This window comes from Mesorhizobium sp. M1004 (assembly GCF_040318795.1).
Lineage (GTDB): Bacteria > Pseudomonadota > Alphaproteobacteria > Rhizobiales > Rhizobiaceae > Mesorhizobium.
Map to the genome: position 1 here is coordinate 1 of NZ_JAMYNB010000025.1, position 55,759 is coordinate 55,759.

The following is a 55,759-nucleotide window of genomic DNA, read 5'->3' on the forward strand; positions in this document are numbered from 1 at the left end:
GGCAGTAGGCAGTAGGCAGTAGGCAGTAGGCAGTAGGCAGTAGGCAGTAGGCAGTAGGCAGTAGGCAGTAGGCAGTAGGCAGTATAAGGTAGCGCCTCACGAGCGCTACCCCATTCCCTACTGCCCAGTCCCCAATCCCTATTCCTAACTACCGGCTCCTGCGCCGCTCTGAAGCTGGCTGGAACGCCACCCTTGCGTGGTACTTGCAGTAAGGTCCGGTTTCAGCCGCCTCGTTGCCGCAGAAGTTGAAGTCTTCCGACAGCGGGTCGCCATTCGGCCATTTGCAGGTGCGCTCGGTGAGATCGGTGAGCTGCAGATGCCGCGAGATCGGCACGACGACGTTTTCGACCGGGCGGATGTAGTGGCGCGCCACTGGCTCGGCGTCGAACTGCGCCTGCAGCGCGTTCGCCCCGATCGACGTCGTGACATGGCGCTGCGTGGTTGCGGCGCGAGGCACCGATTTCTGGATCGAAGATCCCTGCGTTGTCTTCTTCTGACGCGCCGGCGTCGCGGTCGAGCGTCCGCGGCCCGACAGCTTCAGCCGGTGCACCTTGCCGATGACCGCGTTGCGGCTGACCCCGCCGAGTTGTGCGGCGATCTGGCTTGCGCTCAAGCCCTCCGACCACAGTTTCCTGAGAAGTTCGACCCGCTCGTCAGTCCAGTTCATGAGACCGCGCTCCTGCTATGTGTGCGGCAGCCGGAATCCGTTCCCGACCCGGCAATCTTTGCCGGGGCAGACACCACATATATTAGGTGATTAGGTCCGCCGCACGAAATCTAGTTATTTCCCGACTACAATTACCTCATGTGTTGACTCGGTGACAAGAGTCCCAGGTGCAACACGAATCGGTTTTTTAGGTTTTCCCCAACTTGCCCGGTCGCTTATGAGCCGGCGTCTCGTCGGGAGCTTGCCGCGCGCCTCTGCGCGACGTTTTCGTTGACTTCATGGCCGAAAAACACGATAAGCCGCAAAGGCCGCCGCTTTGGCGGCTTTTTTGATTTTTCCGGTACCGGAGACGCATATAATGAGCGGTTCGGCGCTTTACGAGACCTTTGCCCGCGCCCCTTTGGCCTTCGACCATGGCGAAGGCACCTGGCTGGTTACCGACAAGGGCGAGCGATATCTCGATTTCGCTGGCGGCATCGCGGTCAATTCGTTGGGCCACAGCCATCCGCATCTGGTCTCGGCGCTGACCGAACAGGCGGCCAAGCTCTGGCACGTCTCCAATCTCTACGAGATCCCGGGGCAGGCCCGGCTCGGCGAGCGGCTGGCTGACGCCACCTTCGCCGACAAGGTGTTCTTCACCAATTCCGGCGCCGAGGCGCTCGAATGCGCGATCAAGACGGCGCGCCGCCACCAGTTCGTCAAGGGCCATCCCGAGCGCTTCCGGGTCATCACCTTCGAAGGCGCCTTCCACGGCCGCACGCTGGCGACCATCGCCGCCGGCGGCCAGTACAAATATCTCGAAGGTTTTGGGCCCAAGGTCGAAGGCTTCGACCAGGTCGGCTTCGACGACATCGACGCCGCCGAAAAGGCGATCACACCAGAGACCGCCGCGATCCTGATCGAACCGGTGCAAGGCGAGGGCGGCATCCGCCCGGTGCCGACGCAATCCTTGAAACGGCTGCGGCAGCTCTGCGACCAGCACGGCCTGCTGCTGATCTTCGATGAGGTCCAGTGCGGTATCGGTCGCACCGGAAAGCTGTTCGCGCATGAATGGACCGGCGTGACGCCCGACATCATGGCGATTGCCAAGGGTATTGGCGGCGGCTTTCCGATGGGCGCGTGCCTCGCCACCGACGACGCTGTCGTCGGCATGACGGCAGGCGTGCATGGCACCACTTTCGGCGGCAATCCGCTGGCCATGGCGGTCGGCAACGCTGTGCTCGACGTCGTGCTGGAAGACGGCTTCCTCGAAGACGTCCAGCGCAAGGCATTGCTGATGAAGCAGGGCCTGGCGGCGGTCGCCGACGAATTTCCTGATGTCATCGAAGGCATCAGGGGCAGCGGCCTGATGCTTGGCCTGAAATGCGCCATGCCCAACACCAAGGTCAACATGGCGCTGCGCGACCAGCATCTGCTGGCGGTGCCGGCAGGCGACAACGTCATTCGTCTGCTGCCGCCGCTGACCGTCACCGACGCCGAGATCGGCGAAGCGCTCGATCGCATCCGCGCCGGCGCCAAGGGCCTGACCGACGCCATCGCCGCGGCCGCCGCGAAGTAATCCCGAGAACCATTCCCGATGAGCCTTCGCCATTTCACCGATCTTTCCGCCGTTTCCGAAGGCGATCTGCGCCTGATGCTGGACGATGCGGTGGTGCGCAAGGCGCGCCTCAAGGCCGGCGAACGGACCAAACCGCTCGAAGGCAAGGTGCTGGCCATGATCTTCGACAAGCCGTCGACGCGCACGCGCGTGTCCTTCGACGTCGGCATGCGACAGCTCGGCGGCGAGACCATCATGCTGACCGGCACCGAAATGCAGCTCGGCCGCTCCGAGACCATTGCCGACACCGCCAAGGTGCTGTCGCGCTATGTGGACGCCATCATGATCCGCACCACGTCGCATGAGCGGCTGCTCGAGCTGACCGAGAATGCCACGATTCCGGTCATCAACGGGCTGACCGACGACACCCATCCCTGTCAGCTGATGGCCGACATCATGACCTTCGAGGAGCATCGCGGTCCGGTTGCCGGCAAGACCATCGCCTGGACCGGCGACGGCAACAACGTGCTGCATTCGCTGCTCGAGGCCTCGGCGCGGTTCCGCTTCAACCTCAATGTCGCCGTACCGGAAGGCAGCGAGCCGGCGCAGAAGCACATCGACTGGTCGAAGACCAATGGCGGCAAGCTGCACTTCACCCGCTCGCCCGAAGAGGCCGTCGACCAGGCCGACTGCATCGTCACCGACTGCTGGGTGTCGATGGGCCAGGAACACCGCGCCCGCGGCCATAATGTCTTCTCGCCCTATCAGGTCAATGCGGCGCTGATGGCCAGGGCCAAGCCCGACGCCCTGTTCATGCACTGCCTGCCGGCCCATCGTGGCGAGGAAGTGACCGACGAGGTCATCGACGGTCCGCATTCGGTGGTCTTCGACGAAGCCGAGAACCGGCTCCACGCCCAGAAGGCGGTTTTGGCCTGGTGTCTGGGCGCTTGATCTCCAGGCGCTTGATCTCCAAGCGCTTGATCCGGGGCGGCGCGATGCCTATTTGCGCCCCATCACGCAAATCAAGCGCGTTTGGACGCATGCACCCCTCCGGGCCGCATGGCCGCGCCCTGGAGCTTTGTCATGTTGGAAACGCATCAAGTGACTGAACATCACCCCAAACTCGGCGAGTTCGGCTATGCCGGCGACGATCATGTCGTGCCCTTCGAGGTAGGCCCGCTCGATGTGCGCGGCCGCACCGTGCAGCTCGGGCCGATGCTCGACGCCATCCTCAACCGTCATGACTATCCCGAGCCGGTCGCCCGCCTGCTGGCGGAAGCCTGTGTGCTGACGGTGCTGCTCGGCACTTCGCTCAAATTTGAAGGCAAGTTCATCCTGCAGACCCGCACCGACGGGCCTGTCGACATGCTGGTTGCGGATTTCTCCACGCCTTCGGCATTGCGCGCCTATGCGCGCTTCGATGCCGACCGGCTGGAGGCCCTGGTGGCCGCAGGCCAGACCTCGCAGCAGACGCTGCTGGGCAGCGGCGTTTTGGCGCTGACCATCGACCAGGGCGCGCACACGCAGCGCTATCAGGGCATCGTCCAGCTCGACGGCGAGACGCTGGAAGACGCCGCGCGCACCTATTTCCGCCAGTCGGAGCAGATCCCGACCGACCTCCGGCTGTCGGTGGCCAAGCTGCTGACGCCCGGCCCCGGCGGTGCGCGCGAGCAGTGGCGCGCCGGCGGTATCCTGGCGCAGTTCCTGCCGCAGTCACCCGAGCGCATGCGCGTGCCGGACATTTCGGGCGGCGACGGCGATCCGCGTGACGTGACGCAGGAGCCGGCCGACAATTCGTGGCGCGAGCTGGTGGCGCTGCTCGGCACCATCGAGCCGACCGAGCTGATCGACCCGACCATCGGCGCCGAGCGGCTGCTCTACAGGCTGTTCCACGAACATGGCGTGCGCGTCTTCGGCGGCGTGCCGGTTGCCGACCAATGTTCCTGCTCAAGGGACAAGATACGCGGCATCCTCGAGGGGTTTTCCGCGCAGGAAATCAAGGACAGCACCGAAGATGGCGGCATCCACGTCGCCTGCGAGTTCTGCTCGAAGCAGTACGACTTCGACCCGGCGGAGTTTGCAGCTCAGTAGCATCTCTTCCTTCTCCCCGTTCACGGGGAGAAGGTACCCGAAGGGCGGATGAGGGGCAGCGCGAACTTTGGTGAATGGCCGCGCATAGCCTAGGTCATGTGCGTGGAAGATAACCTCATGAGTCCGGCGGCGCCCCTCATTGCCCTGCCGGGCATTTCTCTGGGGAGAAAACCCCTAATTCACCGTCCGCCGCGTCCCCGGCAGATCCAGCGAAAACGCGGGAATAGCGACGTCGAACGTCTCGCCCTTTTTGTTGCGCATGGTGTAGTGGCCGACCATGAAGCCGGACGGCGTCGAGAGCGGGCAGCCTGACGTGTATTGATAGCTGTCGCCGGGATTGAGCTCAGGCTGGTCGCCGACCACGCCGGCGCCACGCACTTCCTCGACCCGGCCGCTGCCGTCGGTGATGTGCCAGTAACGCGCCATAAGCTGCACGAAATCGTCCGACTGGTTGTCGATCGTCACCTGGTAGCCCCAGACATAACGGTTCTCCGCCGGGTCCGAGCGGTCCTCCAGGTAGAACGGTCTGACCTGCACTTCGATGTTGCGCGTGACGGCGCGGTACATGGGCTGCTCCGGTTGCGCGGCAGGGAACATTTGTCGCGCCATGCGGTTTGATACGCGCAGAGCGGCATGTCCTGCCAGCCTCAAAGCGCAGGTGCCGACAAACAATGTCATTTAAGTGACACATGACAATGTTGGTGTGCGCAAACCTTGCCGGCGACTCAAGGCCCATCTGTCGACTGACAAAGCAGCCGCGAGCGGCCTTTCCGGAGTGACCAGATCTCGATGGAACCAGCTCTCACAGCCGCCTTCGCTTCCTCCGCTTTGCTTCTTTCCAATCTCGCCAGCATCCTGCTTGCATCGTCGAAGCTGAAAGCGCGCCGTCTCATCCCTCCGCCGTCCAACGAGCAGCCACCGGTCTCGATCGTCGTGCCGTCGCGCGGCGTGGAGCCGTTCACACAAGAGACGCTGCAGCGAGCCTTCTCGCTCGACTGGCCGCGCTACGAATTGATCTTCTGCGTCGCTCACGCCGACGATCCCGTCGTCAAACTGATAAACAGGGCGATCGTCCTGTTTCCCAACGTGCCGGCCCGGCTGCTGATCGGCGACGACCGCGTCAGCAGCAACCCGAAGCTCAACAACTGCGTCAAGGGCTGGGAAGCGGCGCTCTATCATTGGGTTATTCTCGCGGATTCCAACGTGCTGATGCCTAGGGATTACGTCCAGCACATGATGGCGGCTTGGCGGACCAATACCGGGCTTATCTGCTCGACGCCGATCGGCTCTCGGCCGGATGGCTTTTGGGCCGAGGTCGAATGCGCGTTCCTCAACACGCTGCAGGCGCGCTGGCAATATGCCGGCGAGGCGCTCGGTCTCGGCTTTGCCCAAGGCAAGAGCATGCTGTGGAACAAGCCGATGCTCGATACCAGTGGCGGTATCCGCGCGCTGGCCGCCGAGATCGCCGAGGATGCTGCTGCAACCAAGCTGGTCAACGGACTGGGCCTGCGCGTCAATCTCGTTGCCTCGCCTTTCGAGCAACCACTGGGGCAGCGCCGACTTGCCGACATCTGGTCGCGCCAGGCGCGCTGGGCGCGGTTGCGCCGCGTCACCTTCCCGCTGTTTTTCGCACCCGAGATCCTGACCGGCGTCGCCGTGCCGTTGGCGTTGGCGCTGGTGGCGGCCGCAAGTGCCGGCATCAGCCTGCCGGCCACGGTGTTGGCCGTGCTGACGGCGGCCTACATTCCCGAATGCGCGCTGGCCGCGGCCAAGGGCTGGCATCTGTCGCTGCGCATGGTCCCGGCGATGATGGTCCGCGACATGATGCTTCCCGCCATCTGGGCGCGCGGCTGGCTGAGCGGCGCCGTCGACTGGCGCGGCAACACCATGACCATCGGCACCAAGACGGCCGAACTGGAAGAGGTTTCGTCGGGAGCGTGACGCCTCGCGGCCTACCCGGCTGCCTTCAGCGCCTGCGCAACGTCCTCCAGCAGATCGTCCGTATCCTCAAGACCGACCGACAGCCTGAGCGTTCCCGGCCCGATGCCAAGTTCGGCGCGAGCTTCGTCGCTGAGGTTCTTGTGCGTGGTGGTCGCCGGATGGGTGATCAGGCTCTTGGCGTCGCCGAGATTGTTGGAGATCAGCACGATGTCGAGCGCGTTCTGCAAGGCGAAGGCCGCCTGCTTGCCGCCCTTGACGTCGAGGCAGATCAGCGTCGATCCGCCCGTCATCTGCTTCTTGACGATGTCGGCCTGCGGGTGGTCGGCGCGGCCGGGATAGATGACGCGGGCGATTTCCGGCCGTCCTGCCAGGAAATCCGCGATCTTGGCCGCGCTTTCCGTCTGCTGGCGCACCCGAACCGGCAGCGTCTCCAGGCCCTTGAGCAGCGTCCAGGCGTTGAACGGCGACAGGCTCGGGCCGGTGTGGCGGAAATAGTCGTGCAAATTCTCGTCGATCCATTTCTTGTCCGACAGGATGATGCCGCCGAGACAGCGTCCCTGGCCGTCAATGTGCTTGGTCGCGGAGTAGACGACGATATGGGCGCCGAGCTGCAAGGGCTTCTGCTGCAAGGGCGTGGCAAAGACATTGTCGACGATCAGCCTGGCGCCGATCGAGGTGGCGAGCGCCGCCACCGCTGCGATGTCGACCACTTCCAGCGTCGGATTGGTCGGGCTTTCCAGGAAGAACAGTTTCGTGTTCGGCCGCACCGCCTTTTCCCAGTTGGCGATGTCGGTGCCGTCGACCAGCGTTGCCTCGATGCCGTATTTCGGCGCCAGCGTCTCCACCACCCAGCGGCAGGAGCCGAACAGCGCGCGCGCCGCAACGATATGGTCGCCGGCCTTGGCGCTGCACAGGAGCGCTGCCGTCACCGCCGCCATGCCGGACGCCGTGGCGCGCGCATCTTCGGCACCCTCCAGCGCGCACATGCGCTTTTCGAACATGTCGACGGTAGGGTTGGCATAGCGCGAATAGATGAAGCCCGGCTCCTCGCCCTTGAAACGGGCCTCGGCAGCCTGCGCCGTCTCGTAGACATAGCCTTGGGTGAGGTACATCGCTTCGGACGTCTCGCCGAACTGGGAACGCAGCGTTCCCCCGTGCACGAGTGCGGTCTGAGGTTTCCAGTTACGCTTCTTGGTGCTCATCGTTTTTGTTCCAGACACAAAAAAACCGGCCGCGAAAGTCGCAACCGGTCCATATGGCCTTGCGGCCCGACGGTCCTTTAGCGACTTGTTTAACGTGGCTGCAAGCCGACCGGCCAAATCACCACGGGATAACGACCCTTTAGACCTCACCTGCGCTTGCGTCAATTGCCGGCTTCATTAAGAGGTTTGTACCAGGCAGGTTCCGCAATAATATCCAGCGGTTTTGCGGCAAGAACCTGCCACAAAGAGACCGACCTTGGAGCGGAGCCAGCCTTTTGCGGCAGACAGGCATTCTTCCCGATCAGGACATTTCCGCGCTGTTTCAGTCCGGCGCGCTGAAGTCGCCGCGCGCGCTCGATGTCGACCAGGTGCAGCCGGCGAGCCTCGATCTCAGGCTCGGCGACAAGGCTTTTCGCGTGCGCGCCTCCTTCCTGCCGGGTCCCGATCATCTGGTGGCCGACAAGCTTCACCGGCTGAAATTGCATGAGTTCAGTCTCGCCGAGGGCGCGGTGCTGGAAACCGGCTGCGTCTACATCGTGCCGCTGCTCGAAAGCCTGGCGCTGCCCGCAAATGTGTCGGCCTCGGCCAACCCGAAGAGCTCGACCGGCCGGCTCGACATCTTCACCCGGGTGATGACCGATCGCGGCCATGAGTTCGACAAGATCGCCCCCGGCTATCACGGGCCGCTTTATCTCGAAGTCAGTCCGCGCACCTTCCCGATCGTCGTACGCGCCGGATCGAGGCTGTCGCAGATCCGCTTTCGCACCGGCAACGCGCTGTTGTCGGAGGCAGAACTGAACGAATTGCACCGCGCCGAGATGCTGGTGGCGACCGAGCCGCCCAACATTTCCGGCGGCGGCATTGCGCTGTCGATCGATCTTGACGGCGACCAGAACGGCCTGGTCGGCTATCGCGGCAAGCATCACACCGGCTTGGTCGATGTCGACAAGCGCGCCGCCCAGGATGCCGTCGATTTCTGGGAGCCGCTCTATAAGAGCGGCGCCGGCGAACTGGTGCTCGACCCGGACGAGTTCTACATCCTGGTCAGCCGCGAAGCCGTGCACGTGCCGCCGCTCTACGCCGCCGAGATGACGCCCTTCGATCCGCTGGTTGGCGAATTCCGTGTTCACTATGCCGGCTTCTTCGATCCGGGCTTCGGCCATTCGGCCTCAGGCGGCACCGGCAGCCGGGCGGTGCTCGAAGTGCGCAGCCACGAAGTGCCGTTCATCCTCGACCACGGCCAGATCGTCGGCCGGCTGGTCTACGAACACATGCTGAAGCGGCCGCAGGCGCTTTACGGCACCGATCTCGGCTCGAATTACCAGGCGCAAGGCCTCAAGCTCTCCAAGCATTTCCGCCCCGCCGGCTGAACCTTCGATCACCGTCAGGCAAAATACTTGCCTGCGCTGCCTCACCATGCTTGGCTGCCTTTCGGTGGCCGGCAAGAGAACGGCGCGCAAGGGGAACCAAAATGCAGATTTCAAGATGGATCATATCGGCAGCGGGCGCTGCCATGCTGGTGATATCGGCCGGCTCGCTGGCTGAGGCGCAGGAGAAATTGAAGATCGGCACCGAGGGCGCTTATCCGCCCTTCAACACCATCACCGCGGACGGCAAGATCGAGGGCTTCGACATCGACATCGCCAATGCGCTGTGTGCGCAGATGAAGGTCGAGTGCGAGATCGTCACCCAGGACTGGGACGGCATCATCCCGGCGCTGCAGGCGAAAAAGTTCGACGCCATCATCGCCTCGATGAGCATCACCGAGGAGCGCAAGAAACAGGTCGCCTTCACCAACAAATACTACACGACGCCGCTGGCGCTGGTGGCGCCCAAGGACAGCGACCTCACTTCCACCGAACCGGCAGCCCTTGCCGGCAAGACGGTGGGCGCGCAGGCCTCGACCACCCAGGCCGACTATGCGCAGGACGCCTATGGCAAGGCCGGCGCCGAGGCGAAACTCTACCCCACCCAGGAAGAGGCGATCACCGACTTGCAGAACGGCCGTCTCGACGCCGTCATCTCCGACAAATTCGTTCTGATGGACTGGCTGAAGAAGGCGAGCGACGGCTGCTGCAAGCTTGTCGGTGACGTCAAGGGCACCGAGACGCAAGCCGGCATCGCTGTCCGCCTGGAGGACACGGCACTTCGCGACAAGCTCAACGCGGCGATAGACGCCATCGTCGCCGACGGCACTTACAAGAAGATCCAGGCCAAGTATTTCGATTTCGATATCTATTGAGTCCCGTCCGCCGGCGTCAGCCGCGAAAGAGATACGATTTCGCGGCGCCAAGGCAGGCATGAAAATGGCCGATAAACAGCAGTTCGCGTGCGGCCAAACGTTTCCTGCCCCAAAAGCCTTCGGTCAGTTTGACCTCGTCGAGCGAAGCGTTTGAGCCGCGCTTCAACGGGAACAACTGCTTGTCGAGGCAACCGAGGACATGGGCCTTGGCGGAGTCGATGCCGCAGACCTTGCCATTGTTGTTCAGCCTGTCGCTGCGAAGCGCTGATGTCATGTGATCCGTGTTGCGCATCAGAAAGCTCACCTGGGCTTTCGAATAGCCGGTTGCCAGAAGACGGCTCGTCATCGCCAAACGGGCTTCACGATAGGACTTCGGGCTGCACTGGCCGGCGCTAAAGGCCACCGACGGTTGGGTCAGGAACAGGGCCACGCCCGTGAACACAATGACAAGCCGCATTCCGTTCATTTCCGGCTCCCAAATTGTGATGCTGCCTCAAAGCGCCTTCACCGCCACCTTAACCGGCTGCTCAATCTCCAGCGGGTTGCGCAGCGGCAGGCCGAAATCCCCGGCCTCGATCTCGAACACGTCGCCAGCCTGAGTCTTGATGCCGTCGGCAAAGGACAGCGTCGCCGTGCCGAACATGTGCACATGCACGTCGCCCGGCTGGCGGAAGGCCGAATATTTGAAGTGATGATGTTCGAGATTGGCGATTGTGTGCGACATGTTCGCTTCGCCCGACAGGAACGGCTTTTCCCACAGCAAATTGCTGTCGCGATAGATTCGCGATGAGCCCCTGACGTCGGCCGGCAGGTCGCCGATCAGGATTTCCGGCCCGAACGAGGCGTTGCGCAGTTTGGAATGTGCCAGGAACAGATAGTTCACCCGCTCGGTAACATGATCGGAAAACTCGTTCGACAGCGTGAAGCCGACGCGGAACGGCGCGCCGTCGTCGCCGATGACATAGATGCCGGCGATTTCCGGCTCCTCGCCGGCGTCCTGCGCAAAGGCCGGCGACATCAGTGCGGCGCCCGGCGCCACCGCCATGGTGCCGTTGCCCTTGTAGAACCATTCCGGCTGCACGCCGGTCTGGCCCTTGGCCGGCTTGCCGCCTTCGAGCCCCATGCGGAACATCTTCATGGAATCGGTAAGCTGCTCCTCGCCGCCATCGCTGAGCTTCTTGTGCATGGAATCGCGCGTCGCCGCCGAGCCGAGATGGGTCAGGCCGGTGCCGGTCAGATGCAGATGCGCAGGATCGGGATGGTTGATCGGCGACACCAGCCGGCCCTTCTTGTAGACGGCGTCGAGGTCTATCGCTTCACCGAACCCCTTGCGCTCGATCAGCGCGGCGAGGCCCGTTCCGGTGCGCGCGGCTTCCATGGCCAGCGAATAGACGCTGCGGGCGCCGTTGATGATCCTGGTCTTGCCGCCGCCATTGCGGGCGACGACGCGGATGGTCTCGGCGTCGTCGAGGATCTGGGAGATTAGCATGATGAAATCCTCTCTCATGTGCCTTGGCCGGGTTGCCCCTTGGCAAACCTTGACCTGCGCGGCTCGGACCTCGCCGCGCCACGGGTTGAACTCTTCGTCCGGATTGCGCTCGCGAGCTCCATCCCTCGGGGGACTTCTTATGCCGACAACTTGCCGGCTGCGCCGCGACCGTATGCCTCCTGCTTGCCTCGCTGAAGCTTGTCAGGCCTTGTTCTTGTTGTAGACGTCGAAGATCACGGCGCCGAGCAGCACCAGGCCTTTGACCACCTGCTGCCAGTCGACATTGACGCCCATGATCGACATGCCGTTGTTCATCACGCCCATGATGAAGCCGCCGACGACCGCCCCGATAACCTGGCCGACGCCGCCCATCGCCGAGGCGCCGCCGATGAACACTGCGGCGATGACATCGAGCTCCGAGCCGAGACCCGCCGCCGGCACCGCCTGGCCGAGACGAGCCGCGATGATCAGGCCGCCAAGCGCCGACAGCACGCCCATATTGATGAACACCATCAGCGTCAGCCGCTCGGTGTTGATGCCCGACAGCTGCGCCGCCTTGGGATTGCCGCCCATGGCGTAGATGCGCCTCCCGATGGTCATGCGCTTGGTGACGAAGACGAACAGCGTGATCAGCACGCCCATGACCAGCAGCACCACGGGCAGGCCGCGGTAGCTGGCAAACTCATAGACCAGGAACAGCGCCAGCGCGCTGGCGACCAGCGTCTTGACGACGAACAGGGTGAAGGGCTCGGCCTCATAACCATGGCGTTCTCGTTTGCGCCGGGTGCGGACCCCGAAATAGGCATAGGCGAGCACGGCGATCAGCCCCAGCACGACCGTCGTCATGTGCAGGGTCACGCCGCTGCCCATGATGGTCTTGCCGGCTGCGTTCACGACCGGCGGGACGAGCGTCAGTGGGCCGATCACATCCGGGATGAAGCCGGAGCTGAGCATCTTGAAGTCGTCGGGAAGCGGACCCACCGACGAGCCGCCGCCAAGCAACGCCTGGCAAATGCCGCGGAAGATCAGCATGCCGGCCAGCGTGACAATGAAGCTCGGTATCCGGTGATAGGCGATCCAATACCCTTGCGCGGCGCCGATCAGGCCACCCGCGACCAGGCAGACGATCGAAACCACCAGCGGATTGCTCAGCGGTCCGAGTTGCCAGATGACCATCATGTTTGCCGCCAGCGCGCCAATGAAACCGGCGACCGATCCGACGCTGAGGTCGATATAGCCCGATACGATCACCAGCAGCATTCCCAGCGCCATCACGATGATGAAGGAGTTCTGCTGCACCAGATTGCTGAGGTTGACCGGCTTGAACAACGTCCCCGACGTGGTGAACTGGAAGAACAGCATGATGACGATCAGCGCTATGATCAGCCCGTATTCGCGCAAATTCGTCGCCAGCGCCGAGACGGCGATGCGCGGGCGCTGTTCGTCGGCGACGTTGCCCTGCGGGGCGGGGGCGCTTTCGGTGCTCATGCTGCTTTTCCTTCTCCCCGGACGATGGCGCGCATTATCTTTTCCTGGCTTGCTTCCGCCGCCGGCATTTCGCCCACCATGCGCCCTTCGTTCATGACGTAGATGCGGTCGGTAATCCCCAGCAATTCCGGCATTTCCGACGAGATGACCACGATCGCCTTACCCTCCGAGGCAAGGCGCGCGATGATCGTGTAGATTTCATATTTGGCGCCGACATCGATGCCGCGTGTCGGCTCGTCGAGGATCAGCACGTCAGGGTCGGCAAACAACCATTTCGACAGCACCACCTTCTGCTGGTTGCCGCCGGAAAGATTGCCGGTCATCTGATAGACGCTTGACGCACGGATATTGGTCTTCTTGCGATAGTCGTTGGCGACCGCAAGCTCGCGCATGTCGTCGATCACGCTGTGGCGCGACACGCCGTCGAGATTGGCCAGCGTAATGTTATGCTTGATATGGTCGATAAGGTTGAGGCCGTAGGTTTTGCGGTCCTCGGTGACATAGGCGATGCCGTGTTGGACCGCCTTGCTTACCGAGGAGACATCGACCGGCTTGCCCTTGAGCAGCACTTCGCCGGTGATGCGGCGGCCATAGGAGCGGCCGAACAGGCTCATGGCGAATTCGGTGCGGCCGGCGCCCATCAGCCCGGCGATGCCGACCACCTCGCCCTTGCGCACATTGATGTCGATGCCCTTGATCACCTGTCGCTCGGCATGGAGCGGGTGATAGACCGACCAGTTCTTCACCTCGAACACGACTTCGCCGATCTTGGGCTCGCGCGGCGGATAGCGGTCGTCTAGCGAACGGCCGACCATCGAGGTGATGATGCGGTCTTCGGAGATATCCTTCTTGGCCAGCGTCTCGATGGTGCGCCCGTCACGGATGACGGTTACCTTGTCGGCGACCCGGTTGATCTCGTTGAGCTTGTGCGAGATCAGGATCGAGGTCATGCCTTGGCGCTTGAATTCGAGCAGAAGATCGAGCAGCGCCTGGCTGTCTTTCTCGCTGAGCGATGCGGTCGGCTCGTCGAGGATCAAAAGCTTGACGTCCTTGCTCAGCGCCTTGGCGATCTCGACCAGCTGCTGCTTGCCGACGCCGATATTGGTGATCAGTGTCTTGGGGTCCTCCTTGAGGCCCACCTTCTTCAACAGGGCAGCGGTGCGCGCCTCGTTGGCATCCCAGTCGATGACGCCGTATCGGGCGTTTTCGTTGCCGAGGAAGATATTTTCGGTGATCGACAGCATCGGCACCAGCGCTAGCTCCTGGTGGATGATGACGATGCCCTTGTGTTCGCTGTCATGGATTCCTTTGAACTGGCATTCCTGACCCTGAAAAATGATCTGGCCGTCATAGGTGCCGGCGGGATAGACGCCCGACAGGACCTTCATCAGCGTCGACTTGCCGGCGCCGTTCTCGCCAACCACGGCGTGGATCTCGCCTTCTTCGACGCTGAGGTTGACGTTCGACAGCGCCTTCACGCCGGGGAACGTCTTGGTGATGTCGCGCATCTCCAAAATCGTCGTCATCAGGGCAAGCTCCTCCTGTTGCATGTCGCTCCAAAGTGCTTGCGGTTTGAGGCAACGACATGCACGCAAACTAAGTCCGGTAGAAACAATACCGGGGTCGCTTGTGAACGGAAAGGGTCCTGCGTCGCGCAGGACCCCTGTCTTTATAAACGGATTACTTCAGTTCGTCGGCCTTGATGTAGCCGGAGTCGACGACCAGTGCCTGGTAGTTCGACTTGTCGACCTCATGCGGCGTCAAAAGGATCGAGGGGACGACCTTGACGTCGTTATTGTAGGTCTTTTCATCGAGGCCGTCCGGCTTGCCGCCCGAGAGCACCTTGTCGACGAGTTCGACGGTGGCCTTGGCCAGTTCGCGGGTGTCCTTGAACACGGTCGAGTATTGCTCGCCCGTGATGATCAGCTTGACCGAAGCGGTCTCGGCGTCCTGGCCGGTCACGATCGGCCACGGCTGGGCGTCGGTGCCGTAACCGACGGCGCGCAGCGAAGCGGTGATGCCGCGCGACAGGCCGTCATAGGGCGAAAGAACGCCATCGACGCGGCTGCCGTCCGAGTAGTTGGCCGACAGCAGGTTGTCCATGCGCGCCTGGGCGGTGGCGGCGAGCCAGCGCAGCGTGCCGACCTTGTCCATGCCGGTCTGGCCGGACTTGATCTTGATCGAGCCGTCATCGATCAGCGGCTGCAGCACCGAGATTGCGCCGTTGTAGAAGAAGAAGGCGTTGTTGTCGTCCGGCGAGCCGCCGAACAGTTCGACGTTCCACGGCTTGGTGTTCGGGAAGCGCTCCTTGAGGCCCTTGACCAGCGAGTTCGCCTGGATCACGCCGACGCCGAAATTGTCGAAGGTGGTGTAGTAATCGACATTGGCGGTCTTCTTGATCAGGCGGTCATAGGCGACGACGACGACGCCGGCGTCAGCGGCCTTCTGCAGCGCGTCCGACAGGGTCGTGCCGTCGATCGAAGCGATGATCAGCGCCTTCGGGCCCTTGGTGATTTCGTTTTCCAGCTGGCTGAGCTGGTTGGGGATGTCGTCCTGCGCGTACTGCAGGTCGACCGTGTAGCCGAGAGCTTCGAGCTGGGACTTGACGGCATCGCCGTCATTGATCCAGCGCTGCGAGGTCTTGGTCGGCATCAGCACGCCGACAAGACCCTTGTCGGCTGCGTGCGCCGAGTAGGTCATGGCAGCGATGCCAAGGGCCGCGACGGCGGCCAGTGTCTTGATGATTTTCACGTAAAACTCTCCCTGGTTGATGGACGCGACACCTCGGGGCTTCGCGGGCCGCGCAGTCGGGCGGATGCACCAAAGCGCCGCCGCCGTCATAATCGATCTCCGGTATCCTCCCAATCGGCCCTCAGTCTTGATTTAAATCGATACGATTTTGCTCGTCATCGACCGTCAAGTCTTGAGGACGCGCGAAAGTGTGACCCTTTGCCATAACTGTCAAATGCGATCTTCGGTGGTTGCTATACCAAAACCGGTATATGACTAAACCGGGCTGGAACAGTGGCGGAAGCGGGAAAAGGCATGGCGGCTTTACGAGGTCCTCAGGGAATTTCAAGCGGTTACGATGAATTGCCGGGCGATGGCGAGACACTTCTGCGTAGCGGCTTGAGCCTGCGTCACATGCGCATGATCGCAGCACTCGACGATCACGGTCGGGTGAGTGCTGCCGCCCAGGTGATGAACATCTCGCAGCCGGCGGCCTCGCGCATGATTTCCGAGATGGAAGCGGTGCTCGAGGTGAAGCTCTGCGAAAGGCTGCCGCGCGGCATCACACTCACCCCTTACGGCAAGGCGCTGGCCCGGCGCGCGCGCTCGATCCTGCTCGAAATGCGCGAGGCCGACCGCGAAATATCGGAGCTCAAGGCCGGCAAGGGCGGCTCGGTGTTCCTTGGCGCGGTGACGGCGCCGGCGATCGAACTGGCGGTCCCGGCGATCCGCGAGATACGCCGCCTCTATCCGCGCATCGAGATTACCATGCAGGTCGAGACGTCGAATGTGCTGGCGCGCGAACTGATCGCCACGCGCCATGATTTCATCATCGCCCGTGTTCCCGAAGACCTCAATCCGCGCCTGTTCGAATCCCGTGTCATCGGCGTCGAGAAGGCCTGCCTGATCGTGCGTCGCGGCCACCCGCTGAGCAATGGCCATCCTCTTAACAATGGGAGGGCGGTGCGGCTGGAGGACACCGCCGCCTTCGACTGGGTGTTCCAGTCGGGCGGGTCGCCGCTGCGCCAGGCGATGGAGAGCAATTTCCTGAACCGCAACATCGCCCTGCCGGACCGCATCCTCAACACCTCGTCGCTGCTGCTCACACTGGTCATGGTGGCGCAGTCCGACGCCATCGCCCCGGTGTCGATCCAGGTGGCAAAATTCATCCAGAACCCCGACGGTCTCGCCGGCGCCATCGATGTCGTCCAGACCGAGTTTGACATCGAGGTCCGCCCCTACAGCCTGATCACGGTGAAGAACCGCGTCCTGTCGCCGGCAGCCAAGATGCTGCACGATTTTATCTTGCGGGAGGTGGGATAGGAACTGGAGCGGGTAGAGGGAATCGAACCCTCGCGTTCAGCTTGGGAAGCTGACAAGCTACCATTACATCATACCCGCGTCGGCCTCTCGATATCATGATGGGCATGCTTCGGGCAATCGCCCTTGGACAGCTCTTCGGAAACGGCTGTTGGAAACCCGACCGATTGCGCCGGTCCGCCTGCCTTGATGCGGGCGCAGCAAGTGCGTATTCGTGGGTTTGTACCCCGAATCCGGGCACACCAATCTGGAGGCAGGCCCTTGTCCACAGTGACGCGCTTTCTCGGTGACTCGCCCGTCAGGGTGATCATCAAGCTGCTGGTCGTGTCGTTCCTCGTCGGCCTGGTCATGAATGCGTTCGGCTGGACGCCGATGGACGTCTTCTACCGCATCCAGGGTTTCTTCATCGATCTGTGGAATCTTGGCTTCAACGCGGTCTATCGCTTCTTGGGCTATATCCTGCTCGGCGCCGCGATCGTCGTGCCGGTGTTCATCCTGCTCAGGGTCGCGAACTACCGCAAGTGAAGCGGAGCATGATCCCGAAAAGTGGCACCGGTTTTCGGAAAAGATCATGCTCAAACCAAGGCCACTCAGGCAAAGTACGACGCCACCTCGAACAGGATGGCGTGGCGCGCGGCGAGCGCTGCGACATCGGTCGAATAGCCGCCGCCGATGACACCGCAGACCGGGATGCCCAGCGCGCGGAAATGACCGATCACCATGGCGTCGCGGGCACGCACGCCGTCATCGCTGAGCGACAGCCGGCCGAGCCGGTCCTCGGCATGCACGTCGACACCGGCATTGTAGAAGACGATGTCCCAGTGCGCCTTGGCCGAGAGCTCCGGCAGGTGGACACCCAGCCGTTCGAGATAGGCGCCATCGCCGGTGCCGTCCGGCAGGGCAACGTCGAGATCGGAGGCAATCTTGCGCACCGGATAATTGCGCTCGCCATGCATGGAAAAGGTGAACGCGCGTGGCTCGTCTTTCAGGATGTCCGCGGTGCCGTCGCCCTGATGCACATCGAGATCGATGATCAGGATGTTTTTCACCGCGTCTTCGGCTAGCAGCACCAGCGAAGCGACGGCAACATCGTTGAAGGTGCAGAAGCCCGCGCCTTGCGCGCGCCGCGCATGGTGGCTGCCGCCGGCGCTGTTGCAGGCAATGCCATTGATAAGCGCCAGTCGCGCCGCCAGCACCGTGCCGCCGGCGGCGAGTTGCGCCCTGAGCGAAACGCGCGGTCCCACGGGAAAGCCGATCTCGCGCTCGATCTTTTCAGGCACTGAACACGTGATGACCTGGTCGACATAATCAGCCGCATGGGCGAGCTTCAGCCAGGAGGCCGGCGCCGGCTCGGGCATCGACAGCGCCCCCGCATGGATCAGACCCCTGATATGCAAGGCCTGCATCAGCAGCGGATATTTGCTCATCGGAAAGCGATGATTGACGGCGAAGCCGGCATCGTAGTCGGGATGATGGACGATCTGCAGGGGCATGGCTAAAGCAATTCCAGGAAAAGTGTGCAGCGGTTTTCCCGGGAGAAGCGCGTAGCGCTTCCCCTTGGGAATTGCTTAAAACCAGTACTCGGATCCGGCGGGCTCGCGCCAGAAGAACATTTCGGTTGGCCGTCACGGCAAGAGTGATTGCGCGGTGGCCGGAAAATGGGGCACATCGGCTGTTCGATCAAGCCGCAATCAGCAAGGCAGCAGTCCCCTGGACACGGGTGCAATCCCAGCCGACGCGAGACCCTTCGCCGTCACCAACCGTTCGGTGCTCGCCATCGCCGTGCCGATGACGCTCGCCTATCTGACGACGCCGCTGCTCGGCATCGTCGACACGGCGGTGGTCGGGCAGTTCGGCGATGCCGCCCTGCTCGGCGGCCTGGCGGCCGGGGCGCTGGTCTTCGACGTGGTCTTCAGCACCTTCAATTTCCTGCGCTCCGGTACCACCGGCCTCGTCGCCCAGGCGTTTGGGCGCGGCGACGAACTGGAGGAGCAGGCGGTGTTCTGGCGCGCCGTGCTGATCGCGGTCGCCGCCGGCATCGTGCTTGTCGTCCTTGCGCCGCTGATTGCCATCGCCGGCCAGAAATTCATCGGCGGCGAAGCGCGCGTCGGCGAGGCGATGGGCGTCTATATCCACATCAGAATGCTCGCCGCCCCCTTCACGCTGATCAACTACGCCATCCTCGGCTATGTCCTTGGACGCGGCGAGGGCGGGCTTGGGCTGATGCTGCAGGCGGTGCTCAACGGCATCAACATCGTGCTTTGCATCCTGCTCGGCCTGAAGCTTGGCTGGGGCGTCGCCGGCGTGGCCTGGGCGACCGTCACCGGCGAATGTCTGGCCATGCTGCTGGGTCTCGCCATCGTTGTCTGGCGCTTCCGGGCCGCACCCCGCCTGCCGCGGCATCGCCTGCTCGACATGCCCGCTTTCCTGCGCATGCTGTCGCTCAACCGCGATATCATGATCCGCTCGTTCTCGCTGCTCGCCGCTTTCGCGCTGTTCACCCGCCAGGGCGCGCAGTTCGGCACGCTGACGCTGGCCGCCAATGCCGTGCTGATGAACTTCTTCCTCGTCGCCGGCTATTTTCTCGACGGTTTCGCGACCGCGGCCGAACAGTTGGCGGGACGCGCGATCGGCGCACGTGCCGAGACGGCGTTCCGCCGGGCGGTACGTCTGACCTTATTCTGGGGGTTCGGCCTCGCCGGAACCGCCACGCTGATCTTCTGGCTCGGCGGCGCCGGCCTGATTTCGTTGATCACCACGTCGCCGGATGTTCGTGCTGTTGCCGACATCTATCTGCCGTGGGCGGCACTGACACCGCTGAGCGGCGTGCTGGCCTTCCAGATGGACGGCGTCTTCATCGGCGCTACCTGGTCGCGCGACATGCGCAACATGATGCTGGTGTCGTTCCTGGCCTTCAGCGCCGCATTGTTCAGCTTGGCGCCGTCTCTCGGCAATCACGGCCTGTGGGCGGCGCTGCACGTTTTCCTGCTGGTGCGCGGCTTCAGCCTGCTGGCCATCCTGCGGCTCCGGTTGCGCACGGCGTTTTAGAGCGGCCTGGCAGCCCACTGATCGAGCCGGCTGTCGCGCAGTTCGCGCAATGATTTCAGCCGCTCCTTGTCGGCAAATCGCACCATCCCGGCAAGGATGCGCCCCGGCAGCGCCGGCCCGGCATAGATCATGCCGGTGTAGAGCTGGACGAGATCGGCGCCGGCGCGGATTTTCTCCAGCGCGTTCTCGGCCGAATCGACGCCGCCGACGCCGATAATGGCGCGCTCCGGCCCGAGCAATTTGCGCATCTTGGCCAGCACGATGGTCGAACGCTCGAACAGCGGTTTGCCGGAGAGCCCGCCGGTCTCGCTGGTGGCGCTACGCAATCCGGTTCGCGCCAGCGTCGTGTTGGAGACGATGACGCCGTCAATCTGCTTCTCGCTGACTTCGGCGGCGATGTCTTCAAGCTCGGCCTCGACCAGATCGGGCGCGATCTTGAGGAAGAGGGGCGGCTGCGCCGAAGCTGCTGCACGCACCGACATGACCCGAGACAACAGTTCGCCGAGCTGTTCGCGCGCCTGCATGGTGCGCAGGCCGGGCGTGTTGGGCGACGAGATGTTGACGGTGAGATAGCTGGCGTATTTCGCAAAACGGGAAACGCCCAACTCATAGTCACGGACACGATCGGCGCTGTCCTTGTTGGCGCCGATGTTGACGCCGACAATGCCGCCGCGTCCCTGGCGCGCGGCAAGGCGTTTTTCCGCCGCCTCGTGGCCCTCATTGTTGAAGCCCAGGCGGTTGATCACCGCATCATCCTCAGTCAGCCGGAAAATGCGCGGCTTCGGATTGCCGGCCTGCGGCAGCGGCGTCACGGTGCCGACTTCGGCAAAGCCGAAGCCGAGGCCAAGCAGCGCGTCGGGCACCTCGGCGTTCTTGTCGTAGCCTGCGGCCATGCCGAGCGGATTGGGGAAGGCGATGCCACAGAGGCTGAGCTTCAACCTGTCGTCGCGCACCGTCCGCGCGCCGACCGGCAGACCGCATCGCAGCGCCGCGATCGACATGCCATGCGCCGTTTCCGGATCGAAGGTGAACAGCAGTTTCTGGCCGATGCGATCGAACACGATCATTCGGCCTCCAGCGCCGGGAATTGATGGGCGCCGTCGGCCCCGAGCGGCAGTGGCCGCACCCACAGCACGGCGCTCATATCGAGCACGCCATAGAGATGCGGGAACAGCGCGCCGCCCCGTGAGACCTCGTATTTCAGCGCGTCACCGAGCAGCGCCCCGTCGATGGCGATCAGCAGCAAATCCATCTGGCCGGCGAAATGCTTCGCCGCCGTCTCCCTGACCTGATCAGCGGTGGAGAAATGGATGAAGCCGTCGGCGATATCGATCGGAGCGCCGGTGAAACGGCCGTTTTTCTCGGCCTCGCGCCAAAGCGCTTCGGGCGCGATCTTGTAGATAATCTGAGACATGGTTGCGCTATAATCCGAACCGATCATGCGGGGAAGGGCAACTCGTCCGCATTTACGGCGCAAAGCTGTGATAGGTTGCGCATACTGGCTCGTGGAGGATGGAACATGCGTCTGCAGCACATACTGATCCCCGCCGCACTGGTCTCGCTGGTTGCGGCATCGGCCTGGTCCGAAGAGACCGACCGCTACCGGCTGGAAAAATCGGCCAACGGCTATGTCCGCATGGACACCCGGACCGGCGCCATGTCGATCTGCGAGGAGCGCTCCGGCCAGCTCGTCTGCAAGATGGCGGCCGACGAACGCGCCGCCTTCCAGGACGAGGTCGAGCGTTTGCAGGCCTCGATGAAGGCCATGGACGAACGCGTCGCCAGGTTGGAGAATTCGCTGTCGGCCCGTCTCGAGTCGAAATTGCCGAGCGAAGAGGATTTCGACAAGACGATGAGCTATATGGAGCGCATGCTGCGTGGCTTCATGGGCATCGTCAAGGAGATGGACAAGGATGACGGCGCCAATCTCAATTCGAAAAAGACCTGAACTGCCCGGCGGGGAAATGCCCCGTCCGGCCATTGCCGCTTGAAACAAAGCGCTTCGCCGCATAATCGTCCGGTCCCGTAAAAGCCGATAATCAATAAGGGATTTGGGGAGGAACATTTGCCGTCGGGCTACACCTTCGTCATTGCCGACGACCATCCGCTGTTCCGCGGCGCCTTGAAAGAGGCGCTTGCCGGCGTCGGCGATGTCGCCGCCATTCACGAGGCCGGCGATTTCGAAAGCGCCAAGGCGCTGGTCGTGGCCCATGAGGATGTCGACCTCGTGCTGCTCGATCTGTCGATGCCGGGCGCCAGCGGCCTGTCCGGCTTGATCGCGCTGCGCGGCATCCACCCGGCGGTGCCCCTTGTGGTGGTGTCGGCGCATGACGACCCGGTGACCATCCGGCGTGCGCTCGATCTCGGCGCATCCGGCTTCATCTCCAAATCGGCCAGCATGGAGGAAATCCGCAGCGCTGTGCAATCGGTGCTGGTAGGCGATATCGCAGCCCCCGTCGGCATCGACCTCGGCGTCGAGCGCGACCCGGAAATATCCGACCTGATCAAGCGGCTGCAGGCGCTGACACCGCAGCAGACGCGTGTCCTCGGCATGCTGGCCGAAGGCCTGCTCAACAAGCAGATCGCCTACGAGCTCAGCGTCTCCGAAGCGACGGTCAAGGCGCATGTTTCGGCCATCCTGCAGAAGCTCGGCGTCGACAGCCGCACCCAGGCGGTGATCCAGCTGTCCAAGATCGGCAGCGATCCGTTGCAGCCAGCAGGCTAAAGCGCATCGCGCTGAACGGATTCATGCGACCCGCTTTAGCTCTTGTTCGATGCATGTCGTGGTCCCAGAACCGGGGCACACTTCTGGGCGACATGCATTGAACCCTACTCGGCCGCCGATGCCAGCGGCCTGACCCTTGCCATCATGGAACGCAGCACGGCCGGCTTCAGCGGCTTGTTGATCACCGGCACGTCCAGGGCGGCGGCAGCGGCACGGACCTCGGTGGAGCGGTCGGCGGTGACCAGCACGGCCGGCAGGTCCGAACCATGGATGTCACGCAGGCGGGCGATGATGTCGAGGCCGCTTCTGCCATCGAGATGATAGTCGGCAAGCACGATGTCGGGACGATCGGCCCTGCCAAAATCCTCCGAACCCGAAAACGTGCCGATGCTGCAGCCCCAGCCCTCGAGCAGAAGCCGCATGCCGTCGAGGATGCGGGCGTCGTTGTCGATGCACATGACGCGCAGGCCGGCCAGCGAATTCGCGGTGCGGGCAGGCGCCTTCGGCTCGACCTCGCGCCGCGGCGCCTCAACCGCCGCAACCGGCAGGATAACGGAAAAGCGCGTACCCTTGCCCGGGTTGGAAAAGATCTGGATCTCGAGCCGCAGCACCCGCGCGATGCGGTCGACGATGGACAGGCCAAGGCCGAGACCTTCGGCCTCGCGCACGCCTTCGTCCAGCCGGGTGAACTCGTTGAAGACCGTGTTCAGCTTGTCGCCGGCAATGCCGATGCCAGTGTCGATCACCTGGATTTCGGCGAGTTCGCCGCGCCGTCGCACGCCGACCAGGATGCGGCCATGGGGGGTGTATTTGATGGCGTTGGAGACCAGATTCTGGATCAGCCGGCGCAGCAGGTTGCGGTCCGTCAACACGCTGAGTGACGAGGCTATGATCGTCAGATCGAGTTTCTTTTCGGCGGCGAGCGGCTGAAAATCATTGCCGATCTGGCGCAGCAGCCCGTCCAGGCGGAAGGCGCTGTCATCGGGTTTCATCGCGCCGGCGTCGAGGCGGGAAATGTCGAGCACGGCGCCCAGGATCGTCTCGACCGATTCCAGCGAGGATTCGATGTTGATAGCAGCCTTCCCGGCCGGGCCCTTGCCGGCCTTTTCGATCAGCGACGAGCAGTAGAGACGGGCGGCGTTCAGCGGCTGCAGGATGTCGTGGCCAGCGGCGGCGAGGAAGCGCGTCTTGCCCAGATTGGCCTCCTCGGCCAGCATCTGCGCCTGCGCCAGCTCCTCATTGACCCGGGTCAACTCCTCGTTAACCCTAGTCAGTTCGATGGTCCGCGTCTTGACCCGCTGCTCCAGCGATTCATTGGCCCGCTTCAGCGCCAAATCCTGTTCGACGCGTCCTGATATGTCGGCATAGGTGGCGACGATTCCGCCGTCCGGCATCGGGTTGGAGCGCAGTTCGAGGATACGGCCACTGGTCTTCAACTCCATCTGCCATGGGCTGACGAAGCTGGTCAGCCGGTTGAGCATCGCTACGCGCTGGTCGGCCGGAATATCGCCGCGCTCGGCAAGGTGGCGCAGGATGCGGTCGAGCGAGACGCCGACCTGGCCCATCTCGTCGGGCAGGTCGAACAGCGCGCGATATTGTCTGTTCCAGCAGATCAGACGAAAATCGCGGTCGAATACGGTGATGCCCTGCTCCATCTGGTCGAGCGCGATCTGCAGCAGGTCGCGATTGTGCTGCAGCGCTTCGGTGGCGTCGTCGAGCAGGCGAAAGGCGTCCTTGGACTCGCGGTCGTTGCGGCGAAACAGCAGCGACAGGATCAGCCGCGCCGAAGACGAGCCGACCGCGCTCGCCAGCAGCTGCTCGGAAAAGCGGATGACATCCATGCTGGCCTGCTCATTGCCGTGCAGCGAGACGCCATTGCTTTTCTCGAAGGATTGGAAGGAGCGCTCGGTGCGCTCGACGCCGAGGTAGCGCGAGATGGTGTCCTTCAGCACGTTGACGGTGATGGCGGTGCGGAAGCGGCGCAGGCTGGGCATCGGGCCGGATTCGCGCGGCACGAAGATCGACGCCTGGATCCGCTCCAGCGGCACTGACGCGCGCGACAGCGAGCCGAGCACGAAGAACAGCGTGTTGACCGACAGGCTCCAGAGCACGCCGTGGTTCAACGGTTCGGCGACGGTGCCGAACAGAGCCTGCGGCCGCAGCGCCTCGAAACCGAACAACCCCTGCACGACGATGTCCGCGTCGGCTGCCGAGAGCGACGGCAAAAGCAGCGTATAGCCCCAGACGAGGATGCCGGCGACCATGCCAAGGGCCGCGCCGCGGCCATTGGCGCCGCGCCAGATCAGCCCGCCGATCAGCGCCGGCGCGAATTGGGCGATTGCCGCGAACGACATCAGGCCGATCGACGACAGCCGCGCCGAGTTGGTGCTTTCGCGGTAGTAGAGGAAGGCAATGAACAACAGGATGAAGATGGCGCCGCGCCGCACGTTGAGGATCAGCGTCGACCAATCCTCATTCTCAGAGGTCGTGGTCTTGAGCAGGCGGCGCACGAACAGCGGGATGACGAGGTCGTTGGAGATCATGATCGACAGCGCCACGCTTTCGACGATCACCATGGCGGTCGCCGCCGATAGCCCACCGATGAAGGCGGCCATGGCGAGGAAGTCATGGCCGCCGAACAAGGGCAGCGCCAGCACATAGAGGTCACTGGTGGTTTTGGTGCCGACCAGCGCCAGGCCGGCGAAGGCGATCGGCAGCACGAACAGGTTTATCGCCACGAGATAGAGCGGAAACACCCAGGTCGCGGTGCGCAGTTCGGCCTCGCCGCGGTTCTCGACGATGGTGACGTAGAACTGGCGCGGCAGCATGATGATGGCAAAGCCGCTCAGGCAAGTCAGCACCAGCCAGGTGGCGAGCGAGGTGTTGTAGCCCATGGCTTGCCGCACCTGGCTGTTTTCGGCCAGCTTGTCGATCATGTCGCCCGGGCCACCGAAGATCAGGAAGGTGACCATCAGGCCGATCGCCAGGAAGGCGGCGAGCTTGACCACGGTTTCGACCGCCACCGCCAGCACCAGCCCGTCCTGGTGCTCGGTGGCGTCGGCATGGCGGGTGCCGAACAGCACCGCAAACAGCGCCAAGAGCATGGCCACCACCAGCGAGATGTCGCTGACGAAGGGATCGAAGGAGGGCGGCGATCCCGTATAATGCTCGACCATCAGGCCGACCGAACCGGAGATCGCCTTCAATTGCAGTGCGATATAGGGCACCGCGCCGATGGTGGCGATCAGCGTGGCGATCGCCGAGACGGCAAAGCTCTTGCCATAGCGGGCGCCGAGGAAGTCGGCGATCGAGGTGATCTTCTCGCTCTTGGCCAGCCGCACGATGCGATTGAGCAGCGGAAAGCCGAACACGAACACCAGCACCGGGCCGGTATAGATGCCGAGAAATTCGAGGCCGCGCTCGGAGGACAGGCCGACCGAGCCGAAGAAGGTCCAGGAGGTGCAGTAGATGGCGAGGCTGAGTGCATAGATGAAGGGCCGGGCGTGGCCGGGTCCCGACGCCGTCGACCGCCGGTCGCCAAGGCTAGCGATGGCGAACAGCAGCGTCACATAGGCGACGGCAATGATGACGATGAACCAGCCCTGCACGGCCCGAAAATCCTCCTCGGCCAGCTTTCACCCCGGCCTGCCCAGAGGCAATCACAGCTCTAAGGTCAAGTCCATCGCGGCTTTCGGCGCATGGTCGCGACGCCGCCCTGTCGAACCGTGAACCAAGGTAAGGAGAAAGCGGTGTTTTCCAGCTTTTGCTTCTGTTGCAACCGCAGGTTTTTGTTATGGTGCGCACGGGCCGACGCCGGAGGGACGGCGGCAGCGCGGTCCGTCATGACAAGGAGGGTCGAATGCTGAAAGAATTCCAGGAATTCATTTCCAAAGGAAATGTGATGGACCTTGCGGTCGGCGTCATCATCGGCGCGGCCTTCAGCAAGATCGTCGATTCTCTTGTCAATGACATCATCATGCCTTTCATCGGCGCACTTGGTGGCGTCGACTTTTCCAACTACTTCATAGGCCTCTCATCAACAGTGCATTCGACCAATCTTGCCGACGCGCGTAAGGAAGGCGCGGTGTTCGCCTACGGCAATTTTATCACCGTGGCGCTGAATTTCGTCATCCTGGCTTTCATCATCTTCCTGATGGTCAAGGCCGTGAACAACATGCGCAAGCGGCTCGAGCGGGAGAAGCCGGCCGCACCTGCGGCTCCGCCGCCGGCTGACGTCGCACTGCTCACCGAAATTCGCGATCTCCTCGCCAGGAAATAGACAAGGCCAGATTTCTGGACCAAAACCCCGGTCGTTCGCGGCCGGGGTTTTCTGTTGCCGCATCTGCTAAGAGCATCCGCCAATGCATGTCGCCCATAAGTGCGCAGCGGTTCTGGATAATGACATGCATCAAAGCAGACATCAAAACGGACCTGTCATGACCCTGATCGATAGCTTGCGCGCCGAAGCGGTGGCCGCCCCCGAAAGCGGCATTGTCGCCGTCGTCAATTACGGCCGTACGCGCGAGGGCATGATCCCGCTCTGGGCCGGTGAAGGCGATTTGCCGACGCCTGCCTTCATTTCGGAAGCCGCCGCCAAGGGGCTCGCCAATGGCGAGACCTTCTATACCTGGCAGAAAGGCATTCCGGAGCTGAGGCAAGCGCTTTCCCGCTACTATGCCAGGCATTTCGGCAAGAGCTTCGCCGAAGAGGAATTCATCGCCACCGGTTCCGGCATGCATGCCATTCAGTTGGCATTAGCAGCGGTCGCCGGCAGCGGCGACGAGGTGGTCTATCTCTCCCCGGCTTGGCCGAATTTCGCCGCCGCCGCCGGTATTTCCGGCGCTACCCCGGTTGCGGTCACGCTCGACCAGTCCGGCAATGGCTGGTCCTGCGATGTCGACAAGATTGCAGCTGCGGTGACGCCGCGCACCAAGGCGCTGTTCGTCAACACGCCATCGAACCCGACCGGCTGGACGGCCGATAAGGAAACGCTGCAGGCGATCCTGAATCTCGCCCGCCAAAAGGGTCTGTGGATCATCGCCGACGAGATCTATTCGCTGTTCCACTACGGCCACGGCCGTGCGCCGTCCTTCCTCGACATTTCGACCGCGGAAGACCGCATCCTGTTCGTCAACTCCTTTTCCAAGAACTGGGCGATGACCGGCTGGCGCGTCGGCTGGATCAAGACCCATCCCGAGCTGCAGCAGGTGTTCGAGAACCTGATCCAGTATTCGACCTCAGGCGTCGCCCAGTTCATGCAGCGCGGCGCCGTCGCGGCGCTGGACCACGGTGATGCCTTCATCGTCGAGCAGGTGGAGCGCGCCAGGAAAGCGCGCGACCTGGTCTGCGATATTCTCGGCGCAACCGGCAAAGCGCGCTTCACCGTGCCGCAAGGCGCGTTCTATTTGTTTTTCACGGTCGACGGCATCACCGATCCGCGCCGGGCTGCTTTCGACATCGTCGACAAGGCCAATGTCGGCCTGGCGCCGGGCACCGCCTTCGGCCCTGGCGGAGAGGCGTTTTTGCGCCTGTGCTTCCACCGCCGCCTCGACCAGCTCGAGGAAGCGGCACATCGCTTGGCGGGATGGATGAGGACGGTTTGAGGTGATGGGCGGCGGCTTCAGCCGCCCGACTTCGGCACAAGCAGCGGCACAATCCGGTCGCTCTTGGCGACAGTGGGCCGTCCGGCGGAGCCGTAGGGAATGCCCAGCGCATCCCATGTCTCGACCAGCGCGTCCTGCAGTCCCGCAATCAGGGCATCGGTATGGAACGGCGTCGGCGTGATGCGCAGCCGCTCGGTGCCGCGCGGCACGGTCGGATAGTTGATCGGCTGGATGTAGATGCCGTGCACGCCGAGCAGACGGTCGCTGGCCATCTTGCAGAGTTCGGGGTCACCGACCAGCACCGGCACGATGTGTGTCGGCGATTCCATCACCGGCAGGCCGGCTGCAGACAGAATCTCCTTGGTCCGCGACGCCTGGCGCTGTTGCGCATCGCGCTCGGCCTGCGAGCGCTTGAGGTGGCGGATGGACGTGGTGGCGGCGGCGGCGACGGCCGGCGGCAGCGCCGTGGTGAAGATGAAGCCCGGAGCATAGGAGCGCACCGCGTCGATGACGGCGCTGTTGCCGGCGATATAGCCGCCCAGCGTGCCGAACGCCTTGGCCAGCGTGCCTTCGATGATGTCGATGCGGTCGGCCAGCCCCTCGCGCTCGGTGATGCCGCCGCCGCGCGGTCCGTACATGCCGACGGCATGGACCTCGTCAATATAGGTCATGGCGTTGTAGCGTTCGGCGAGCTCGACGATCTGCTTGATCGGCGCGATGTCGCCATCCATCGAATAGACGCTCTCGAACACGATCAGCTTGGCGCGTTCGCGGCCTGCGACCTGCAGCAGGCTTTCGAGATGCGCGACGTCGTTGTGGCGGAAAATCTTCTTTTCGGCGCCCGAGCGCCGTACGCCTTCGATCATCGAGGCATGGTTGAGCTCGTCCGAAATGATCAGGCAATTGGGCAAAAGCCGCGCAATGGTTGAGATCGAGGCCTCGTTGGAGACGAAGCCGGAGGTGAAGACGAGCGCGGCTTCCTTGTCGTGCAGGTCGGCCAGTTCCAGCTCGAGTTCGACCAACGGGTTCGAGGTGCCGGAAATGTTGCGGGTGCCGCCGGCGCCCGAACCCATCTTGCCGGCCGCGTTCTGGAAAGCGGCAATGACATCGGGGTTCTGGCCCATGCCGAGATAGTCGTTGGAGCACCAGACGGTGATTTCCTCGGCGCGGCCGTTTGAACGCCAGATGGCGCGCGGAAACTTGCCGACAATGCGCTCGAGATCGGCGAAAACCCGGTAGCGCCGCTCGGCGTGGAGCTGGTCGATCGCTTCCTCGAAGAACCGCTGATAGTTCATGTCGCCTTCCCAGTTTTGCGCGGGATCATAATCGTTGGCCCATTCGTCGTCCACCGGGCCGTTTTGGTCAAAATGCCACGCCCCAAGCCTGTTCCTAACGATGCCAGATCGTGGCCTATTCCCTTGATGTGGATCAATTTTGTGTCCGTACGATGCCACAGGCCGGTGAGACTGTTACGGATTTAACATTCAGGCGTTTCTAATGGCCTTGCCGCAGGCTTTCCAGTAAGGCGGTGATTGAGACAGTTTCCGACAAATTACGAGTAAAAGAGGACGCGGATGACGGTTTTGGTAACGGGCGGCGCCGGCTATATCGGCAGCCACATGGTCTGGGAACTGCTGGATGCCGGCGAGAGCGTCGTCGTTCTCGACCGCCTTTCCACGGGCTTCGAATGGGCGGTAGCGCCGGAAGCCAAGCTTGTCGTCGGCGATGTCGCCGATAGGGAATTGGTCGGCCAGATCATCCGGGATAACAAGGTCGACGCGATCATCCACTTCGCCGGTTCCATCGTGGTGCCGGAATCGGTTGCCGATCCGCTCGCCTATTACGAGAACAACACCTCCAAGACCCGTACGCTGATCGAAACCGCGGTGCGCGAGGGCGTGCCGCATTTCATCTTCTCCTCGACCGCCGCCGTCTATGGCGGCGCCGGCCTGGAGCCGGTGCGCGAGGATGCCCGCCTGGCGCCGGAATCGCCCTACGGCCTGTCCAAGCTGATGAGCGAATGGATGCTGCGCGATGCAGCGCTTGCGCATCCCTTGCGCTACACGGCGCTGCGCTACTTCAACGTCGCCGGCGCCGATCCCAGCGGCCGGACGGGGCAGTCGACGCCTGGCGCCACGCATCTGATCAAGGTCGCCTGCGAGACCGCGCTCGGCAAACGCCCCTTCATGCAGGTGTTCGGCACCGATTATCCGACGCCGGACGGCACCTGCATGCGCGATTATATCCATGTCAGCGACCTGGCTGCGGCGCACCGGCTGGCGCTGCAGCGGCTGCGCGCCGGCGGCGGCAGCCTCGTCGCCAATTGCGGCTACAGCCACGGCTATTCGGTGCTCGAGGTCATCGACAGCGTGCGGCGCGCCTTCGGCCGGGATTTCGAGGTCAAGATGGGCGACCGGCGCCCCGGCGACGCCGCCGCCGTGGTTGCCAATTCGGACCTTGCACGCGCCGAACTCGGCTGGACCCCGCAACGCGACGACCTCGACCAGATCGTCGCCGATGCGCTCGCCTGGGAGCGTATCCTCACCGGCAAGAACTCCGCGCGGGGCTGAGCCGGGCACTTCCGAGGGCTCGCAAGGCGCGCGGCGAAGCGCTATTGAAGGCATTGGCGATGCGGCGTGGAGGCGCTGCGCCGCGAAGAGCTTTGGGGGGTGGCATGAAGATAACGGTGCTTGGAGCCGGTGTTGTCGGCACCGCGGCCGCGTATTATCTGGCCGCCGACGGCCATGAGGTCACCGTTATCGAGCGCCATCCGGCGCCGGCGCGCGGCACCAGCCAGTCCAATGCCGGTCTGGTGTCGCCGGGCGACGCCACCGCCTGGGCCTCGCCAGCGGCGCTGAAGACCTTCCTGCGCGCGCTCTGGAACCATGATCTCGGCATCAAGGTCAGGCTGCGCTTCGATCCTTATTTCCTCGCCTGGAGCCTGCGCTTCCTGCGCCAGTGCACGGTGGCGCGCCTGCGCGCCAACAGCCAGGTCAAACTGCGCCTGGCGCTCTATTCGCGCGACTGCATCAACGCGCTCTCCGACGCCACCGGCATCCACTATGACGAGCGCAAGAAGGGCATTCTTTATTTCTTCCGCTCGCAGCACAGCCTCGACACCGGCACCGACAACTACCAGTTTCTCGCGAAGCATGGCCTGCCGATCGAGATCGTCGGCCGCGACCGGCTGGTCGAACTGGAACCCGGCCTTGCCGGCGTCAAGGAAAAAATTGCCGGCGGCGTTTATTCGCCAATCGACCAGACCGGGGATTCCAGAATATTCGTCGACGGGCTCGCCGCCTATGCCGCCGAAAAGCTCGGCGTCAGATTCCTGTTCGACACCACGGTCGAGGGGCTCGACATAGAGGGCGACTGGGTGCGTGCGGTCATGACATCGGCCGGCCCGGTGACGGGCGACGCCGTCGTCATCGCCATGGGCCCCGAGAGCGGCCTGATCGGTCGCCGCTACGGTATCGACCTGCCCGTCTATCCGGTTAAAGGCTATAGCGCGACCATCCCGCTGGAGGACGAGAGCAAGGGACCGACCATGGGCGGCGCCGACGAGGACCGGCTGGTTGGTTACTCCAGGCTCGGAAACCGCCTGCGCATGTCCTCGACAGCCGAGTTCACCGGCTTCGACCGCAGCTTCAAGCCCAGCGACTTCAAGTCCATGCTGAGCACCGGCAAAGACCTTTTCCCCGGCGCTTTCGACGAGAAGAAGGCGCTGCTTTGGGCGGGCCTGCGACCAATGATGCCGAACTCGGTGCCGGTCATCGGTCAGGCCAAATATCGCAACCTCTATCTCGACACTGGGCATGGCCATGTCGGCTGGACGATGGCCTGCGGCTCGGGCAAGTTCCTGGCCGACCTCGTCGCCGGCCGCAAGCCGGAGATCGACCCCCAAGGGCTGGTCTACGGGAGCTGAGCGATGTCGGGACCGCAAGTCGCTATCGACCTTGGCCGCATCGAGCGCAACGCCCGCACCATCGTCGAACGCTGCGCATTGTCTGATATCAAGGTATTCGGTGTCACCAAGGGCACATGCGGCATGCCGCAGGTGGCGCGGGCCATGCTGCGCGGCGGTGTTGCCGGCATCGCGGAATCGCGTTTTGAGAACATTCGGCGGCTGCGCGACAGCGGCATCAATGCGCCGGTCATGCTGCTGCGCAGCCCGCCCATGGCGCGCGTCGAGGAGGTCGTGCGCACCGTCGACATCAGCCTGCAGTCGGAACTGACCACCATCCGCGAGATATCGCGCATTGCCGAGCGCATGGGCCGCGTCCACGACATCATGCTGATGATCGATCTCGGCGATCTCCGCGAAGGCATCTGGCCAAGCGACCTGATCCCCACGGTCGAGCAGATCCTGGAATTCAAGGGCGTGCGCATCGCCGGCATCGGCACGAATCTCGGCTGCTTCGGCGCCATAATGCCGACCCCGGAGAACCTTGGCCAACTCGTCGCCCATGCCTACAAGACTGAGCGCCTGTCCGGCAAAAGCCTCGACTTCATTTCCGGCGGCGCCTCGTCATCGCTGACGCTGCTGCTCGAAGGCAAGCTGCCGCCCGGCATCAACAATCTGCGCGTGGGTGAGGCGATCCTGCAAGGTGGCGTCGAAACTTTCCGAGACGTGCCATGGCCGGAACTCGAACCCGATGCCTGCCGGCTGACCAGCGACGTCATCGAGGTCAAGCTCAAGCCGTCGCGGCCGATCGGCACGTCCGGCTACGACGCCTTCGGCAACCAGCCGGTCTTCGCCGACGAGGGCGACCGGCTGCGCGCCATCGCCAATATAGGCCGCGAGGACGTGCTGGTGGAAGGGCTGACGCCGATCGCCAAAGGGGTGAGGGTGCTCGGCGCTTCCAGCGACCACCTGCTGCTCGATGTGCAGGATGCCGATCCGCGACCTACCGTCGGCGACCGTGTCGCCTTCCGCATGAATTATGGCGCCATGCTTCTGGCGATGACCTCGGAATATGTCGAGAAGGCGCCGATGCACGACGTCGCGGATTTCTCCGGCCGCAAGATGGTGTCGATCTCGGCCGAACCGGAAGCCGGCGGGATTATCGCCCGCGAGGGAACCGGCGCGCGTCTGGAGGCGATGAATTTCGACGTGGTCGAACTCGCCGACGTCGAGCGGCCGCCCTCGGGCTTGATCCGGCTCGCTGCCGGCGCCGATCGCCGTATCGCCCACAAGGCGCTGACCGCAACGGCGCGCGCGACGCATTCCTTCGGCCTGATCTGGATCGATTCCATCGCCGCCCTGATGCCCGAGGACGAGGAGGCCAAAGACATGCCTGAAGTCTCGGTGCTGGCCCGCGCGCTCGGTCTCGATCACAAGCCCTGCGCACTGCAGCCGCAGCTGTCGCCGGAAAATGTCGTCATCGTCGGCCTGCGCCATGCCGATCCGGCGGAGGCAAGGGTGCTCAAGGATTCGCGTGTCTCGGCCTTCACCATGACCGACATCGACGCCATGGGCATGCGCGACCTCATGCACGAGGCGATCCGCATCGCCACCTCGGGCACGCAAGGCTTCCATCTCAGCTATTCGCCGACGGCGACCGAATTCGCCGGCTGGGCTGCGGGCTCCGGCGGGCTGACGGTGCGCGAGACGCATCAGGCGATGGAGGCGATCGCGCTGTCCGGCGGTCTGCTGTCGATGGACGTTTCCGGACTGACCGCCGGTCTGGAGCCGCGGATCGGCGCCGACGCCATCAACTTCGTCATGTCGGCCTTTGGCAAGCGGATTTTGTGATCAGCCTTGCGCGTCGGCTGCCGCGCGCCACGCGGTGACATAGGCCGCCCAGACCGGGTCGGTCTGCGGTTCAGTTCTCTCGCCCTTGCCGTGTGGCACGGACTGATCCGTTGCCAGCAGCGCCGCGCCGATGCTGGTGCCGGTGGCGGCCTCGGAGGCGATGACGATTCGCGCGGTCGCTGCCGCCAGCATGCCGACAAAGAGGCGGTTCCGGGCAAACGGTCCTTCCACGGTGGTCGGGCCGTCGGCGCCGATCAGCTCAAGGCAGGTCGCCGTCATCAGCGCCAGATAGAAGGAGATGGCGGCGAACCGCTCGCCTTTGCTGATGCCCTCGGCACCAAGCCATGCCGCGGCATGGTGCGGGAACGGTCCTGATCCCTGCTGGGTAGAAGGCAAAAGCAGCATCTTTTTTGTCAGAACGGCCAGCACCTCGCTGCCGCTGCAGTCCTGCGGCTTGTCCTTGGTCAGCTGGGAAAACTCACGGCCACCCATGAAACGCGCCGAGGGCACGGGGTCGCCCAGCGCGCTGACATTGACCAGCGTGTCGCGCGCAGCATCGAGCGCAATCTCTCTGCCGCCGACCACCATCGATACCACCCAGGTGCCGGTTGAGACGACCGAGAAGGGCGGCTCGTCGGACAGAAGATGCGGCAATAGGGAGGCGTTGGAATCGTGCAGTCCGCAGAAAACCGGGGTCTGCGGATCGAGCCTGGTGCGCGCGGCAAGCGCCGGCAGGATCGGGCCGAGCTGGTCCCTGGCCGGCCGCACCGATGCCATCAGCCTGCGCCAATCCAGCCTGTCGACCATCGAGGAAAAGTCCGCCTCCCAAGGGCTCCACAGATCGGTGTGGCAGCCGAGCGAGGTCACCTCGTTGGCGGCAACGCCGGTCAGGCGCAGCGCCCAGTATTGCGGATACATCAGCATCGCGGCGGCCCTGGCGAATTCGGTGGGAAACCGCTTCTCAAGCCAGAAGAATTGCGCACCGAGATTGAGGCCGAGCGGCAGGCGCGGCGTCCCGGTCTCAATGAAGGGCGGACGGATCGCACTATACTCTGTAGCCAGCCTGTCGGGGCCGTCGAACTCATAGTCGAGGACAGGCAGCACCAGTTCGCCCGCGGCGTCGACCAGCACGCCGGTCGCACCATGCGTGGTGATCGAAATCGCGTCGATACGCTGATCGCGGTTGAGGCTGGCAAGGCTGTTGAGGATAAACGTCCACAGCGCCTCGACATCGTGATGCGGATAGGGCGCTTGCCGCAGCGGCCCGTTCGCCATGCGGCGCAACCCCACTTCGCTCAACGTGACGAGATCGACCAGCGCGACCTTGGCGTTGGTCTTGCCGATGTCGATGACGGCGATATGGCGCAGCCCACTCATGCCAAATGGAACATTGTTTCCAGGGGGATGGCCACCGGTTGGTTGTCCGGCCTAGTCTCCATGATGTCGGCCATGTGCGCCCACCAGCGCTGCATCACCGGGTGCTTCGGCAGGTCGGCCATGCCATGGTCGTCCCGCCGCCACAGCACGCCGAACAGGATGTTGGTGTCTTCATCGAGATGGATCGAATAATCGGCGACGCCGGCCTCTCTCAGCAGCGCCACCAGCGACGGCCAGATCTCATCGTGGCGCTTTTTGTACTCGGCTTTCATGCCGGGTTTGAGCTGCATCTTGAAGGCGTATTTCTCAGGCATCAGCTGTTACCACGCAGCTGTCGCCAGACGATCGGCAGCGCGATGACGAAGATCAAGAGCAGGCCGATGAAGATCGACATGACGATGCCGGGCACGTTGAGCAGGCCGAGGCCGAAGGTCACCAGCCCCATGATAAAGGCGGCGAGCACGACGCCAACAATGCTGCCGGAGCCGCCCAGAATGCTGACGCCGCCCAGCACCACCATGGTGATGACCTCAAGCTCATAGCCCTGCGCGATTGACGGCCGCGTCGAGCCGAGCCGCGAGGTGATCAGCACCGAGGCGATGCCCGCCATCAGTCCGGTCATGCAAAACAGGATGAATTTGATGCGGCCGACGCGAACGCCGGAAAACTGTGCCGCGACCGGATTGTTGCCGATGGCAAAGACACGGCGGCCGAAGCTGGTGCGATGCAGCAGGAACCAGTAGGCGACGGCCGCGAGGAGGAAGAGCACCAGTTCGAACGACACCACCCACCAGACGTAACCCTGGCCCAAGAAAGCAAAACTCTCGGGATAGCCTTTGTAGGCCTGGTCACCGAGGATGATGAAGGCAATGCCGCGAAACAGGCTCATAGTGCCGATGGTAACGACGATGGACGGCAGGCCGAGCCTCGTCACCAACAGCCCGTTGAAGGCGCCGCAACCGAGCCCGACGACGATGCCGATAGCCACCAGCACCGGCGTGTCGGCGCCGGCCTGCACAGCCATGCCCATCATGGTCGAGGCGAGCGCTATGATGGCGGCGACCGACAGGTCGATCTCGCCCGAAATGATCAGCAGCGCCATCGCGAAGGCGATCAGGCCTTTCTCGGTGAAATTGAAAGTCAGATCCGACAGGGAGTAGGCATCTAGGAAATAGGGTGAGGCGAAACTGTTGATGGCGAAGATGGCGACGGCCACGACGACCAGCAGCGCTTCCCAGGAAAAGATCGCTGAAGAGAGCGGCTTGTCGAGCCGGTCGGGAATGTGGCGCGGGGCGGGGGTGTCGGTCATGCCGCTTCCGCCTTCCTCAGAATGATCCGCCCCTGCTGGCGTTCGCCGCGCGCGTTGAGCACGACGGCCAGGATGATGGCGCTCCCTGAAATCGCCATCTGCCAGAAGGGGGAGATGTTGATTACCGGCAGTGCGTTGGAGATGATGCCGAGGAACAGCGCCCCTAACACCGCGCCCCCGACCGAGCCGATGCCGCCGGCAATCGAAATGCCGCCGATGACGCAGGCGGCGATGATATTGAGTTCATAGCCGTTGGCGACCTCGACCGAGGCGATGACATAACGAGAAATCCAGAGATAACCGGCGAGCCCGCCGATCATACCGGAAATGCAGAAGACGATGAATTTGGTTCGGCCGACATCGATGCCGGCATAGACCGACGCCGTCGGGTTGACGCCGATGGCATAGATCGAACGGCCAAGCGCGGTTCGCGTCATCACCACGAAGAACAGCGCGATGACCAGTATGGCGATCCAGGACAGAACCGGAATGCCCAGGAAAGCTGCGCGCTGGAAGCCGATGAACTCAGGGCTCATCTTGTCGGCATTGACCCATGCGCCGCCGGACAGGACGAAGGTGGCGCCGCGATAGATGGTGAGCGTGCCCAGCGTCACCACGATCGACGGAATGTTCAGCCGCCACACCAGCAGCCCGTTGATGGCGCCGAGCACCAGTCCGACGGCCAGCGCAATGACGATCAGCAGCGGGATAGGGATCGCCGGATGCGCGGCGTTCAGCATCGCCACCACCATGCCGGTGAAGCACAGGTTGGAGGCCATCGACAGGTCGATCGAGCGGGTCAGGATGACGACCATCTGTCCCAGCGCCAGGATCATCAGGATCGAGGTGTCGTTGAACACCTGGGCGAGATTGCCGGGGTCGGCAAAGGCCGGGAAGCGCGTCGAGATCAGAGCAATCAAAACGACGATCACCGCTGCCAGCCAGATCTCGCGGAATTTCAGGAGAGCCTTCATGCCGCGATCCCCGCTGCCGTCCGGACCAGCGTTTCGGCGTCCAGCCCCTTATTATCGTAGACCGCCGCAACCAGCCCTTCGCGCATGACGACGACGCGGTCGGACATGCCCAGAATCTCCGGCAGTTCCGACGACACCATGATCACCGACAGGCCCTGCGCGACGAGCTCCGCCATGAAGCCGTGCACGGCGGCCTTGGAGCCGATGTCGATGCCCTTGGTCGGCTCGTCCAGTATGATCACCTTGGGCGCTGTCGCCAGCCATTTGGCGATGACGATCTTCTGCTGGTTGCCGCCCGACAGCGTGCCGACATCCTGGCTCAGCGACGAGGCGCGCAGGTCTAGCCGCTCGGTGTAGGAGCGGGCGAGCGCGAATTCGTCCGACAATCGCAGCAGGCCGGATTTGGAGGTGCGCTTGAGCGAGGGAAGCGAGACGTTTTGGAAGATCGGCAGGCCGATCACCACGCCCTGCTTGCCGCGTTCCTCCGGCACGTAGACGATGCCGGCTTCGATGGAATCCGCCGCCGATTTCGGCGTGATCGTCTTGCCTTCCAGCGTGATCGTTCCACCCGATATGCGGGTGATGCCCGATATCGCCTGCATCACCTCTGACCGCCCGGCGCCGACAAGGCCGTAGAAACCGAGGATCTCGCCCTTGTGCAGTTCGAAGCCGATGTCGTTGAATTCGGTCGGGTGCGAAAGGCCAGCGACCGACAGCACCGGCGCGCCGATCTCGGCCTTGCGTGGCGGAAAGATGTGATCGACCGAGCGGCCGACCATCATGCGCACGATCTGGCTCTGGCCGGTATCCTTGATAAGGCCCTCGCCAACCATCTCGCCGTCGCGGAACACGGTGTAGCGATCGGCGATCCGATAGATCTCGTCGAACTTGTGGCTGATGAACAGGATCGCCTTGCCTTCCTCCTTGAGGAATTCGATCAGCAGGAAAAGCTCCTCGATCTCCTTCATCGAAAGGGCTGCGGTCGGCTCATCCATGATGACGATCTGCGCATCGATCGACATCGCGCGAGCAACCGCTACCAGATGCTTGTTGGCGATGCCGAGGTCTTTCAGCCGCGCATCGGCGTCGATATGGCCGGCATGCATGGTGTCGAGCACTTCGCGCGCGTGTTTTCGCATGGTGCGCCAGTCGATGGTGCCTAGCCGCGTGCGCGGCGCATGGCCGAGAAAAATGTTTTCGGCGACGCTCAGATCGTCGAACAGCACGGTTTCCTGATGAATGGCGGTGACGCCGTGGCCGAAGGCGGCATGCGCGCTGGGCAGGGTGACGGCCTGGCCGTCAATGCTGATCGTGCCGGCGTCGGGCTGGTAGATGCCGGTCATGATCTTGACCAGCGTCGACTTGCCGGCACCGTTTTCACCGATCAGCGCCGTAACCTGGCCGGGGTAAAGCGACAGGCTGACATTGTGCAGCGCGCGCACGCCGGGAAAGCTTTTGGAGACGCCGGACAGCGTCAGGCGCGGGGCAGGACCCGTGGGCTCCTCCTTCGCAATGCCGTGCTGGGCTGTCGTGTCCATATCCGTATCAAGCCCTGAAACAAGGTCCGTTTAAAGTCGCGGCGGGATTTTGGTCCCGCCGCGCTTGGTCCGAGACGTCCGAGATCAATAGATCTTGGAGAACTTTTCGATGTTGGACTTGTCGAACTGGAAGGGCGGAGCCATCGCAGCCGAGTTGCTGTCATCGAGCGTGACCTTGCCGACGCGGCCGATCGACAGCGTTGCGCCCGGCTTTGCCTCTTCCTTCTTCACCGCCAGATCATGAGCGAGGTAGACGGCGGAGTAGCCGAGGTCGATCGGATTCCAGAGGGCAACCGCCTGGCTGGAACCGTTGTCGATGAACTTCTTGAACTCCGACGGCAGCGCGAGACCGGTGACATTGACCTTGCCGATCAGGTTCGCGTCGGTGACGACCTGGGCAGCGGCAACGACGCCGACGGTGGTCGGCGCGATGATCGCCTTGAGGTTCGGATAGGATTTCAGCAGGCCCTTGGCTTCGTCGGTGCTCTTGGCCGAATCGTCATCGCCGTAGACGGTGGCGACGAGTTTGATCTTGGGGAATTTTTCCGGCAGGATTTTCTTGGCCGCGTCGATCCAGGCGTTCTGGTTGGTCGCGGTCGACGAAGCCGACAGAATGGCGACTTCGCCGCCTTCCGGCAGATAGTCGGCGGCAAGCTTGATGATGGTCTCGCCGATCAGGCCGGTGTCGGACGGGTTGAGGTGCAGCTGGCGGCCTTCCTTGGCGACGCCCGAATCCCACGAGATGACGGTGATGCCGCGCTCCATCGCCTTCTTCAGCACCGGCACCAGCGCGTCGGCGTCATTGGCCGAAATCGCAATGGCGTTGACCTTCTGCGCGATCAGCGAATTGACCACTTCGATCTGCGCTTCGGCGGTCGCCTTGGTCGGGCCGGTGTAGATGATGTCGACATCGCCGAGTTCCTTGGCCGCCTCTTCGGCACCCTTGTTGGCGGCGTCGAAGAAGCCGTTGCCGAGCGACTTCACCACCAGCGCGATCTTGACGTTCTCGGCATAGGCGGCATTCACGAACATGGCGGCCGAGAACGCGGCCGTCACCATCAATTTCTTCAGAAAGCTCATCGTATTTCCTCCCTTGAGCGTTGCATTCCATCGTCGCTGCGGTTGGCCTCAGGCCTGCAGCGAGGATTCTTCCTTTGCCGACTTGCGGGCGACGATCAGCGTCACACCCGCGGCCTCCAGCATGTTGGCTTCGCGATCCTCGATGCCGTCATCGGTGATGACGGTGGCGATGCGCTTGAGCCCGCACAGGATCAGGCTCGAGCGCTGGCGGAATTTCGATGAGTCGACCAGCACCACCAGTTCGTCGGCCTGGTCGATCAGTTTCTGCTCCGCCTGGATCAGCAGCGGGTCGCCTTCCATCAGGCCAAGCGGCCCCAGCCCTTGAGCGCCCATGAACATGCGGCGCGCGTAGAAATTGCGCGTCACGTCATTGTCGAAGGGCGAGAGGATGATGTTCTGCTCGCGGTAGATGGTGCCGCCCGACAGCATGACGGTGTTCTTCGAATGCTTGAGCAGATGCTCGGCGATGGGGAACGAATTGGTGAAGATCGGCATGCGGCGTCCGGTCAGGAAATGCACCATCTGGAAGGTGGTGGTGCCGCCATTGATGATGATCGGCTCGCCGTCCTTGCACAGCTCCACCGCTTCGCGCGCAATCGCGCGCTTCTGCGAAGCATTAAGCGTTTCGTTGACGGAAAAGGGCCGGCCGGCGAGGCCGATGAACTGCGGTGGCGAGATCGCTTCGGCGCCGCCGCGCACGCGGCGCAGGCGCTTTTGCACATGAAGAGCCGCGATATCGCGCCGGATCGTTGCCTCGGAGGAGTCCGTCAGGTCGACCATCTCCTGCACCGTCACCACAGGCTTTTCCTGGACGGCGGACAGAATGATCCTGTGGCGCTCTTTTTCGTGCATGGTTCCTCCCTGCATGGTCATGAGGCACTAGAAAACCACCAGTGTCAATCATTTTCGCTCATATAATTTCATTGTGCAGTGCAATATGATCGATCTTGATCGTTTATGATTGACAACCGAGATGCTTGCGTAGACATTTCCGGCAAAATGGACCGCGCCTTTTGCGTCCCAGGGAGGATAATCATGCTCGACAAGCGCTCCGGCTCGCGCCTTGCCAACCTTTGGGACGATGCGAAAGCCAAGGGGCTGAGCGAGCCTGAGCTTCTGGTCTATCGCTCCAACACGCTCGGCTCCGACAAGCGTGTCACCAATTATGGCGGCGGCAACACTTCGTCCAAGATCCGGCAGAAGGACCCGCTCTCCGGCGCCGAAGTCGAAGTGCTATGGGTCAAGGGCTCGGGCGGCGACAGCGCCTCGATCAAGCTGGACGGTTTCGCCACGCTCTACATGGACAAACTGCAGGCGCTGAAAGGCCTCTATCGTGGCGTCGCGCATGAGGACGAGATGGTGGGCTATCTTCCCCACTGCACCTTCAACCTCAACCCGCGCGCGGCCTCGATCGACACGCCGCTGCACGCCTATGTGCCGAAGCCGTTCGTCGATCACATGCATCCCGATGCCATTATCGCGATTGCCGCGGCCAAGGATTCCAAGGCGTTGACCAAGGAGATATTCGGTGACGCCATCGGCTGGCTGCCGTGGAAGCGGCCGGGCTTCGAACTTGGCCTCTGGTTGGAGAAATTCTGCGTCGAACACCCCGAGGCCAAGGGCGTCATCCTCGAAAGCCACGGCTTGTTCACCTGGGGCGACACACCCAAGGAGTGCTATGAGACGACGATCTCGGTCATCAACCAGGCGATCGAATGGTTCGAGCGCCGCTCCGAGGGTCTCGCCATCTTCGGCGGCGAAGTCGTCAAATCGCTAGACGCCGCTGAGCGCCGCGCCATCGCGGCGAGACTGATGCCGAGGATCCGCGGCCTGATTTCGGAGAAGAGCCACAAGCTCGGCCATTTCGACGATTCCGCCGCTGTGCTCGAATTCGTCAACTCCAGGGATTTGCGCCCGCTGGCGGCACTCGGTACCTCATGCCCGGATCATTTCCTCCGCACAAAAATCCGCCCGCTGGTTATCGAGTTCGACCCAGCGAAGCCCGACGTCGAAGCCGTGATTGCGCGCCTCGCCGACGATATTGCTGAGTACCGTGTCGGCTACCAGGCCTATTACGACAGCTGCAAGCATCCGGACTCGCCCCCGATCCGCGACCCCAATGCCGTGGTCTACCTGATGCCCGGCGTCGGCATGTTCACCTTCGCCGGCGACAAGGCCACCGCCCGCATCTCTGGCGAATTCTACGTCAACGCCATCAATGTCATGCGCGGGGCCTCGACCGTTTCGTCCTATGTCGGCCTGCCGGCGCAGGAGGCCTTCGACATCGAATACTGGCTGCTCGAGGATTTGAAGCTGCAGCGCATGCCGAAGCCGAAGTCGCTCGCCGGCCAGATCGCGCTGGTCACCGGCGGCGCCGGCGGCATCGGCCGCGCCACCGCCAATCGCCTGCTGCGCGAAGGCGCCTGCGTCGTGCTGGCCGATATCGACGAGACCGCACTTGCCAGCGCCAACGACGAACTGGCGAAAGCCTATGGCAAGGACTTCGTCCGGCCGGTGCTGATCAACGTCACCGCGGAGGAGCAGGTGATTTCCGGCTTCGCCCAGACAGCCGTCGAGTTCGGCGGCATTGATATTCTCGTCTCCAACGCAGGCCTCGCCTCCTCGGCGCCGATCGAGGAGACAACGCTGGCGCTGTGGAACAAGAACATGGACATATTGTCGACCGGCTATTTCCTGGTCTCGCGCGAAGCCTTCCGGCTGTTTCGCGCCCAGAAGATCGGCGGCAATGTCGTCTTCGTCGCCTCCAAGAACGGCCTTGCCGCGTCACCCAACGCCGCCGCCTATTGCACCGCCAAGGCCGCCGAAATCCATCTCGCCCGCTGCCTCGCGCTGGAAGGCGCGGAAGCCCAGATCCGGGTCAATGTCGTGAATCCGGACGCCGTGCTGCGCGGTTCGAAGATCTGGACCGGCGAGTGGAAGGAACAGCGCGCCGCCGCCTACAAGATGTCGACCGACGATCTGGAAGAACACTACCGCTCGCGCTCGATGCTGAAGCGCTCGGTGTTTCCGGAAGACATTGCCGAAGCGATTTATTTCCTGGCGTCCGACATGTCGGCCAAATCCACCGGCAACATCATCAACGTCGACGCCGGCAACGCGCAGAGCTTTACGCGCTGAGTTAAGGGCGGAGCGCTTCTCTTCTCCCCGTCACTATACGGGGAGAAGGTGGCCCGAAGGGCCGGATGAGGGGCAGCGCTGACTGAACGCATTGGGAGGAATAGCACTTGTCCGAAACCATCATCGCCGCCGATCTCGTCTCCAGCCACAACGCCCAGCGCAAACCCGACCTCGAACGCGACTACGCCTCGCTCGGGGAACGCCTCGACCGTCGCGGCATCGCCATCGACGCCATCCGCGGCAAGGTCGAGAAATTCGCCGTCGCCATTCCGTCCTGGGGCGTCGGCACCGGCGGCACACGCTTTGCCCGCTTTCCCGGCGCCGGCGAGCCGCGCGACATTTTCGACAAGATCGAGGACTGCGCCGTCATCAGCCAACTGACGCAGGCGACACCGACCGTCTCGTTGCACATCCCGTGGGACAAGGCCGATCCGAACCGGCTGAAGCAGGCCGCCTCGCGCTTCGGCCTCGGCTTCGACGCCATGAACTCCAACACCTTTTCGGATGCCAGGGATCAGACGCTCTCCTACAAATTCGGCTCGCTTTCGCATGCCGATGCCGGCACGCGCCGCCAGGCCGTCGAGCATAATCTCGAATGCATCGAGATCGGCAAGACGCTGGGGTCCAGGGCGCTGACAGTGTGGATCGGCGACGGCTCGAATTTCCCCGGCCAGGTCAATTTCGCCAAAGCCTTCGAGCGCTATCTCGACGCCATGAAGGAGATCTATGCCGGACTGCCCGCCGACTGGAAACTGTTCACCGAACACAAAATGTACGAGCCGGCTTTCTACTCCACGGTCGTGCAGGACTGGGGCACTAACTACCTCATATCCAAGGAGCTGGGCGACAAGGCCTACTGCCTGGTCGACCTCGGCCACCATGCGCCCAACGTAAACATCGAGATGATCGTGTCGCGGCTGATCCAGTTCAAGAAACTCGGCGGCTTCCACTTCAACGATTCCAAATATGGCGACGACGACCTCGATGCCGGCTCGATCGATCCCTACCGGCTGTTCCTGGTCTTCAACGAACTGGTCGATGCCGAGCTGTCCGGCGCCGAGGGTTTCGATCCCGCCCACATGCTCGACCAGAGCCACAACGTCACCGACCCGATCGAAAGCCTGATGCTGTCGGCAGTCGAGGTGCAGCGCGCCTATGCGCAGGCGCTGCTGGTCGACCGCAAGGCGCTCGAGGGTTTCCAAGACGGCAATGATGCGCTGATGGCGACGCAGACTCTGAAAGCTGCCTACCGCACCGATGTCGAGCCGATCCTTGCCATGGCGCGGCTGAACACAGGCGGCGCCATCGATCCAGTCGCCGCATATCGCGCGGCGGGCTACCGGGCGAAGGTCGCGGCGGAACGGCCGGCGGTTGTGGGCGGTTCAGGCGGGATTGTTTGAGATTGGCTAATCTCCACCACAGGGGGGAGATCAGCTTGCCTCTGCCGGCAGGCGAACACCAATATGTGTTCGCTCATATTGATGATGGACTCGGCCGCTCCATGTAGCTCTTCTAGGCACACCGCACTTGGAGCACCGCCATGCCCTTGACCCGCCGGACGCTGATTGGCGTCACCCTTTCGCTCGCAATTGCGCTCGCGCCATCCGGCGCGCTCCATGCCGCCTCGCCTCAACCGGCGAAGGGCGAGCACGGCATGGTCGTCACTGCCCAGCATCTGGCGTCGGAAGCCGGCGTCGAGGTGCTGAAGAAGGGCGGCAATGCCGTCGATGCGGCGGTCGCCGTCGGCTATGCGCTCGCCGTCGTCTACCCTAATGCCGGCAATATCGGCGGTGGCGGGTTCATGACCATCCGCTTCAAGGACGGCAAATCGACCTTCCTCGATTTCCGCGAGCGCGCGCCGCTGGCGGCAACCAAGATCATGTATCTCGACAAGGACGGCAATCCGGTGAAGGGCGCCAGCCTTGATGGCTACCTTGCGGTCGGCGTACCGGGTTCCGTGGCAGGGTTCGAGATGGCTCGTGAAAAATATGGCACGCTGCCACGCCAGGATTTGATGGCGCCGGCAATTGCCTATGCCAAGGATGGCTTCATCCTCGACCAGGGCGACGCTGCTTCATTCGCAAGCAATGCCGCACGGCTGGCGAAGGACCCTGCCGCCGCCGCCATCTTCCTGAAGCCGGACGGCAAACCCTATGGCGCCGGCGAGCGTCTCCTCCAGCCCGATCTTGCAGCCTCGCTCGCCGCCATCTCCGAAAAAGGCGCCGACGCCTTCTACAAAGGCGCCATCGCCGGCGCCATCGTCAAGGCGAGCGGCGCCAGGGGCGGCATTCTGGCCAAGGCAGACTTCGAGCAATATAAGGTACGCGAGCTGCAACCGGTGAGCTGCACCTATCGCGGCTATGAGATCACGTCCTCGCCGCCGCCAAGCTCCGGCGGCGTTATCATCTGCGAAATCCTCAACGTGCTGGAGGGCTACCCGCTGTCCTATCTCGGCGCCGGCTCGGCCGAGACGGTGCATGTCATGGTCGAGGCGATGCGTTACGCCTATGTGGACCGCAACTCGGCGCTCGGCGATCCAGATTTCGTCGACAATCCGGTCTCGAAACTGCTCGACAAGGGTTACGCCAAGGAGATCCGCGACAAGATCGACCCGTTCCGCGCCGGCGTCTCGCAGGATTTGATGCCGAAGGGCTTCGGCGAGTCGAAGGAAACGACGCACTATTCGATCATCGACGATGACGGCAATGCGGTCGCGGTCACTTATACGCTGAACGGCTCGTTCGGCGCCGGCGTGGTCGCGGACGGCACCGGCATCCTGCTCAACAACGAGATGGATGATTTCACCCAGAAGCCTGGCGTGCCCAACCTCTACGGTCTCGTGCAGGGAGAGGCCAATGCTATCCAGCCGAAGAAGACGCCGCTGTCATCGATGAGCCCGACTATCGTCGCCAAGGACGGCAAGCCGTTCATGGTTATCGGCAGCCCCGGCGGCTCGCGCATCATCACCATCACGCTGGAAGCCATCGTCAACGTCATCGACCACGGCATGAACATCCAGGAGGCGATCGACGCATCGCGCATCCACCATCAATGGCTGCCCGACACGATCTATGTCGAACCCTTCGGCCTGTCGCCCGACACTGAAAAACTGCTGGCCGGCATGGGCTACCACCTCGATCTCGCGGATTCTACTTGGGGGCAGGCGGCCGGCATTCTTGTCGGCGGCAAGAGCCTGGCGGAAATCGAGAAGGGCGGCGGCTCCCGCTACAACGGCGCCATCGACAGCCGCGCCGCATCCGGCGAGGCGATTGGCTACTGATCAAAACAAGAGATTGATCAGAGGACGAGCGTAAGCGTCGACCCGACGAGCATCAGCGCGGCGATCACGACGAACGCCGCGTAGATGCGGGGACGGTCGAGGAGCAGCGCATTGCCCGATATCCAGGCCGCGGTTGCGCCGCCAAGCGCAAACAGGAAGCCGTTCCGGTGACCAAAGGTCATGGAAGCGGCCATCAGCCCGCCAATGATCAGCGCGCCGAAGACGATGATCACGGCAACGGCGTATTTCTCGAAGTCGTTGCCGCCGCCCATGGCCGGGCCGATCGCGTTCAAATTCGTCAGATCGTCCGGATCGAACGGATTGGTCGATCCATATTCATCTTGACCGACAGGTTCTCGCATCATTCATTCTCCGCTGACCGGCAACAAATCATCAACATCTGCCGAGCGCAACCGGATCGCGCCGTGCCGAAGGCCGCCGATGCGGTCTTCAACACTTTCTGATGCCGACTTGCCACGGTTTTTTTGCGCCGGTTCACAAAATCTACCCTGCTTTCGGGTCCACACGCCTGAATTGCCTGGAAAATGAATTACCTGGAAAAATCGCTGCGCACGATGCCGTGCCGCTGCAGCTTGTCGTAGAAGGTCTTGCGCGGAATGCCGAGCGCTTCGATCGTGCGCCGGACATCGCCGTCATTGCGGCCAAGCGCCTCGCGGATGACATTGGCTTCATAGCGTTCCAGCCGTTCCGGCAGTGAGCTGGCGTCATCCGGCTCCGCCGGGGCGGAAGGTGGCGCTTGCGCCGCTTCCTCGAGTCCCAGCACGAAACGCTCGGCGAAATGCGCGAGTTCACGCACATTGCCCGGCCAGTCGTGCTGGCTCAGATGGCGGTGCACTGAGGCAGGCACGGCTGGCATTTGCCGGCGGAAGCGGGCGGCTGCACGCTCTGCGAAGTAGAAGAACAGCAGGGCGACGTCGTCGCGGCGTTCGCGCAGCGGCGGGATCGAGATCGTCACCACATTGAGCCGGTAGTAGAGATCCTCGCGGAAGGCGCCGCGCCGGCTGGCATCGCCGAGATCGACCTTGGCGGCGGCGACGACGCGCAGGTCGACCGGCCGGATTTCATTGGTGCCGAGCGGCGTCACCTCGCGCATTTCCAGCACCCGCAGCATCTGCACCTGGGTCGAGGCCGGCATGCTTTCGATCTCGTCGAGAAACAGCGTGCCGCCGCTCGAATGCTCGATGCGGCCGATGCGCTTCTTCTGTGCGCCGGTGAACGCGCCGGCCTCATGGCCGAACAGTTCGCTTTCGATCACCGTATCCGGCAGCGTGCCGCAATTCAGCGCCACGAAATTGCCCTTGGCGCGGCGGCTCCAGCGGTGCAGCAGGCTCGCCACCACCTCCTTGCCGGAGCCGGTCTCGCCAGTCACCAGCACGTCGACATCGGTGTCGGCGATCTGCCGCAGCGTGCGGCGCAGCCGCTCCATCGCCGGCGTCTGGCCGATCAGCGGCAGGCCGTCCTGCGCCTGTTCGGCGCTTTCGCGCAGCGCGCGGTTCTCCATCACCAGTCGGCGTTTTTCCGCCGCCCGCGCCACACTTTGCGCCAGCCGGTCGGCGGCGAACGGCTTGGTGATGAAGTCGTAGGCGCCGTCCTTGATCGCCTTGACCGCAACCGCGATGTCGCCATGTCCGGTGACCAGGATTACCGGAATGTCGGCATCAAGCTGCAAGACGCGGTCGAAGAGCTGCAGGCCGTCAATGCCGGGCATGCGGATGTCGGACACCACCACGCCGGGAAAATTGGCGTCGAGCCCGGCCAGCGCCTCGGCCGCCACCGCAAAGGCCGAGACGGAAAAACCAGCGAGTTCCAGCGTCTGCCGCGTGGCCCTCAGCAATTCGCTGTCGTCGTCGATCAATACGACCGGTGCGGTGTCCATCATGCTGCCCTGGCGAGGTGAATGGTAAAGCGCGTGCCGGCCTGGTCGCTCGCCACCTCGATGCGTCCGCCATAATCGGCAACGATGTCCTGCGAGATGACGAGGCCGAGCCCGAGGCCTTTTTCCTTCGAGGTGTTGAACGGCGTGAACAATGACTTGAGGATGGCAGGCGAAATGCCCGGCCCATTGTCGGCGACGGCAAGCGCCACGCCGTCGGCCGTCTCATGGGCCGACACCTGCACCCTGGCGCCGTCGCGACCGTCCAGCGCTTCCAGCGCATTCTGGAACAGGTTGATCAGCACCTGTTCGAGCCGCAGCCGGTTGCCCATCACCTTGAGCGTTACCGGCGGCAGCGTGATATCGAGCGCGTCCAGCCGGCCGGCAAAGCGGCTTCTGAGCAGCACCACGGCGCCCTCGATGACGCCGCGCAGTTCGACCGGTTCGGCTGCCGTGCGCCCCTTGCGGGCAAAGACCTTCAACTCTTCAGTGATGCCGCCGATGCGCTCGGTCAGCGCGGCAATCGCGCCAAGGTTCTCCTCGGCCGAGGCGGTCTGCTTGCGCTCCAGGAACACACGCGCATTGTCGGCATAGGCGCGGATCGTTGCCACCGGCTGGTTGATCTCATGCGCGACGCCGGCGGCAACCTGGCCGAGGGTAGCAAGACGGTTGGCCTGCACCAATTCCTGCTGCATGACCTGCAGCTTGGCTTCGGTGCTGCGGTGATCAGTGATCTCGGCCTGCAGCCGGTCGCGAGCCAGGCTGAGGTCATGCGTACGCTCGACGACGCGGCGCTCGAGTTCGATGCGCGCCGCCTGTTCGGCGGCGATGCGCATCTGCGCCGACTGACGGCGCCACAGGAGATAGCCGGCCAGCGCCAGCAACGGCACCATGACGCCCAGCGCCAGCAGCCGCATCTCACGCACCGCAGCCGCGATCGGCGCGTCGACCGGCACGAGATAATCGAGCCGCCATGGCGTCGATTGGACCAGTGTCGAAAGCCTGAGATATTCGGCATCGCTGCCGCCCGGTGTTATCGCATGCACCATCGACACGTCAGGGCTCAATGCCTCGGGGCGTGTGATCGGCAAGGGGATCAGCGGCGCGTTGCCGAATTGCTGACTGCTCCGGATGGCGGCAGCCACCGGGCCGGTCAGCGGCGCGGTGGTCATGAAGCGCCAGGACGGCACGCTGGTGATCAGCACGACGCCGTGGTCGTCGCTGACATAGGCCGGCCGGTTGGCCTCATGCCAGTCGGCTTCAAGCTGGTCGAATTCCATCTTGACGACGACGACGCCGAGCGGTGCCGCTGCATTGCCGACGCGACGCGAAATATAGAGGCCCGGGCGCTTGCTGATGTTGCCCAGCGCAAAATATTCGGCCGTTCCCGATTGCATGGCGCCGGAGAAATAGGCGCGGAAACCATAGTCGTTGCCGACGAAGCTGGTTGTTTCGCGCCAGTTGCTGGAGGCGATCGCAAACCCGTCGACGCCGGTGACGTAAAGCACCGAAGCCTTGGTGCCGGAGACCAGCCCTTCGAGCTTGCGGTTGAGCACGTCGATCGTGACAGCGCCCTTGTTCTGCAGGGCGTCATGCACCTGCTGGTCCTCGGACAAGAGCAGCGGCAGCGCCCGCGGGCTTTCCAGCACGGCGCGCAGCAACGCAACCTTCAGATTGGCATCGGTGCGGCCTTGCGCCGCCAGTGCCGCGACCTCGGCGCGGCGCGCGTAGAGGCCGGCGCCGGTGAGCGCCGTGGCAACGATCACCAGCGCGATCGCCGCAAACAGCAGCCAGGCGCGACGCGCGCTTTTGCCGAGTTGCTCGGGCGTCGGCGACAGGACCGCGGCAGGGCGTTGCAACATTCCCTATTTGTGCATAATTTCGCACAAAGCACAATTCAATCATGCGGATGTTCGCACTTGCGGTTGAGCGGCATCAGCCTCGATCGGTCGAATACCCAACAAAATCAATGGCTGCGGTAATGCCGCACAGTCTGGCACGGCAGTTGCAATCACCGATACAGCAGTCGCAAGGCTGCGGAAAACAACCGCCCCGGGAGGTCGAGCTTTCGATCGGGGCGCCATGGAGGACGTCATGCAGCCAGCATTCGCTGCCGCCGAACCGCGCGGCAAGCTACCCTTTTACCGTCATCTCTACGTGCAGGTCCTGACGGCGATCGCCGCCGGCGTGCTGCTCGGTCATTTCTATCCCGAACTCGGTGCTTCGCTGAAGCCGCTCGGCGATGCCTTCATCAAGCTGGTCAAGATGGTGATCGCGCCGGTCATCTTCCTGACGGTGACCACCGGCATTGCCGGCGTCTCCGACCTGAAAAAGGTTGGCCGCGTCGCCGGCAAGGCGATGATCTATTTCCTGGTCTTTTCGACCCTGGCGCTGGTCGTCGGCATGGTCGTCTCCAACGTCGTCCAACCGGGCGCCGGCATGCACATCAATGCGGCGACGCTCGACCCCTCGAAGGTCGCCACCTTCACCGAGAAGGCGCATGACACGACCATCGTCGGCTTCCTGCTCAACATCATCCCCGACACCATCACCGGCGCCTTCGCGCAAGGCGACATCCTGCAGGTGCTGTTCTTCTCGGTGCTGTTCGGCATCTCTCTCGCTCTGGTCGGCGAGCGCGGCCGCCCGGTCGTCGATTTCCTGCAGGCGCTGACCTCGCCTATCTTCCGCCTGGTCGCCATCCTGATGAAGGCCGCCCCCATCGGCGCCTTCGGCGCCATGGCCTTCACCGTCGGCAAATACGGCATCGGCGCGATTGCCAACCTCGCCTTTCTGATCGGCACCTTCTACCTGACGTCGCTGCTCTTCGTGCTGGTCGTGCTCGGCGCTGTCGCTTGGTACAACGGCTTCTCGATCCTCGCCTTGATCCGCTACATCAAGGAAGAGCTGCTGCTGGTGCTCGGCACCTCGTCCTCGGAAGCCGCTCTTCCCGGCCTGATGGCCAAGATGGAGCGCGCCGGCTGCAACCGCTCGGTGGTCGGCCTGGTCATCCCGACCGGCTACTCCTTCAACCTCGACGGCACCAACATCTACATGACGCTGGCGGCGCTGTTCATCGCCCAGGCGACCGACACGCCGCTCACCTATGGCGACCAGATCCTGCTGCTGCTGGTTGCCATGCTGAGCTCCAAGGGTGCCGCCGGCATCACCGGCGCCGGCTTTATCACGCTGGCCGCCACGCTCTCGGTGGTGCCTACGGTGCCGGTCGCCGGCATGGCACTGATCCTCGGCGTCGACCGCTTCATGTCGGAATGCCGAGCGCTGACCAATTTCGTCGGCAATGCAGTGGCGACGATCGTTGTGGCGCGCTGGGAAGGCGAACTCGACCAGACCAAGTTCGCCGCCGCCATGGCCGGCACATTGTCCGAGGAAGCCGACCTGGCGCTGTCGGGCGATCTGCAGCCCGCCTGACCGCTCCGGGCACTGACGTTTGAGCACAAGGCCGCAGCCGATTCGGTTGCGGCCTTTCCTTTTCCGCCTGCACGCGGCTGGCGCTGGCCGGGCCCTCCCGGGTAGGGTGCGGACGTAAAACCGAAAGGCCGGCGCATGAGCAATCCGTACCCCGAAATCTACCTCGTCCGTCACGGCGAGACGGAGTGGAGCGCTTCGGGAAAACACACCGGCCGCACCGACATACCGTTGACGCCAAAGGGCGAGGCGGCGGCTCGCGGCGTGGCGGACCGGCTCAAGGATCTGTCCTTCCAGGCGGTGTGGTCGAGCCCGTCGCAGCGCGCCTTCAGCACCTGCACGCTTGCCGGCTTCGGCGCTGCTGCCGTCAAGAAGGACGACCTGCAGGAATGGGACTATGGCGCCTATGAGGGCGTTAAGACCAAGGAGATTGTTGTGCAGCGCCCCGGCTGGCAATTGTTCCGTGACGGCTGTCCCGACGGCGAGTCGGTAGCGGATGTTGGCGCCAGGGCCGACAGGATCATCGCCGGGCTGCGGGCAATCGAGGGCAATGTGCTGGTGTTTTCAAGCTCGCATTTCCTGCGCGTGCTGGCCGCGCGCTGGCTCGGTCTGCCACCCGAAGGCGGTGCGCACTTCGTACTTGATACCGCGAGCCTCAGCATCCTCGGCTATGAGCACGATCTGAGCGAGCCGGTGATACGCAGGTGGAACCAGAAGTAGGGTTTCGCGGCAAGCCTGCCTCTTAACGCGCGAGCACCGCCAATTCCTCCGATGTCAGATGCCGCGCCTTGCCCTTGGCGAGCTCGCCGAGCTGCAAACCGCCGATCGCCACCCGAACCAGCCTCAGCATCTCGATATCGAATGCCCCGAGCAGGCGGCGGATCTGGCGGTTGCGGCCCTCGTCGAGCACGATTTCCAGCCAGGCAGTGCGGCCGCCGCTGCGCAGCAGTTCGATCGAACTTGCGGTCAGCAGTTCGCCGTCGACGATCGCTCCGTCGCGAAAGCGCGCCAGCATCGCTTCGTCGGGCGCGGTGCCGATCTGGACATGATAGGTCTTGGCGACATGCGAGGCCGGATCGAGCAGGCGGTTGGCCCAGCGCGTGTCGTTGGTCATCAGCAACAGGCCTTCGCTGGCCTTGTCGAGGCGGCCGACCGGCGACACGAAAGGCAACTCCAGTTCCACCAGGCAGTCATAGACGGTGCCACGATCCTGCGGGTCATCGCGCGTGGTGACCTGTCCGCGCGGCTTATTGATCATCAGGTAGACTTTTGCCTCGCCGACGATCTGCTCGCCGTCGACAGCGATGCGGTCGCGGCCGAGATCGACACGCAGCGACGGATCGCGCACCACCTTGCCGCCAACCCGCACGCGCCCTTCGGCTATCAGCAGCTCGGCCTGCTTGCGCGAACACAGGCCGAGTTTGGAAAGCGCCCGGTTCAGGCTAACGCCTGCCTTGGCGGCCTGGTGTCGGGCGATGTCTGGTGGCCGTGCCATGTCCTGCTTGCCATCCCAATGATCGGCATCGACAAATGCCACGCCCCGCATTGGCTTCGCAACCTGCCGCGGCATCAACATCACGGGTCGCGGGAGCGGGGCTGTTCTCAAATACGATGTGTCAGGGGGGTCGGGCTCAACAGCCCGCCATGGAACGCTGCCCCGCGACGGACGTTGTTGCCGACGAGCGATTTGTCGCGAAAGGCACCGCCATGAAGAAAATCTACCAAAAGCCGACGCTCATGAAGCGAGGCAGGCTCACCAGCCTGACGGCTCAGATCGTCGCTTCTGGGGTCATTCTGGGGGAATGATCCCCCAGATAACGGAAGGGATAAATCGATGAGCGAGCGCGGCGTTGATTTCCTGCAGGGCTGGATCCACGAGCACCTGCCGGGCGAACTGCCTGCCGACAAGGCAACGGCTCGAACCCTAACCACGCGAGCTGCCCTGGATGCTCGGCATTTAGGCCTTGAGGTCAGCGAGATCGAAGAGGATCTCGGTCCGCTGGAACGGGTGATTTTCGAGGCGCTGGATCAGCCCGATATCTGAGCCCCCGATATGAGCCCATTGCAGGCGATATTGGCCCATCGCCATCCTGGCGGGGGCTTTTCCGTGATGGCATCCGTGGGTGCGCAGCCCTAGGCAGCCCGCGCAGCTGACGCTCCCCGTGCCGGCGGCAATTCGAACACAGTGGCGCCGTTCTCTCGGCCGCGTTCGACATAACCGATGACACGGAACCATTTGCCGACGTCGGCCCGCTGCAGCCAGCTGCGCGAGTGGATGGGAAGGTTGCCGGCCAGCGCCTGAATGTGGCGGATGTGGCGCCTGCAGAAGCGGACCGTCGCGGCGCTGAAGAAACCCTCCTGCGCGGCAAACAGCGTGTCGGCGGCGTCGCTGTTCTCGTGCCAGGCGACGATCGCCACCGTCTTGTCGCCCTCGACCAGCGCGTGCGCTCGGCCTTCCTTCAAATTCATCATCAGATTGTCGTAGGCGACCTTGCTGTCCTTGCCGGCGGCCACATACTCGTCCGACATCCGCGTGGACAGATCACGGAAGACACTTTCGAGATCGCCGATCGTAGCTGCGCGTGCTCGCATTTCTCCTCCTGCAGCCCCGGCAGGCAGTTTGCCCTAGGTGGAGGGGATCACCAAGCAAAGCGAATCCGCCATTTGGCCGATGGGCGCAAAGTGATTTCAGAAGGCGGGTTTATTGCGTTGGCAAATCGCTCCCGTGGAACCGAACTTGCCTCCCCCGAATTGACTCGCGATCGCGTTCGGGAGGGGAAGCATGCAAGATCAGCATTTCGATGAGCCGGTTCGCGTGGCGCTCGGCAGGTCCAGAAACACGATCTACAAGGTGGAGCGTGTTCGCGCAGGCCGCTGACATCCTCATGAACCGATGGCCCGTGAAGACAGGCGGCTATCACGTCGCCGCCCGTAAAGCCTGCCTTGGCGTTCTGGAAGGCCTTCAAGAGGCGCGCTATGCCCGCGCGGCCTTCGTCAATGCGGCGATCGAGGCCGATATACTGGTCGAGCGCGACCGCGAGGGTTGAACGGCCACGGCTTTCCATCGCCTCTTTGTTTGCGTAACGTAAACTGGCAGACCGGTCGGGAGCCTTCCATGTGCAACGACTATGAGCAGCATATTCTCTGGGCTGAATATTGCCGGATGCTGGAGTCGCTGGCACTCGAGATCCCGACCCATCAGACGGAACTTGACCTGCCGCAGGTTGATGACATCCACATCAATGATCCGGCCCCGATCATGCGCGCCGCCGGCGATACCGGCGCTGTCGAACTGACGTCGATGACGTTCGGATTTCCACCGGCCGGACCGAAAGGCGGACCAGTGTTCAACTTCCGCTCCGAAGGCAGGCAATTCGCCGGCAGCAAACGCTGCCTCGTACCGGCATCCGCCTTCTTCGAGTTCACGGGCACGAAGTATCCGAAGGCAAAGCATCGCTTCACGCTCAACGGTTCGCCGTTCATGGCCATCGCAGGCTTTGGCGTGAAGCCGCCGGCAACAAGCCGCCCAGCTTCACCATGCTGACGACCGATCCTGGACCCGATATTGCGCCCTATCACAATCGGCAGGTCGTGGTCCTTCAACCTGAGAATTGGTCCGCCTGGCTCAATCTGACGAAGTCCGAAGCCGAACTGCTACAGCCGCTGCCGGCCGGCTCGCTGGGCGTGGAGACCGTGCGCCCCGAAAGTTCATAACTCGGTTGCGAGGCTTGCCGGCACAGCCGGCAGGCCGAAATCAGGAATCCGTCGGTGCGGCGCCAGGAAGTCAAGCCCTTGATGTTCAGTGCCCTTCCCGAGAGATGGGTGACAGTTCATTCCGGAGACATGGGTTACACTTTCGGCCCTTTGCAAGGAGAGCAAGGTGCCTTGGAAGGAGTGTAACGTCA

Annotated in this window: 50 protein-coding genes, 1 tRNA gene, 1 pseudogene and 1 riboswitch; of the genes and pseudogenes, 25 read left to right on the forward strand and 27 right to left on the reverse strand. The window is 63.3% G+C overall.

The genetic code is table 11. From position 1 onward, the window contains the following. Positions 1-148 precede the first annotated feature (148 nt). Complete coding sequence (locus NKH54_RS30645; protein WP_023669627.1) at positions 149-667, reverse strand: GcrA family cell cycle regulator; 519 nt, start codon at positions 665-667, stop codon at positions 149-151. Between the two features lie 358 nt (positions 668-1,025). Here NKH54_RS30645 and NKH54_RS30650 point away from each other — a divergent pair, with 358 nt between their 5' ends. The 3 genes from NKH54_RS30650 (at position 1,026) to NKH54_RS30660 (ending at position 4,295) form a co-directional block, all read left to right on the forward strand. Further along, positions 1,026-2,225 (forward strand): aspartate aminotransferase family protein, encoded by a 1,200-nt coding sequence (locus NKH54_RS30650; RefSeq protein ID WP_353029591.1) that lies wholly within the window; start codon positions 1,026-1,028, stop codon positions 2,223-2,225. 18 nt (positions 2,226-2,243) lie between these two features. Beyond that, positions 2,244-3,155, forward strand: coding sequence for an ornithine carbamoyltransferase (gene argF / locus NKH54_RS30655; RefSeq protein WP_023681949.1), 912 nt, complete (start codon positions 2,244-2,246; stop codon positions 3,153-3,155). Between the two features lie 108 nt (positions 3,156-3,263). Further along, the gene (locus NKH54_RS30660) at positions 3,264-4,295 is read left to right on the forward strand and encodes an Hsp33 family molecular chaperone (RefSeq protein ID WP_027049368.1); all 1,032 of its coding nucleotides are present in this window, start codon (positions 3,264-3,266) and stop codon (positions 4,293-4,295) included. A gap of 174 nt (positions 4,296-4,469) precedes the next feature. Here the strand turns inward: NKH54_RS30660 and apaG are convergent, their stop codons facing one another. Next, positions 4,470-4,862 carry a Co2+/Mg2+ efflux facilitator ApaG/CorD gene (gene apaG / locus NKH54_RS30665; protein ID WP_023669631.1) on the reverse strand — a complete coding sequence of 131 codons (393 nt, stop codon included), beginning with the start codon at positions 4,860-4,862 and terminating at the stop codon, positions 4,470-4,472. 222 nt (positions 4,863-5,084) lie between these two features. Here apaG and NKH54_RS30670 point away from each other — a divergent pair, with 222 nt between their 5' ends. Next, entirely contained in the window at positions 5,085-6,236 is a 1,152-nt protein-coding gene (locus NKH54_RS30670; RefSeq protein ID WP_353029592.1) for a ceramide glucosyltransferase, read from the forward strand. An 11-nt stretch (positions 6,237-6,247) separates the two neighbouring features. On the opposite strand, the gene NKH54_RS30675 is transcribed toward NKH54_RS30670, so the two are convergent. After that, positions 6,248-7,438 carry an O-succinylhomoserine sulfhydrylase gene (locus NKH54_RS30675; protein WP_023669633.1) on the reverse strand — a complete coding sequence of 397 codons (1,191 nt, stop codon included), beginning with the start codon at positions 7,436-7,438 and terminating at the stop codon, positions 6,248-6,250. Between the two features lie 57 nt (positions 7,439-7,495). Continuing rightward, positions 7,496-7,573: riboswitch (SAM riboswitch) on the reverse strand. A gap of 140 nt (positions 7,574-7,713) precedes the next feature. On the opposite strand from NKH54_RS30675, the gene NKH54_RS30680 reads away from it, so the two are divergent. Continuing rightward, positions 7,714-8,808, forward strand: a complete 1,095-nt coding sequence (locus NKH54_RS30680; protein WP_023699517.1) for a 2'-deoxycytidine 5'-triphosphate deaminase — start codon at positions 7,714-7,716, stop codon at positions 8,806-8,808. 101 nt (positions 8,809-8,909) lie between these two features. Continuing rightward, the gene (locus tag NKH54_RS30685; RefSeq protein WP_023688688.1) at positions 8,910-9,680 is read left to right on the forward strand and encodes an ABC transporter substrate-binding protein; all 771 of its coding nucleotides are present in this window, start codon (positions 8,910-8,912) and stop codon (positions 9,678-9,680) included. A 16-nt stretch (positions 9,681-9,696) separates the two neighbouring features. On the opposite strand, the gene NKH54_RS30690 is transcribed toward NKH54_RS30685, so the two are convergent. The 5 genes from NKH54_RS30690 to chvE all read right to left on the reverse strand — a co-directional run bounded on the left by NKH54_RS30690 (position 9,697) and on the right by chvE (position 15,408). After that, complete coding sequence (locus NKH54_RS30690; protein ID WP_031208582.1) at positions 9,697-10,146, reverse strand: hypothetical protein; 450 nt, start codon at positions 10,144-10,146, stop codon at positions 9,697-9,699. Positions 10,147-10,173: 27 nt separating this feature from the next. Continuing rightward, positions 10,174-11,169: an AraD1 family protein gene (gene araD1, locus NKH54_RS30695; RefSeq protein WP_023669636.1), complete on the reverse strand. Its 996-nt coding sequence runs from the start codon at positions 11,167-11,169 to the stop codon at positions 10,174-10,176. A 201-nt stretch (positions 11,170-11,370) separates the two neighbouring features. Beyond that, positions 11,371-12,657 (reverse strand): multiple monosaccharide ABC transporter permease, encoded by a 1,287-nt coding sequence (gene mmsB, locus NKH54_RS30700; RefSeq protein ID WP_023669637.1) that lies wholly within the window; start codon positions 12,655-12,657, stop codon positions 11,371-11,373. Further along, entirely contained in the window at positions 12,654-14,186 is a 1,533-nt protein-coding gene (mmsA, locus tag NKH54_RS30705) for a multiple monosaccharide ABC transporter ATP-binding protein (RefSeq protein WP_027049369.1), read from the reverse strand. Before mmsA ends, mmsB begins: the two co-directional genes overlap by 4 nt. Positions 14,187-14,337: 151 nt before the next feature. Next, the gene (gene chvE / locus NKH54_RS30710; RefSeq protein ID WP_023681943.1) at positions 14,338-15,408 is read right to left on the reverse strand and encodes a multiple monosaccharide ABC transporter substrate-binding protein; all 1,071 of its coding nucleotides are present in this window, start codon (positions 15,406-15,408) and stop codon (positions 14,338-14,340) included. A gap of 294 nt (positions 15,409-15,702) precedes the next feature. On the opposite strand from chvE, the gene NKH54_RS30715 reads away from it, so the two are divergent. Then, positions 15,703-16,710 (forward strand): LysR family transcriptional regulator, encoded by a 1,008-nt coding sequence (locus NKH54_RS30715; RefSeq protein ID WP_023669640.1) that lies wholly within the window; start codon positions 15,703-15,705, stop codon positions 16,708-16,710. Positions 16,711-16,714: 4 nt separating this feature from the next. Here NKH54_RS30715 and NKH54_RS30720 read toward each other — a convergent pair. Beyond that, positions 16,715-16,788 (reverse strand) — tRNA-Gly (locus NKH54_RS30720). Between the two features lie 180 nt (positions 16,789-16,968). Between NKH54_RS30720 and NKH54_RS30725 the strand changes: the two genes are divergently transcribed. Further along, the gene (locus NKH54_RS30725; protein ID WP_023669641.1) at positions 16,969-17,232 is read left to right on the forward strand and encodes a DUF6460 domain-containing protein; all 264 of its coding nucleotides are present in this window, start codon (positions 16,969-16,971) and stop codon (positions 17,230-17,232) included. Between the two features lie 65 nt (positions 17,233-17,297). Here NKH54_RS30725 and NKH54_RS30730 read toward each other — a convergent pair whose 3' ends face one another. Beyond that, a complete protein-coding gene (locus NKH54_RS30730; protein ID WP_353029593.1) occupies positions 17,298-18,200 on the reverse strand; it encodes a histone deacetylase family protein in 903 nt (300 codons plus the stop codon). A gap of 217 nt (positions 18,201-18,417) precedes the next feature. Here NKH54_RS30730 and NKH54_RS30735 point away from each other — a divergent pair, with 217 nt between their 5' ends. Beyond that, entirely contained in the window at positions 18,418-19,755 is a 1,338-nt protein-coding gene (locus NKH54_RS30735) for an MATE family efflux transporter (protein ID WP_023696686.1), read from the forward strand. On the opposite strand, the gene NKH54_RS30740 is transcribed toward NKH54_RS30735, so the two are convergent. Continuing rightward, the gene (locus tag NKH54_RS30740) at positions 19,752-20,822 is read right to left on the reverse strand and encodes a quinone-dependent dihydroorotate dehydrogenase (RefSeq protein ID WP_023711402.1); all 1,071 of its coding nucleotides are present in this window, start codon (positions 20,820-20,822) and stop codon (positions 19,752-19,754) included. The genes NKH54_RS30735 and NKH54_RS30740 overlap by 4 nt on opposite strands. After that, the gene (locus NKH54_RS30745) at positions 20,819-21,169 is read right to left on the reverse strand and encodes a DUF952 domain-containing protein (protein ID WP_023669645.1); all 351 of its coding nucleotides are present in this window, start codon (positions 21,167-21,169) and stop codon (positions 20,819-20,821) included. Before NKH54_RS30745 ends, NKH54_RS30740 begins: the two co-directional genes overlap by 4 nt. 105 nt (positions 21,170-21,274) lie before the next feature. On the opposite strand from NKH54_RS30745, the gene NKH54_RS30750 reads away from it, so the two are divergent. Both NKH54_RS30750 and NKH54_RS30755 read left to right on the forward strand, forming a co-directional pair. Beyond that, positions 21,275-21,703 carry a hypothetical protein gene (locus NKH54_RS30750; RefSeq protein ID WP_023726826.1) on the forward strand — a complete coding sequence of 143 codons (429 nt, stop codon included), beginning with the start codon at positions 21,275-21,277 and terminating at the stop codon, positions 21,701-21,703. A gap of 117 nt (positions 21,704-21,820) precedes the next feature. Then, positions 21,821-22,480: a response regulator transcription factor gene (locus tag NKH54_RS30755; RefSeq protein WP_353029594.1), complete on the forward strand. Its 660-nt coding sequence runs from the start codon at positions 21,821-21,823 to the stop codon at positions 22,478-22,480. A 104-nt stretch (positions 22,481-22,584) separates the two neighbouring features. Here NKH54_RS30755 and NKH54_RS30760 read toward each other — a convergent pair whose 3' ends face one another. Beyond that, positions 22,585-26,088 (reverse strand): PAS domain-containing hybrid sensor histidine kinase/response regulator, encoded by a 3,504-nt coding sequence (locus NKH54_RS30760; protein WP_353029595.1) that lies wholly within the window; start codon positions 26,086-26,088, stop codon positions 22,585-22,587. 251 nt (positions 26,089-26,339) lie between these two features. Here NKH54_RS30760 and mscL point away from each other — a divergent pair, with 251 nt between their 5' ends. Beyond that, the gene (gene mscL, locus NKH54_RS30765; RefSeq protein ID WP_023681933.1) at positions 26,340-26,759 is read left to right on the forward strand and encodes a large conductance mechanosensitive channel protein MscL; all 420 of its coding nucleotides are present in this window, start codon (positions 26,340-26,342) and stop codon (positions 26,757-26,759) included. Between the two features lie 157 nt (positions 26,760-26,916). Then, positions 26,917-28,083 carry a pyridoxal phosphate-dependent aminotransferase gene (locus tag NKH54_RS30770; RefSeq protein ID WP_023669650.1) on the forward strand — a complete coding sequence of 389 codons (1,167 nt, stop codon included), beginning with the start codon at positions 26,917-26,919 and terminating at the stop codon, positions 28,081-28,083. Positions 28,084-28,100: 17 nt separating this feature from the next. Here the strand turns inward: NKH54_RS30770 and hemA are convergent, their stop codons facing one another. Further along, positions 28,101-29,378, reverse strand: coding sequence for a 5-aminolevulinate synthase (hemA, locus tag NKH54_RS30775; RefSeq protein WP_353029596.1), 1,278 nt, complete (start codon positions 29,376-29,378; stop codon positions 28,101-28,103). A gap of 279 nt (positions 29,379-29,657) precedes the next feature. On the opposite strand from hemA, the gene galE reads away from it, so the two are divergent. The 3 genes from galE (at position 29,658) to NKH54_RS30790 (ending at position 33,838) form a co-directional block, all read left to right on the forward strand. Further along, positions 29,658-30,653, forward strand: a complete 996-nt coding sequence (gene galE / locus NKH54_RS30780; RefSeq protein WP_353029597.1) for a UDP-glucose 4-epimerase GalE — start codon at positions 29,658-29,660, stop codon at positions 30,651-30,653. Positions 30,654-30,757: 104 nt separating this feature from the next. Further along, positions 30,758-32,008, forward strand: a complete 1,251-nt coding sequence (locus NKH54_RS30785) for a D-amino acid dehydrogenase (RefSeq protein ID WP_023715345.1) — start codon at positions 30,758-30,760, stop codon at positions 32,006-32,008. Between the two features lie 3 nt (positions 32,009-32,011). Beyond that, positions 32,012-33,838, forward strand: coding sequence for an alanine racemase (locus NKH54_RS30790; RefSeq protein ID WP_353029598.1), 1,827 nt, complete (start codon positions 32,012-32,014; stop codon positions 33,836-33,838). Here NKH54_RS30790 and NKH54_RS30795 read toward each other — a convergent pair whose 3' ends face one another. The 7 genes from NKH54_RS30795 to NKH54_RS30825 form a co-directional block, all read right to left on the reverse strand. Continuing rightward, the gene (locus NKH54_RS30795; RefSeq protein ID WP_353029599.1) at positions 33,839-35,215 is read right to left on the reverse strand and encodes an FGGY-family carbohydrate kinase; all 1,377 of its coding nucleotides are present in this window, start codon (positions 35,213-35,215) and stop codon (positions 33,839-33,841) included. It lies immediately after the preceding gene. After that, positions 35,212-35,529, reverse strand: coding sequence for an L-rhamnose mutarotase (gene rhaM / locus NKH54_RS30800; protein ID WP_023715347.1), 318 nt, complete (start codon positions 35,527-35,529; stop codon positions 35,212-35,214). Before rhaM ends, NKH54_RS30795 begins: the two co-directional genes overlap by 4 nt. Further along, positions 35,529-36,524 (reverse strand): ABC transporter permease, encoded by a 996-nt coding sequence (locus tag NKH54_RS30805; protein WP_023699530.1) that lies wholly within the window; start codon positions 36,522-36,524, stop codon positions 35,529-35,531. Before NKH54_RS30805 ends, rhaM begins: the two co-directional genes overlap by 1 nt. Further along, a complete protein-coding gene (locus NKH54_RS30810; protein ID WP_023692513.1) occupies positions 36,521-37,498 on the reverse strand; it encodes an ABC transporter permease in 978 nt (325 codons plus the stop codon). The genes NKH54_RS30805 and NKH54_RS30810 overlap by 4 nt, the downstream gene beginning before the upstream one ends. Then, positions 37,495-39,036, reverse strand: a complete 1,542-nt coding sequence (locus NKH54_RS30815; RefSeq protein ID WP_353029600.1) for a sugar ABC transporter ATP-binding protein — start codon at positions 39,034-39,036, stop codon at positions 37,495-37,497. Before NKH54_RS30815 ends, NKH54_RS30810 begins: the two co-directional genes overlap by 4 nt. An 84-nt stretch (positions 39,037-39,120) precedes the next feature. Further along, complete coding sequence (rhaS, locus tag NKH54_RS30820) at positions 39,121-40,116, reverse strand: rhamnose ABC transporter substrate-binding protein (protein WP_023669661.1); 996 nt, start codon at positions 40,114-40,116, stop codon at positions 39,121-39,123. Positions 40,117-40,164: 48 nt separating this feature from the next. Next, positions 40,165-40,968: a DeoR/GlpR family DNA-binding transcription regulator gene (locus NKH54_RS30825; protein ID WP_023669662.1), complete on the reverse strand. Its 804-nt coding sequence runs from the start codon at positions 40,966-40,968 to the stop codon at positions 40,165-40,167. 183 nt (positions 40,969-41,151) lie between these two features. Between NKH54_RS30825 and NKH54_RS30830 the strand changes: the two genes are divergently transcribed. From NKH54_RS30830 to ggt, 3 genes are all read left to right on the forward strand, one after another. Beyond that, positions 41,152-43,254 (forward strand): bifunctional rhamnulose-1-phosphate aldolase/short-chain dehydrogenase, encoded by a 2,103-nt coding sequence (locus NKH54_RS30830; protein WP_352651375.1) that lies wholly within the window; start codon positions 41,152-41,154, stop codon positions 43,252-43,254. A gap of 107 nt (positions 43,255-43,361) precedes the next feature. Further along, positions 43,362-44,654: an L-rhamnose catabolism isomerase gene (gene rhaI, locus NKH54_RS30835; RefSeq protein ID WP_353029601.1), complete on the forward strand. Its 1,293-nt coding sequence runs from the start codon at positions 43,362-43,364 to the stop codon at positions 44,652-44,654. 140 nt (positions 44,655-44,794) lie between these two features. Next, positions 44,795-46,534: a gamma-glutamyltransferase gene (gene ggt / locus NKH54_RS30840; protein ID WP_023818764.1), complete on the forward strand. Its 1,740-nt coding sequence runs from the start codon at positions 44,795-44,797 to the stop codon at positions 46,532-46,534. Positions 46,535-46,551: 17 nt separating this feature from the next. On the opposite strand, the gene NKH54_RS30845 is transcribed toward ggt, so the two are convergent. The 3 genes from NKH54_RS30845 to NKH54_RS30855 form a co-directional block, all read right to left on the reverse strand. Next, entirely contained in the window at positions 46,552-46,899 is a 348-nt protein-coding gene (locus tag NKH54_RS30845) for a hypothetical protein (RefSeq protein WP_032885862.1), read from the reverse strand. A 185-nt stretch (positions 46,900-47,084) separates the two neighbouring features. Then, on the reverse strand, positions 47,085-48,434 hold the full coding sequence (locus NKH54_RS30850; protein ID WP_023730992.1) for a sigma-54-dependent transcriptional regulator: 1,350 nt from the start codon (positions 48,432-48,434) through the stop codon (positions 47,085-47,087). Beyond that, the gene (locus NKH54_RS30855) at positions 48,431-50,290 is read right to left on the reverse strand and encodes a sensor histidine kinase (RefSeq protein WP_353029602.1); all 1,860 of its coding nucleotides are present in this window, start codon (positions 50,288-50,290) and stop codon (positions 48,431-48,433) included. The genes NKH54_RS30850 and NKH54_RS30855 overlap by 4 nt, the downstream gene beginning before the upstream one ends. A gap of 232 nt (positions 50,291-50,522) precedes the next feature. On the opposite strand from NKH54_RS30855, the gene NKH54_RS30860 reads away from it, so the two are divergent. Both NKH54_RS30860 and NKH54_RS30865 read left to right on the forward strand, forming a co-directional pair. Further along, the gene (locus NKH54_RS30860) at positions 50,523-51,857 is read left to right on the forward strand and encodes a dicarboxylate/amino acid:cation symporter (RefSeq protein WP_023681916.1); all 1,335 of its coding nucleotides are present in this window, start codon (positions 50,523-50,525) and stop codon (positions 51,855-51,857) included. Positions 51,858-51,992: 135 nt separating this feature from the next. Further along, positions 51,993-52,574 (forward strand): histidine phosphatase family protein, encoded by a 582-nt coding sequence (locus tag NKH54_RS30865; protein ID WP_353029603.1) that lies wholly within the window; start codon positions 51,993-51,995, stop codon positions 52,572-52,574. Between the two features lie 22 nt (positions 52,575-52,596). Here NKH54_RS30865 and NKH54_RS30870 read toward each other — a convergent pair whose 3' ends face one another. Continuing rightward, on the reverse strand, positions 52,597-53,349 hold the full coding sequence (locus NKH54_RS30870; RefSeq protein WP_023726814.1) for a pseudouridine synthase: 753 nt from the start codon (positions 53,347-53,349) through the stop codon (positions 52,597-52,599). 149 nt (positions 53,350-53,498) lie between these two features. On the opposite strand from NKH54_RS30870, the gene NKH54_RS30875 reads away from it, so the two are divergent. Together NKH54_RS30875 and NKH54_RS30880 are read left to right on the forward strand one after the other, a co-directional pair. Next, positions 53,499-53,660: a hypothetical protein gene (locus NKH54_RS30875; RefSeq protein WP_353029604.1), complete on the forward strand. Its 162-nt coding sequence runs from the start codon at positions 53,499-53,501 to the stop codon at positions 53,658-53,660. A 28-nt stretch (positions 53,661-53,688) separates the two neighbouring features. Next, the gene (locus NKH54_RS30880) at positions 53,689-53,898 is read left to right on the forward strand and encodes a DUF768 domain-containing protein (protein ID WP_023669673.1); all 210 of its coding nucleotides are present in this window, start codon (positions 53,689-53,691) and stop codon (positions 53,896-53,898) included. An 89-nt stretch (positions 53,899-53,987) separates the two neighbouring features. On the opposite strand, the gene NKH54_RS30885 is transcribed toward NKH54_RS30880, so the two are convergent. After that, on the reverse strand, positions 53,988-54,446 hold the full coding sequence (locus tag NKH54_RS30885; protein WP_023669674.1) for a hypothetical protein: 459 nt from the start codon (positions 54,444-54,446) through the stop codon (positions 53,988-53,990). 293 nt (positions 54,447-54,739) lie between these two features. Here NKH54_RS30885 and NKH54_RS30890 point away from each other — a divergent pair, with 293 nt between their 5' ends. Further along, positions 54,740-54,901, forward strand: a complete 162-nt coding sequence (locus NKH54_RS30890) for a DUF982 domain-containing protein (protein WP_353029605.1) — start codon at positions 54,740-54,742, stop codon at positions 54,899-54,901. A gap of 116 nt (positions 54,902-55,017) precedes the next feature. Then, positions 55,018-55,568, forward strand: a pseudogene (locus tag NKH54_RS30895) (SOS response-associated peptidase family protein). Here the strand turns inward: NKH54_RS30895 and NKH54_RS30900 are convergent. After that, a partial coding sequence (locus NKH54_RS30900; protein ID WP_353029606.1) for a hypothetical protein occupies positions 55,563-55,759 on the reverse strand: 197 nt, incomplete at its 5' end. The pseudogene NKH54_RS30895 and the gene NKH54_RS30900 sit on opposite strands and share 6 nt — an antisense overlap.

What these genes read in the sequence shown, in the direction of transcription:
- NKH54_RS30645 (WP_023669627.1), bottom strand. Translation starts at nt 667, where the DNA reads ATGAACTGGACTGACGAGCGGGTCGAACTTCTCAGGAAACTGTGGTCG.
- NKH54_RS30650 (WP_353029591.1), top strand. Translation starts at nt 1,026, where the DNA reads ATGAGCGGTTCGGCGCTTTACGAGACCTTTGCCCGCGCCCCTTTGGCC.
- argF (WP_023681949.1), top strand. Translation starts at nt 2,244, where the DNA reads ATGAGCCTTCGCCATTTCACCGATCTTTCCGCCGTTTCCGAAGGCGAT.
- NKH54_RS30660 (WP_027049368.1), top strand. Translation starts at nt 3,264, where the DNA reads ATGGCCGCGCCCTGGAGCTTTGTCATGTTGGAAACGCATCAAGTGACT.
- apaG (WP_023669631.1), bottom strand. Translation starts at nt 4,862, where the DNA reads ATGTACCGCGCCGTCACGCGCAACATCGAAGTGCAGGTCAGACCGTTC.
- NKH54_RS30670 (WP_353029592.1), top strand. Translation starts at nt 5,085, where the DNA reads ATGGAACCAGCTCTCACAGCCGCCTTCGCTTCCTCCGCTTTGCTTCTT.
- NKH54_RS30675 (WP_023669633.1), bottom strand. Translation starts at nt 7,438, where the DNA reads ATGAGCACCAAGAAGCGTAACTGGAAACCTCAGACCGCACTCGTGCAC.
- NKH54_RS30685 (WP_023688688.1), top strand. Translation starts at nt 8,910, where the DNA reads ATGCAGATTTCAAGATGGATCATATCGGCAGCGGGCGCTGCCATGCTG.
- NKH54_RS30690 (WP_031208582.1), bottom strand. Translation starts at nt 10,146, where the DNA reads ATGAACGGAATGCGGCTTGTCATTGTGTTCACGGGCGTGGCCCTGTTC.
- araD1 (WP_023669636.1), bottom strand. Translation starts at nt 11,169, where the DNA reads ATGCTAATCTCCCAGATCCTCGACGACGCCGAGACCATCCGCGTCGTC.
- mmsB (WP_023669637.1), bottom strand. Translation starts at nt 12,657, where the DNA reads ATGAGCACCGAAAGCGCCCCCGCCCCGCAGGGCAACGTCGCCGACGAA.
- NKH54_RS30715 (WP_023669640.1), top strand. Translation starts at nt 15,703, where the DNA reads ATGGCGGCTTTACGAGGTCCTCAGGGAATTTCAAGCGGTTACGATGAA.
- NKH54_RS30730 (WP_353029593.1), bottom strand. Translation starts at nt 18,200, where the DNA reads ATGCCCCTGCAGATCGTCCATCATCCCGACTACGATGCCGGCTTCGCC.
- NKH54_RS30740 (WP_023711402.1), bottom strand. Translation starts at nt 20,822, where the DNA reads ATGATCGTGTTCGATCGCATCGGCCAGAAACTGCTGTTCACCTTCGAT.
- NKH54_RS30745 (WP_023669645.1), bottom strand. Translation starts at nt 21,169, where the DNA reads ATGTCTCAGATTATCTACAAGATCGCGCCCGAAGCGCTTTGGCGCGAG.
- NKH54_RS30750 (WP_023726826.1), top strand. Translation starts at nt 21,275, where the DNA reads ATGCGTCTGCAGCACATACTGATCCCCGCCGCACTGGTCTCGCTGGTT.
- mscL (WP_023681933.1), top strand. Translation starts at nt 26,340, where the DNA reads ATGCTGAAAGAATTCCAGGAATTCATTTCCAAAGGAAATGTGATGGAC.
- NKH54_RS30770 (WP_023669650.1), top strand. Translation starts at nt 26,917, where the DNA reads ATGACCCTGATCGATAGCTTGCGCGCCGAAGCGGTGGCCGCCCCCGAA.
- hemA (WP_353029596.1), bottom strand. Translation starts at nt 29,378, where the DNA reads ATGAACTATCAGCGGTTCTTCGAGGAAGCGATCGACCAGCTCCACGCC.
- galE (WP_353029597.1), top strand. Translation starts at nt 29,658, where the DNA reads ATGACGGTTTTGGTAACGGGCGGCGCCGGCTATATCGGCAGCCACATG.
- NKH54_RS30785 (WP_023715345.1), top strand. Translation starts at nt 30,758, where the DNA reads ATGAAGATAACGGTGCTTGGAGCCGGTGTTGTCGGCACCGCGGCCGCG.
- NKH54_RS30790 (WP_353029598.1), top strand. Translation starts at nt 32,012, where the DNA reads ATGTCGGGACCGCAAGTCGCTATCGACCTTGGCCGCATCGAGCGCAAC.
- NKH54_RS30795 (WP_353029599.1), bottom strand. Translation starts at nt 35,215, where the DNA reads ATGAGTGGGCTGCGCCATATCGCCGTCATCGACATCGGCAAGACCAAC.
- rhaM (WP_023715347.1), bottom strand. Translation starts at nt 35,529, where the DNA reads ATGCCTGAGAAATACGCCTTCAAGATGCAGCTCAAACCCGGCATGAAA.
- NKH54_RS30805 (WP_023699530.1), bottom strand. Translation starts at nt 36,524, where the DNA reads ATGACCGACACCCCCGCCCCGCGCCACATTCCCGACCGGCTCGACAAG.
- NKH54_RS30810 (WP_023692513.1), bottom strand. Translation starts at nt 37,498, where the DNA reads ATGAAGGCTCTCCTGAAATTCCGCGAGATCTGGCTGGCAGCGGTGATC.
- NKH54_RS30815 (WP_353029600.1), bottom strand. Translation starts at nt 39,036, where the DNA reads ATGGACACGACAGCCCAGCACGGCATTGCGAAGGAGGAGCCCACGGGT.
- rhaS (WP_023669661.1), bottom strand. Translation starts at nt 40,116, where the DNA reads ATGAGCTTTCTGAAGAAATTGATGGTGACGGCCGCGTTCTCGGCCGCC.
- NKH54_RS30825 (WP_023669662.1), bottom strand. Translation starts at nt 40,968, where the DNA reads ATGCACGAAAAAGAGCGCCACAGGATCATTCTGTCCGCCGTCCAGGAA.
- NKH54_RS30830 (WP_352651375.1), top strand. Translation starts at nt 41,152, where the DNA reads ATGCTCGACAAGCGCTCCGGCTCGCGCCTTGCCAACCTTTGGGACGAT.
- ggt (WP_023818764.1), top strand. Translation starts at nt 44,795, where the DNA reads ATGCCCTTGACCCGCCGGACGCTGATTGGCGTCACCCTTTCGCTCGCA.
- NKH54_RS30845 (WP_032885862.1), bottom strand. Translation starts at nt 46,899, where the DNA reads ATGATGCGAGAACCTGTCGGTCAAGATGAATATGGATCGACCAATCCG.
- NKH54_RS30850 (WP_023730992.1), bottom strand. Translation starts at nt 48,434, where the DNA reads ATGATGGACACCGCACCGGTCGTATTGATCGACGACGACAGCGAATTG.
- NKH54_RS30855 (WP_353029602.1), bottom strand. Translation starts at nt 50,290, where the DNA reads ATGTTGCAACGCCCTGCCGCGGTCCTGTCGCCGACGCCCGAGCAACTC.
- NKH54_RS30860 (WP_023681916.1), top strand. Translation starts at nt 50,523, where the DNA reads ATGCAGCCAGCATTCGCTGCCGCCGAACCGCGCGGCAAGCTACCCTTT.
- NKH54_RS30865 (WP_353029603.1), top strand. Translation starts at nt 51,993, where the DNA reads ATGAGCAATCCGTACCCCGAAATCTACCTCGTCCGTCACGGCGAGACG.
- NKH54_RS30870 (WP_023726814.1), bottom strand. Translation starts at nt 53,349, where the DNA reads ATGGCACGGCCACCAGACATCGCCCGACACCAGGCCGCCAAGGCAGGC.
- NKH54_RS30875 (WP_353029604.1), top strand. Translation starts at nt 53,499, where the DNA reads ATGGAACGCTGCCCCGCGACGGACGTTGTTGCCGACGAGCGATTTGTC.
- NKH54_RS30880 (WP_023669673.1), top strand. Translation starts at nt 53,689, where the DNA reads ATGAGCGAGCGCGGCGTTGATTTCCTGCAGGGCTGGATCCACGAGCAC.
- NKH54_RS30885 (WP_023669674.1), bottom strand. Translation starts at nt 54,446, where the DNA reads ATGCGAGCACGCGCAGCTACGATCGGCGATCTCGAAAGTGTCTTCCGT.
- NKH54_RS30890 (WP_353029605.1), top strand. Translation starts at nt 54,740, where the DNA reads ATGAACCGATGGCCCGTGAAGACAGGCGGCTATCACGTCGCCGCCCGT.